This is a genomic window from Pseudomonas sp. B26(2017), from assembly GCF_002113045.1.
Classification (GTDB): domain Bacteria; phylum Pseudomonadota; class Gammaproteobacteria; order Pseudomonadales; family Pseudomonadaceae; genus Aquipseudomonas.
Map to the genome: position 1 here is coordinate 1 of NZ_NEJJ01000016.1, position 54,729 is coordinate 54,729.

General features: G+C 58.6%; 58 protein-coding genes, 1 pseudogene and 1 riboswitch (1 of these 60 only partly in view). Of the genes and pseudogenes, 35 read left to right on the top strand and 24 right to left on the bottom strand.

All coding sequences use genetic code 11. The features are described from left to right. Positions 1 to 171: 171 nt before the first annotated feature. Positions 172 to 3,303, top strand: coding sequence for an SIR2 family protein (locus CAF79_RS21925; protein WP_085700264.1), 3,132 nt, complete (start codon positions 172 to 174; stop codon positions 3,301 to 3,303). Between the two features lie 419 nt (positions 3,304 to 3,722). Here the strand turns inward: CAF79_RS21925 and CAF79_RS21930 are convergent, their stop codons facing one another. After that, positions 3,723 to 4,043 carry a hypothetical protein gene (locus CAF79_RS21930; RefSeq protein ID WP_085700265.1) on the bottom strand — a complete coding sequence of 107 codons (321 nt, stop codon included), beginning with the start codon at positions 4,041 to 4,043 and terminating at the stop codon, positions 3,723 to 3,725. Between the two features lie 340 nt (positions 4,044 to 4,383). Here CAF79_RS21930 and CAF79_RS21935 point away from each other — a divergent pair, with 340 nt between their 5' ends. The 3 genes from CAF79_RS21935 to CAF79_RS21945 all read left to right on the top strand — a co-directional run bounded on the left by CAF79_RS21935 (position 4,384) and on the right by CAF79_RS21945 (position 5,898). Further along, positions 4,384 to 4,602: a hypothetical protein gene (locus CAF79_RS21935; RefSeq protein WP_011333849.1), complete on the top strand. Its 219-nt coding sequence runs from the start codon at positions 4,384 to 4,386 to the stop codon at positions 4,600 to 4,602. Between the two features lie 222 nt (positions 4,603 to 4,824). Beyond that, positions 4,825 to 5,181, top strand: a complete 357-nt coding sequence (locus CAF79_RS21940; protein ID WP_085700266.1) for a hypothetical protein — start codon at positions 4,825 to 4,827, stop codon at positions 5,179 to 5,181. Positions 5,182 to 5,538: 357 nt separating this feature from the next. Continuing rightward, positions 5,539 to 5,898 carry a DUF6124 family protein gene (locus CAF79_RS21945; protein WP_085700267.1) on the top strand — a complete coding sequence of 120 codons (360 nt, stop codon included), beginning with the start codon at positions 5,539 to 5,541 and terminating at the stop codon, positions 5,896 to 5,898. A gap of 196 nt (positions 5,899 to 6,094) precedes the next feature. On the opposite strand, the gene CAF79_RS21950 is transcribed toward CAF79_RS21945, so the two are convergent. Further along, a complete protein-coding gene (locus CAF79_RS21950; RefSeq protein WP_085700268.1) occupies positions 6,095 to 6,895 on the bottom strand; it encodes an SDR family oxidoreductase in 801 nt (266 codons plus the stop codon). 106 nt (positions 6,896 to 7,001) lie between these two features. Here CAF79_RS21950 and CAF79_RS21955 point away from each other — a divergent pair, with 106 nt between their 5' ends. From CAF79_RS21955 to CAF79_RS21965, 3 genes and pseudogenes are all read left to right on the top strand, one after another. Further along, positions 7,002 to 7,964 (top strand): GlxA family transcriptional regulator, encoded by a 963-nt coding sequence (locus CAF79_RS21955; protein ID WP_085700269.1) that lies wholly within the window; start codon positions 7,002 to 7,004, stop codon positions 7,962 to 7,964. Between the two features lie 84 nt (positions 7,965 to 8,048). Further along, positions 8,049 to 8,681 carry a glutathione transferase gene (yfcF, locus tag CAF79_RS21960; RefSeq protein ID WP_085700270.1) on the top strand — a complete coding sequence of 211 codons (633 nt, stop codon included), beginning with the start codon at positions 8,049 to 8,051 and terminating at the stop codon, positions 8,679 to 8,681. A 65-nt stretch (positions 8,682 to 8,746) separates the two neighbouring features. Next, positions 8,747 to 9,070, top strand: a pseudogene (locus CAF79_RS21965) (TetR/AcrR family transcriptional regulator); the annotation flags it as partial. Here the strand turns inward: CAF79_RS21965 and mug are convergent. Together mug and CAF79_RS21975 are read right to left on the bottom strand one after the other, a co-directional pair. Beyond that, complete coding sequence (gene mug, locus CAF79_RS21970; RefSeq protein ID WP_085700271.1) at positions 9,034 to 9,546, bottom strand: G/U mismatch-specific DNA glycosylase; 513 nt, start codon at positions 9,544 to 9,546, stop codon at positions 9,034 to 9,036. The pseudogene CAF79_RS21965 and the gene mug sit on opposite strands and share 37 nt — an antisense overlap. Continuing rightward, positions 9,543 to 10,166, bottom strand: a complete 624-nt coding sequence (locus CAF79_RS21975; RefSeq protein ID WP_085700272.1) for a TetR/AcrR family transcriptional regulator — start codon at positions 10,164 to 10,166, stop codon at positions 9,543 to 9,545. The genes mug and CAF79_RS21975 overlap by 4 nt, the downstream gene beginning before the upstream one ends. A gap of 223 nt (positions 10,167 to 10,389) precedes the next feature. Here CAF79_RS21975 and CAF79_RS21980 point away from each other — a divergent pair, with 223 nt between their 5' ends. The 5 genes from CAF79_RS21980 (at position 10,390) to CAF79_RS22000 (ending at position 16,397) form a co-directional block, all read left to right on the top strand. Next, the gene (locus CAF79_RS21980) at positions 10,390 to 11,514 is read left to right on the top strand and encodes an HlyD family secretion protein (RefSeq protein WP_085700273.1); all 1,125 of its coding nucleotides are present in this window, start codon (positions 10,390 to 10,392) and stop codon (positions 11,512 to 11,514) included. Continuing rightward, positions 11,514 to 12,980: a DHA2 family efflux MFS transporter permease subunit gene (locus tag CAF79_RS21985; protein WP_085700274.1), complete on the top strand. Its 1,467-nt coding sequence runs from the start codon at positions 11,514 to 11,516 to the stop codon at positions 12,978 to 12,980. The genes CAF79_RS21980 and CAF79_RS21985 overlap by 1 nt, the downstream gene beginning before the upstream one ends. Positions 12,981 to 12,998: 18 nt before the next feature. Next, positions 12,999 to 14,417, top strand: a complete 1,419-nt coding sequence (locus CAF79_RS21990) for an efflux transporter outer membrane subunit (protein WP_085700275.1) — start codon at positions 12,999 to 13,001, stop codon at positions 14,415 to 14,417. 22 nt (positions 14,418 to 14,439) lie between these two features. Next, on the top strand, positions 14,440 to 15,390 hold the full coding sequence (locus tag CAF79_RS21995; protein WP_085700276.1) for an aldo/keto reductase: 951 nt from the start codon (positions 14,440 to 14,442) through the stop codon (positions 15,388 to 15,390). Positions 15,391 to 15,461: 71 nt separating this feature from the next. Next, positions 15,462 to 16,397, top strand: a complete 936-nt coding sequence (locus tag CAF79_RS22000; RefSeq protein WP_085700277.1) for a LysR family transcriptional regulator — start codon at positions 15,462 to 15,464, stop codon at positions 16,395 to 16,397. Positions 16,398 to 16,442: 45 nt separating this feature from the next. Here CAF79_RS22000 and CAF79_RS22005 read toward each other — a convergent pair whose 3' ends face one another. Beyond that, positions 16,443 to 16,700 (bottom strand): DUF2790 domain-containing protein, encoded by a 258-nt coding sequence (locus CAF79_RS22005; RefSeq protein ID WP_085700278.1) that lies wholly within the window; start codon positions 16,698 to 16,700, stop codon positions 16,443 to 16,445. A 195-nt stretch (positions 16,701 to 16,895) separates the two neighbouring features. Then, a riboswitch (cobalamin riboswitch) is annotated at positions 16,896 to 17,102 on the top strand. 90 nt (positions 17,103 to 17,192) lie between these two features. On the opposite strand from CAF79_RS22005, the gene CAF79_RS22010 reads away from it, so the two are divergent. From CAF79_RS22010 to CAF79_RS22025, 4 genes are all read left to right on the top strand, one after another. Further along, the gene (locus CAF79_RS22010; protein WP_085700414.1) at positions 17,193 to 19,130 is read left to right on the top strand and encodes a TonB-dependent siderophore receptor; all 1,938 of its coding nucleotides are present in this window, start codon (positions 17,193 to 17,195) and stop codon (positions 19,128 to 19,130) included. Then, positions 19,130 to 19,489, top strand: coding sequence for a ferredoxin (locus tag CAF79_RS22015; protein WP_085700279.1), 360 nt, complete (start codon positions 19,130 to 19,132; stop codon positions 19,487 to 19,489). The genes CAF79_RS22010 and CAF79_RS22015 overlap by 1 nt, the downstream gene beginning before the upstream one ends. After that, positions 19,486 to 20,412: an ABC transporter substrate-binding protein gene (locus tag CAF79_RS22020; protein ID WP_085700280.1), complete on the top strand. Its 927-nt coding sequence runs from the start codon at positions 19,486 to 19,488 to the stop codon at positions 20,410 to 20,412. Before CAF79_RS22015 ends, CAF79_RS22020 begins: the two co-directional genes overlap by 4 nt. Positions 20,413 to 20,511: 99 nt before the next feature. Further along, positions 20,512 to 20,733 carry a hypothetical protein gene (locus tag CAF79_RS22025; protein WP_085700281.1) on the top strand — a complete coding sequence of 74 codons (222 nt, stop codon included), beginning with the start codon at positions 20,512 to 20,514 and terminating at the stop codon, positions 20,731 to 20,733. Between the two features lie 56 nt (positions 20,734 to 20,789). On the opposite strand, the gene CAF79_RS22030 is transcribed toward CAF79_RS22025, so the two are convergent. Further along, on the bottom strand, positions 20,790 to 21,200 hold the full coding sequence (locus CAF79_RS22030) for a hypothetical protein (RefSeq protein ID WP_085700282.1): 411 nt from the start codon (positions 21,198 to 21,200) through the stop codon (positions 20,790 to 20,792). 36 nt (positions 21,201 to 21,236) lie between these two features. Beyond that, on the bottom strand, positions 21,237 to 21,539 hold the full coding sequence (locus CAF79_RS22035; protein ID WP_085700283.1) for a hypothetical protein: 303 nt from the start codon (positions 21,537 to 21,539) through the stop codon (positions 21,237 to 21,239). Positions 21,540 to 21,694: 155 nt separating this feature from the next. Between CAF79_RS22035 and CAF79_RS22040 the strand changes: the two genes are divergently transcribed. After that, positions 21,695 to 22,024, top strand: coding sequence for a hypothetical protein (locus CAF79_RS22040; protein WP_085700284.1), 330 nt, complete (start codon positions 21,695 to 21,697; stop codon positions 22,022 to 22,024). Between the two features lie 33 nt (positions 22,025 to 22,057). Here CAF79_RS22040 and CAF79_RS22045 read toward each other — a convergent pair whose 3' ends face one another. Beyond that, positions 22,058 to 22,504, bottom strand: coding sequence for an anti-virulence regulator CigR family protein (locus tag CAF79_RS22045; protein ID WP_085700285.1), 447 nt, complete (start codon positions 22,502 to 22,504; stop codon positions 22,058 to 22,060). A 243-nt stretch (positions 22,505 to 22,747) separates the two neighbouring features. Between CAF79_RS22045 and CAF79_RS22050 the strand changes: the two genes are divergently transcribed. Together CAF79_RS22050 and CAF79_RS22055 are read left to right on the top strand one after the other, a co-directional pair. After that, entirely contained in the window at positions 22,748 to 23,440 is a 693-nt protein-coding gene (locus CAF79_RS22050) for a phytanoyl-CoA dioxygenase family protein (RefSeq protein ID WP_085700286.1), read from the top strand. Between the two features lie 56 nt (positions 23,441 to 23,496). Beyond that, the gene (locus CAF79_RS22055; protein ID WP_085700287.1) at positions 23,497 to 24,414 is read left to right on the top strand and encodes a helix-turn-helix domain-containing GNAT family N-acetyltransferase; all 918 of its coding nucleotides are present in this window, start codon (positions 23,497 to 23,499) and stop codon (positions 24,412 to 24,414) included. Positions 24,415 to 24,585: 171 nt separating this feature from the next. On the opposite strand, the gene CAF79_RS22060 is transcribed toward CAF79_RS22055, so the two are convergent. Together CAF79_RS22060 and CAF79_RS22065 are read right to left on the bottom strand one after the other, a co-directional pair. Continuing rightward, positions 24,586 to 24,825, bottom strand: a complete 240-nt coding sequence (locus CAF79_RS22060; RefSeq protein WP_085700288.1) for a hypothetical protein — start codon at positions 24,823 to 24,825, stop codon at positions 24,586 to 24,588. Between the two features lie 105 nt (positions 24,826 to 24,930). After that, positions 24,931 to 25,161 carry a hypothetical protein gene (locus tag CAF79_RS22065; RefSeq protein WP_085700289.1) on the bottom strand — a complete coding sequence of 77 codons (231 nt, stop codon included), beginning with the start codon at positions 25,159 to 25,161 and terminating at the stop codon, positions 24,931 to 24,933. 207 nt (positions 25,162 to 25,368) lie between these two features. Here CAF79_RS22065 and CAF79_RS22070 point away from each other — a divergent pair, with 207 nt between their 5' ends. From CAF79_RS22070 to CAF79_RS22095, 6 genes are all read left to right on the top strand, one after another. Then, complete coding sequence (locus tag CAF79_RS22070) at positions 25,369 to 26,193, top strand: DUF1206 domain-containing protein (RefSeq protein WP_085700290.1); 825 nt, start codon at positions 25,369 to 25,371, stop codon at positions 26,191 to 26,193. A 129-nt stretch (positions 26,194 to 26,322) separates the two neighbouring features. Continuing rightward, a complete protein-coding gene (locus CAF79_RS22075; RefSeq protein WP_085700291.1) occupies positions 26,323 to 26,943 on the top strand; it encodes a LysE family translocator in 621 nt (206 codons plus the stop codon). A 117-nt stretch (positions 26,944 to 27,060) separates the two neighbouring features. Further along, positions 27,061 to 27,408, top strand: coding sequence for a metalloregulator ArsR/SmtB family transcription factor (locus tag CAF79_RS22080; protein WP_085700292.1), 348 nt, complete (start codon positions 27,061 to 27,063; stop codon positions 27,406 to 27,408). Between the two features lie 9 nt (positions 27,409 to 27,417). Beyond that, positions 27,418 to 27,888, top strand: a complete 471-nt coding sequence (locus CAF79_RS22085) for an arsenate reductase ArsC (RefSeq protein WP_085700293.1) — start codon at positions 27,418 to 27,420, stop codon at positions 27,886 to 27,888. A gap of 11 nt (positions 27,889 to 27,899) precedes the next feature. Further along, on the top strand, positions 27,900 to 28,589 hold the full coding sequence (gene arsH / locus CAF79_RS22090; protein ID WP_085700294.1) for an arsenical resistance protein ArsH: 690 nt from the start codon (positions 27,900 to 27,902) through the stop codon (positions 28,587 to 28,589). 114 nt (positions 28,590 to 28,703) lie between these two features. Further along, on the top strand, positions 28,704 to 31,088 hold the full coding sequence (locus CAF79_RS22095) for a DUF3772 domain-containing protein (protein WP_085700295.1): 2,385 nt from the start codon (positions 28,704 to 28,706) through the stop codon (positions 31,086 to 31,088). 28 nt (positions 31,089 to 31,116) lie between these two features. Here the strand turns inward: CAF79_RS22095 and CAF79_RS22100 are convergent, their stop codons facing one another. From CAF79_RS22100 to CAF79_RS22120, 5 genes are all read right to left on the bottom strand, one after another. Then, a complete protein-coding gene (locus CAF79_RS22100; RefSeq protein WP_085700296.1) occupies positions 31,117 to 31,281 on the bottom strand; it encodes a DUF2986 domain-containing protein in 165 nt (54 codons plus the stop codon). A 114-nt stretch (positions 31,282 to 31,395) separates the two neighbouring features. Continuing rightward, the gene (locus CAF79_RS22105) at positions 31,396 to 31,860 is read right to left on the bottom strand and encodes a nuclear transport factor 2 family protein (RefSeq protein ID WP_085700297.1); all 465 of its coding nucleotides are present in this window, start codon (positions 31,858 to 31,860) and stop codon (positions 31,396 to 31,398) included. A gap of 67 nt (positions 31,861 to 31,927) precedes the next feature. Continuing rightward, on the bottom strand, positions 31,928 to 32,905 hold the full coding sequence (locus CAF79_RS22110) for a trans-acting enoyl reductase family protein (protein ID WP_085700298.1): 978 nt from the start codon (positions 32,903 to 32,905) through the stop codon (positions 31,928 to 31,930). Next, positions 32,902 to 33,303: a VOC family protein gene (locus CAF79_RS22115; RefSeq protein ID WP_085700299.1), complete on the bottom strand. Its 402-nt coding sequence runs from the start codon at positions 33,301 to 33,303 to the stop codon at positions 32,902 to 32,904. The genes CAF79_RS22110 and CAF79_RS22115 overlap by 4 nt, the downstream gene beginning before the upstream one ends. Positions 33,304 to 33,318: 15 nt before the next feature. Then, on the bottom strand, positions 33,319 to 34,062 hold the full coding sequence (locus tag CAF79_RS22120) for an SDR family NAD(P)-dependent oxidoreductase (protein ID WP_085700300.1): 744 nt from the start codon (positions 34,060 to 34,062) through the stop codon (positions 33,319 to 33,321). A 138-nt stretch (positions 34,063 to 34,200) separates the two neighbouring features. Here CAF79_RS22120 and CAF79_RS22125 point away from each other — a divergent pair, with 138 nt between their 5' ends. Further along, positions 34,201 to 35,097, top strand: a complete 897-nt coding sequence (locus CAF79_RS22125; protein WP_170929769.1) for an AraC family transcriptional regulator — start codon at positions 34,201 to 34,203, stop codon at positions 35,095 to 35,097. Between the two features lie 8 nt (positions 35,098 to 35,105). Here CAF79_RS22125 and CAF79_RS22130 read toward each other — a convergent pair whose 3' ends face one another. The 3 genes from CAF79_RS22130 to CAF79_RS22140 form a co-directional block, all read right to left on the bottom strand. Next, the gene (locus CAF79_RS22130; protein ID WP_085700301.1) at positions 35,106 to 35,801 is read right to left on the bottom strand and encodes a tRNA (adenine(22)-N(1))-methyltransferase TrmK; all 696 of its coding nucleotides are present in this window, start codon (positions 35,799 to 35,801) and stop codon (positions 35,106 to 35,108) included. A gap of 105 nt (positions 35,802 to 35,906) precedes the next feature. Next, entirely contained in the window at positions 35,907 to 36,503 is a 597-nt protein-coding gene (locus tag CAF79_RS22135; protein WP_085700302.1) for a LysE family translocator, read from the bottom strand. Between the two features lie 51 nt (positions 36,504 to 36,554). Continuing rightward, positions 36,555 to 37,391, bottom strand: coding sequence for an AraC family transcriptional regulator (locus tag CAF79_RS22140; RefSeq protein ID WP_085700303.1), 837 nt, complete (start codon positions 37,389 to 37,391; stop codon positions 36,555 to 36,557). A gap of 167 nt (positions 37,392 to 37,558) precedes the next feature. Between CAF79_RS22140 and CAF79_RS22145 the strand changes: the two genes are divergently transcribed. Both CAF79_RS22145 and CAF79_RS22150 read left to right on the top strand, forming a co-directional pair. Next, positions 37,559 to 37,753 (top strand): PLDc N-terminal domain-containing protein, encoded by a 195-nt coding sequence (locus CAF79_RS22145; RefSeq protein ID WP_007955366.1) that lies wholly within the window; start codon positions 37,559 to 37,561, stop codon positions 37,751 to 37,753. Between the two features lie 210 nt (positions 37,754 to 37,963). Beyond that, a complete protein-coding gene (locus CAF79_RS22150) occupies positions 37,964 to 39,028 on the top strand; it encodes an alpha/beta fold hydrolase (RefSeq protein WP_085700304.1) in 1,065 nt (354 codons plus the stop codon). Positions 39,029 to 39,049: 21 nt separating this feature from the next. On the opposite strand, the gene CAF79_RS22155 is transcribed toward CAF79_RS22150, so the two are convergent. Next, positions 39,050 to 40,075 carry a GlxA family transcriptional regulator gene (locus tag CAF79_RS22155; protein ID WP_085700416.1) on the bottom strand — a complete coding sequence of 342 codons (1,026 nt, stop codon included), beginning with the start codon at positions 40,073 to 40,075 and terminating at the stop codon, positions 39,050 to 39,052. Between the two features lie 464 nt (positions 40,076 to 40,539). Here CAF79_RS22155 and CAF79_RS22160 point away from each other — a divergent pair, with 464 nt between their 5' ends. Then, positions 40,540 to 41,850 (top strand): MFS transporter, encoded by a 1,311-nt coding sequence (locus tag CAF79_RS22160; protein WP_085700305.1) that lies wholly within the window; start codon positions 40,540 to 40,542, stop codon positions 41,848 to 41,850. A 60-nt stretch (positions 41,851 to 41,910) separates the two neighbouring features. Here the strand turns inward: CAF79_RS22160 and CAF79_RS22165 are convergent, their stop codons facing one another. Both CAF79_RS22165 and CAF79_RS22170 read right to left on the bottom strand, forming a co-directional pair. Next, complete coding sequence (locus CAF79_RS22165) at positions 41,911 to 43,899, bottom strand: U32 family peptidase (RefSeq protein WP_085700417.1); 1,989 nt, start codon at positions 43,897 to 43,899, stop codon at positions 41,911 to 41,913. Positions 43,900 to 44,256: 357 nt separating this feature from the next. Then, the gene (locus CAF79_RS22170; RefSeq protein ID WP_085700306.1) at positions 44,257 to 44,637 is read right to left on the bottom strand and encodes a RidA family protein; all 381 of its coding nucleotides are present in this window, start codon (positions 44,635 to 44,637) and stop codon (positions 44,257 to 44,259) included. Positions 44,638 to 45,141: 504 nt separating this feature from the next. Between CAF79_RS22170 and CAF79_RS22175 the strand changes: the two genes are divergently transcribed. Then, a complete protein-coding gene (locus CAF79_RS22175; protein ID WP_085700307.1) occupies positions 45,142 to 45,525 on the top strand; it encodes a DUF6124 family protein in 384 nt (127 codons plus the stop codon). A gap of 119 nt (positions 45,526 to 45,644) precedes the next feature. Here the strand turns inward: CAF79_RS22175 and CAF79_RS22180 are convergent, their stop codons facing one another. Next, positions 45,645 to 47,003, bottom strand: coding sequence for a hypothetical protein (locus CAF79_RS22180; RefSeq protein WP_085700308.1), 1,359 nt, complete (start codon positions 47,001 to 47,003; stop codon positions 45,645 to 45,647). A 293-nt stretch (positions 47,004 to 47,296) separates the two neighbouring features. Between CAF79_RS22180 and CAF79_RS22185 the strand changes: the two genes are divergently transcribed. Continuing rightward, on the top strand, positions 47,297 to 47,992 hold the full coding sequence (locus tag CAF79_RS22185; protein ID WP_085700309.1) for a transposase: 696 nt from the start codon (positions 47,297 to 47,299) through the stop codon (positions 47,990 to 47,992). 121 nt (positions 47,993 to 48,113) lie between these two features. Here CAF79_RS22185 and CAF79_RS29605 read toward each other — a convergent pair whose 3' ends face one another. Further along, positions 48,114 to 48,359 carry a hypothetical protein gene (locus CAF79_RS29605; RefSeq protein ID WP_218191884.1) on the bottom strand — a complete coding sequence of 82 codons (246 nt, stop codon included), beginning with the start codon at positions 48,357 to 48,359 and terminating at the stop codon, positions 48,114 to 48,116. A 555-nt stretch (positions 48,360 to 48,914) separates the two neighbouring features. Between CAF79_RS29605 and CAF79_RS22195 the strand changes: the two genes are divergently transcribed. Continuing rightward, complete coding sequence (locus CAF79_RS22195; RefSeq protein ID WP_085700310.1) at positions 48,915 to 50,591, top strand: MFS transporter; 1,677 nt, start codon at positions 48,915 to 48,917, stop codon at positions 50,589 to 50,591. Positions 50,592 to 50,762: 171 nt separating this feature from the next. Beyond that, the gene (locus tag CAF79_RS22200; RefSeq protein ID WP_085700311.1) at positions 50,763 to 51,689 is read left to right on the top strand and encodes an AraC family transcriptional regulator; all 927 of its coding nucleotides are present in this window, start codon (positions 50,763 to 50,765) and stop codon (positions 51,687 to 51,689) included. Positions 51,690 to 51,717: 28 nt separating this feature from the next. Here CAF79_RS22200 and CAF79_RS22205 read toward each other — a convergent pair whose 3' ends face one another. Beyond that, positions 51,718 to 53,628, bottom strand: a complete 1,911-nt coding sequence (locus CAF79_RS22205) for a tyrosine-protein phosphatase (protein WP_085700312.1) — start codon at positions 53,626 to 53,628, stop codon at positions 51,718 to 51,720. Between the two features lie 214 nt (positions 53,629 to 53,842). Between CAF79_RS22205 and CAF79_RS22210 the strand changes: the two genes are divergently transcribed. Beyond that, complete coding sequence (locus CAF79_RS22210; RefSeq protein WP_085700313.1) at positions 53,843 to 54,127, top strand: DUF4880 domain-containing protein; 285 nt, start codon at positions 53,843 to 53,845, stop codon at positions 54,125 to 54,127. A 115-nt stretch (positions 54,128 to 54,242) separates the two neighbouring features. Further along, positions 54,243 to 54,729, top strand: the 5' portion of a protein-coding gene (locus CAF79_RS22215) for a PaaI family thioesterase (RefSeq protein WP_085700314.1). Its footprint extends 8 nt past the window's final position; the window shows 487 of its 495 coding nt (coding positions 1-487); it begins with the start codon at positions 54,243 to 54,245; the stop codon falls past the right edge of the window.

Genomic DNA, 54,729 nt, shown 5'->3' on the forward strand with positions numbered 1-54,729 from the left:
GGATTGGTTGAGTGGTTGGGGGCGGGGGCGGTGGGTCAGGCTTTAGGTTATTTTGATCTTAGTCCCACCGTACGACAGAGCGAAAATTAGCGCAGCTAGACATTATCGGAGTATCAAGGCCGCTTGCATCTAGGCGCCTCATCAGCACCACAAGAAGGAGACTTTCGGATTATGGAAGAATATCTTGGGGCTTGGATGCTGGAAAAAATCGCTAAAGGTAAGGCGATACTTTTTCTAGGCGCAGGAGCTGCTTTCGGCGCACGTGGTCCAGAAAATGAAAGTCCCCTATCGGGTGAAGGGCTTAGAGATAAAATTTCAGATCAATTTCTTGGCGGTGATGAAAAGAAGAAAACGCTGGTACAGGTGTCGGACTATGCAAAAAATGAGGCTGGGCTATTAGAAGTTCAGCAATACATAAAAAAACTATTCATTCCTCTCCAGCCTGCCGAATTTCATAAAATAATACCCACTTTTCGCTGGCATTCAATATTCACAACAAACTACGATTTGATAATTGAACGCGCTTATGAGTCTTCACCTGCACGCTTACAAAATATTGCCCCAATAATTAGAGACGGCGACAACTTCAGCGAAGTAATTAGCAGCCTAAACGACCTACCCTATTTCAAGCTTCACGGATGTATAAACACAATCAACGACCCACTTCTTCCGCTTATTCTTGCTAGCGAAGAATATGCAAAATACAAAAATGGCCGAAAACGGCTTTTTGGGCACTTATCTGAGTACGGACTCGAACACCCAATAATATTTTGCGGGTATCAGCTTAGCGATCCAAATATACAACAGATTTTGTTTGACCTAAACGACATGGGGATAAACAGACCATCTTATGCTTTAGTTGACCCAGGCCTGGGAAAGTACGACATGAAAATGTGGTCAGGCAGGCGTATAACACCAATAAAATTAACCTTAGAAGACTTCCTTTCATATATCGACCACAAAATTGAACGTAGCACTAGAATTCTATCAAGCCTTAAGCTTGCAGAAAGAAGCCCGATATTCAGGCATCTAAAAAACGATGCTCAAATCTCCGCCGAGCTTAATACTTATCTAAGCATGGAGCTTGAACACATTTACCCCGGACTAACAACAAAAGGCATTTCACCCATCGACTTTTACAAAGGACTTGACACTGACTGGGGTGGAATACAGCAGAAGCTCGACATAAAGCGGAGGGTAGGAGACACAATAATAATGGATGCAGTGATAGACAGCGATCTAAAAGGAGTCAACACGTTCCTCCTCAAAGGATACGCTGGGAGTGGAAAAACGATACTTCTTAAAAGAATAGCCTGGTATGCCGCAAATGAATTAGAGAGCACGGTTGTAAGACTACGCGACGGCGCCATGCTTAGGCCGTCACTAATCAAAGAACTAGCTTTAAAGTGCGAAAACAGGCTAATACTAATAATTGACGATGCAATAGCAAACGTTACTGAATTGCTTAAGCTATATCGAACCTTTGAATATGAACCAGCCAACATATCAATTATCACTAGCGCTAGAAATAACGAATGGAATAGATTTGCTGGGGACATAGAGCAATACGTTAAATCAGAGTACGAAATCTCAACACTTTCTGAAAAAGAAATCTCAGAATTAATTGAGAATCTGTCAAAACATAATTGTCTTGGGAACTTCAGAGCAGAGCACGCTGATCGTATTAGAGAGCATTTCTCCCTTACGGCTGATCGACAACTCTTAGTAGCTCTCCACGAGGCCACTGCGGGAAAACCTTTCGAGGAAATCGTACTTGACGAATACAGGCACATTACGCCTTCAGAAGCGCAAATTTTGTACATGGATGTATGCACATTAAACCGGCTAAACGTGCCAGTACGAGTTGGTCTGATATCTCGTATATCAGGCATTGGGATTGAAGAGTTTCGGAAGCGCTTTCTTGCACCATTAGAACATGTTGTAAAGGTTTATCTAGATCACGCATCTCGAGATTATGCATATGTTGCGAGGCACCCCTTAATAGCCAGATTCGTATTCGAGCACGCACTTCAAACCTCCGAGGAGAAAGCGACTCAAATTGTGCGCGTACTTGAACACTTAAATCTAGAATATAGCGCAGACAACGAAGCATTCACTCACTTAATAAAAGGAAAATTGCTTGCAGAACTGTTCGGTGACAAAGCTTTGGTAGGCAGAATTTACGAAGCAGCAGAGCAAACCGGAGCATCCGCTCACTACGTCCTCCATCAAAAAGCTGTCTTTGAACTTAATCATCCAGGGTGCGATACAAAAGCAGCTCTTAGCATCATTCTTCAAGCAGAAAAAATGCTTCCCGAGAATCGTACCGATAAAGCAATCCTCCATACAAAAGCAATGATCTACAAGCGCCTTGCAAGAGAATCGCGCACCGACTTAGAAACTGACAAATATCGTGCTGAATCACGAGCAATATTTGAACGCCTCATCCTAAGCCAGAAAGACTCCAGGGCATCAAATGGCCTAGCCGAATTACAACTCGACGAACTCGATGATCGAGTTAGAGATATAAACTCAAATCCGAATGACGAACTTACAAAAAGATCCTTTCTAGAGTTTGTAAAGCGAATCGAAACAACAATCCATAATGGACTTCAGAAATTCCCAGGCGATGAGTATCTTCAGACCCGACAAGAACAACTTGCAATAAAACTTAATGACGACATCAAAGCAAAAGCAATTCTGGAAGAAGCGTACAAATCACACAGCTCAAGTGAATTCATATCAATCCGACTTGCACGACAACGCTCACAGAATAGCAACATAATCGATGCGGAAAAAATATTACGCGACGGAATATCCCAGAACCCGAACAGCAAGCCCCTACACCTAGAACTCGCAAAACTATTAATTGGACAAAAGGACTCAAACAAGAACGATGAGATTGACCACCACCTAAAACGTAGCTTTTCACCTTCAGACTCTAATTATGATGCTCAATTCTGGTATGCGCGACATCAATATCTTCACGGCAGCAGAAGCAAGTCAAAAGAAATATTTTCCTTCCTTAAAACAGCCAGAATTTCTCCTAGTCAAAAAAATCTTATTCAAGGTGACGTGATCGGCAACAACGGGATGCCAAAGATATACACCGGACACATCACACAAGAGCATGTAAGCTTTTGCTTTATTAAGTCGACGGAACTTAATGATAGTATATTTGCAAGTGCATTCCGCTTCTCCAATCTTCCTTCAGAAGGTATCAAAGCGAATGTCGACGTCGAGTTTACACTCGCCTTCACAATGAAGGGACCTACAGCGAGACGGGTTTCTATAAAGTTTTGATCGCAAACCCATGTACGGAAAATAGGGGACCGAAAATAGTTGACGGATTTATTTTTAGATGAAGAAATCAAAGGGCAGATTTATTTTTTATAATAAATCAGTCCCCTTTTCCTAACCACCTACCCCTTGCCAGAATAAATACTTTATTTAGAACATTATCAATGATCAGGGGTTTTATTGGCTTTAGAAAACAGCATCAAAAAAGGGGACCCAAAAAAGGGGACGGCTTTTCTGGTTCTTTTCTGGTTGATCTTTTAATGAACCAGGCGCAAGGCAGAATATTTTTTAGAACCGAATCTTGGCGGACATATAATCCATATCAATGGGCAAATACCGCCAATAAGAAAGCACAAACTAATAAACCAAGGATACTTATTTACCGACCGCGTACAAAGGTGACAGACTCTGTCACCTTTCACTTAAGCACGAATATCATTCAAGAAACACTTTATCTTTTCATACTCATCAAACGTCACTTCGTACGTAACCAAAATTTTTTGCCCTGGCCAATCCTTCACAACTAAAAATTTTTGCAGAAATTTCCACGCCGACGCTAACAAAGTCAACACACCAAGATAACTAATCAAATAAAAACTAAATACAAAAATCAGTTGCCAGCCCTCACTAAAATCCAGCAGCGACGCCAAGTAAACCAAACAATTGGTAGCCACTACAAACAACAGTAGAAAAATCCACACACAAAAACCATGCAACCCGACTTTAAGTTTCGCGCCTTTCATTTTTAACCTTTCAGATAAATATTGTAATCACGCCCAACGCGTTCGCATTATTATCTACAGCTCGACGACTTGAACAGCCAACACTTTGCTCACGAGCTTAAATAACAACAATTTCTCGAAAAAAGAATTCGAACCATATAAATACAGAAACGTCCTACAACCCACCCGTGACTCTATGCAGTAGTCTCGCGAGGCTTTAGGACTTGAGAAAGGTGGATAGATATATCCTCAGATCATTAGTCCGCTTCGCTTTTGTTGATCGTTGAAGGCATTGTGATAGCATTCGTCCGTTCCCCCCGGAGAGGGGGATTTTTTCTACATCCCGCAAGGAATATGCCCCGTGAAAGACTTCGTCATCAGCGTCAATAACACCGTCCTCTATCTCTCCTTGGCATTCATCTGGCTGGTCGCTATCGTCGCGATTTTCACCAGCGGGTTCTTGCCTGCGCTGGGTATCTTCGTGGCCGGCACCCTGTGCTGGTGCATCATTTCCGGCTTCTGGTTCGTCCAGTCGGCGACCTACGAAGAACTGCGCAAGCTGAACGCCAGCAAAAACTGAAACATCAGGGCGGAGCCGTAATTGCCCCGCCCTACCCTGAGCGCTTGGTTCCGTGCCAAGCGCTCTCGCCCACTGCGAATGGCTTGCAAAAATCCCGCATTTTCCGAAATCCTGAAAATCCCGCCGTTCCCTTTCTGCCAATAAAGCCCAGTACTATCTTTCAAGAAATATCCCCGTCCCTTGTCCTCATTTACTGAGTGGCGAACTAAAGGAGTTCTGGTTTTGGGACATCTTCTGACCGAGCCTCAGCTGACTAACGTCAGAGCTGCACTCTCATGGCCTTTCAACGATTTGCCGGTCGAATACGATTATGTAGCGGCGGTGGTCAGAGGCATCGATCCAGTTGTGCTCTACGAAATCCTTTATTCAGAGGTCGCGCCGGTGTGCTTCACCAACCTTGTGGCCGCTGTGCCTCCGGTGTGGACTGGCTTTGATCCAGACTCGCTCAGGGCAATGATCGAGGAAAGGCTGGCTGCCAGGGAGAACAGCTGGTTTCGCAGGCAGTTTGATAAGGCGTTGGTTCGCTGGCTGCAATACAACTACGGCTACATCTGGAAAGAGATTTCCTCAAGGCTTTGAGCGCTTAAACAGGTTCGTTTAAAGCAACCCGCCGTAACTTCCTCGAGGCTACAACGCCTTGCGTCATTGCCTACGACTACGCCAGAATCCGCCGGCTTGTGTGTCTACACTGCGGGTTTTATCGTTTCCGGGTCACTGAAAAGCAGTGATCGGGTTTGGTAGCCCGAGACAAACACAAGATGCAGAGCACACCATCGCGGCGGTCAATCGCCTCGGTTTTATGGTGGCCATGCACAGGGCGTCTTCGGGCGCGCCGGTCTTCCTTGTGTCCCGGTCTACCAACCTGCGTATGGCCACCACCCAACGTTTGGTAGCGTGTGGGTGATGGCTCCTGATGACGACACAAGGAGTTTCACCATGATCAAACCAACACCCAACCCACCCGAAACCGACACCACCTCTCCCTACGAATCCCCCAACTCCAAAAAACTCCACGACGCCGCAGAGCGCGCGCTGGATCACTACCTCTGCCCCGCCGCCGGGATCATGTCGTCCTGCAACGAACCCGAGCGGATGTACTTGGCCAATCCGAAGTACAACACCGAATGCTTGCTGGCCAACGCCAGCGAAAACCTTGGGGCGGCCAGTGAGATGCTGAGCAATTTCGCGGCAACGCTCGATCCGTCCCATCGCAAGATGGCGATCGGTATTGCGCAGGTGGTGATGATTGCCGAGCTGGCGGTGAATCAGGCGCTGGATCACGTCGAGGCCGCGTAATCTCACGATGGCTGCAGGAGCAGTCCTTGGCTACTTCTACAGCGAATCATCGCGGTCCGTATTGTGACTGGAACAAGTGCGACTGAGGCCGGCACGGGATATCGTGCCGGCCTCAAAATCGGCAATGAAATGAGGCAGATCTGTTATCCGGTGACGGGATAAAAGGTCTGCCTCATTTTTTGCGTTAATGCCTGCCTCAGTCTTCAGTGCGATAACGTGCAGCCGCCTTACTCAACGACAAATTGGGCATGAGCTTCTGACGCGCAGCCTCATAGGCATCCAGATCGGCAATGTCCGGAAGCGCCGGAATGGTGACGAACTCGCCCTGATCGAGGCCGGACAATGCCGCGTCCACCATGTCTTCCGCGCGCATCACGATGGCTTCCGGCAGATGCTCCAGCGGTGTGCCGGCCGCGCCCCAGAACTCGGTGGCCGTCGCGCCGGGCAGGACTGCCTGAACGCGCACATTCTTGTCCGCCAGTTCATGACGCAAGGATTGGCTGAACGCCAGAACGAAGGCCTTGGAGCCGCCGTAAACGCCGTTCAACAACTCCGGAGCAATGCCCACGATCGAGGCGATGTTGATCAGTGTGCCGCCGCCACGGGTGACAAACCCCGGAACAGCCGCGTAGGTCAGTCGCATCAGCACGTTCACGTTGAGCGTGAGCAGGTCTTCGAGTGTGTCGACGTTCGATTCCAGCAGCGACTGAGTCGCGCCAATCCCGGCGTTGTTTACCAGCAGAGAAATGCTGGCATCGGTCTTCAGCCGCTCCTCGACCCGTGCCAGATCGGCACGGTCGGACAGGTCAGCGGCCAAAACTTCTATGTTGCGACCGGTTTCGTCACTCAGTCGTTTGGCGAGGGCATTGAGGCGTTCGCGATTTCGCGCGACCAGGATCAGGTCGTGGCCACGTCGGGCCAGGCGTTCGGCATAAACGGCACCGATGCCGGACGAGGCGCCGGTGATGAGGGCAGTACCGAGGCGGGATTGAGTCATGTCGAGTCTCCAGGGTGATGGGAAGCACTGGACGACAGCATGCGACGGCTAGGCGATATCTCAAATGACGTATAAGGTAGTGATTCAGGACATTCGAGATAAAACCATGCATCGCATTGGCTATTTGCTCACTGACGGCTTTCAGGTGCTCTCGCTGGCAACCCAGGCTGTTTTCGAGTTCGCCAATCAGGTCGCCGAGGAGCCCTTCTACAGCGTCGAGAATTTCTCGCCGGACGGCGGCATGGTGCGATCCTCGCTGGGGCTGGCCCTGGAAACGCGTCCGCTTCAGGCGCCCGGGCTGGCCGATACGTGGATCGTGGTCGGGGTCAACGACCCCGTAAAAAATGAGACGCCCACGGCGGTGCTCGATTTCGTACGCAAGGCCGGCAGCCAGGCCAGGCGCACTGTCGGTATCTGCACAGGCGGATTTATCCTCGCCGAAACAGGCCTGTTGAACGGCAGGCGTGCGACAACCCACTGGGCCTACGCCCAGACCTTGCAGAAGCGCCATCCCGAAATCAGCGTCGAGGTCGACCGCATCTATATCGTCGACGGCCCTTTCTGGACGTCAGCGGGCATGACCGCAGGCCTGGACCTTGCGGTCGGCATGGTGGAAAAGGATCTGGGGGCCGAGGTCGCCCGCTCGGTGGCACACAAACTGGTGATGCACCAGCACCGGTCCGGCGGGCAGTCGCAGCACTCGGAAATGCTCGACCTCGCGCCCAAGTCCGACCGTATCCAGAGCGCTCTGAACTATGCGCGAAAACATTTGAATCGCGCGCTCAGTGTCGAAGAACTGGCCGGCGTAGCACACCTGAGCCCGCGCCAATTCACCCGCATTTTCAGCGCGGAAACCGGTCAGTCGCCCGCCAAGGCCATCGAAGGCCTGCGATTGGAGGCCGCTCGTTTGATGATTGAACAGAGCCGGCATTCCCTCGATGTCATCGCCAGCGAATCGGGTTTTCGTGATCGCCGGCATATGCGTGAAGCCTTCATCCGAGGCTTCGGCGTGCCTCCGCAAGCGGTGCGGCGCGATGCTCGTCGGGTTGTGACGGAACCGCATTCCTGACAGGAATGCCCCCATAAAAAACATGAATTTTATTTAGGGCGCCCAATCTTTTAGCGTGGCCACTCCGCATATGGAGATGACGCTATGAATGATTCAAGCCTGCGCCTTTACGTCGATGCTCAATTCACCAGTCCCTACGCAATGTCGTGCTTTGTGGCCCTTCGAGAAAAGGGAATCGACTTCGAAATGAGTACCCTGGATCTGGACAAACTGGAGAACCAGGCCAGCGATTACGCCCGCCTTTCGCTGACTCAACGGGTGCCCTCCCTCGTGCGGGGCGACTTTGCGTTGTCGGAGTCATCGGCGATCACGGAATACCTGGAAGACGTGTTCCCCCAGACACCTGTTTACCCTGAGGCCCCACAGAAACGCGCAGCGGCGAGACAAGTTCAAGCGTGGCTTCGGAGTGATCTTCTACCGATCCGACAGGAGCGCTCTACGCTTGTCGTGTTCTACGGCGTCAAATACGGCCCGTTGTCAGCGTCGGCTGAGGCTGCCAGGCAAAAGTTGGTTGATGTCGCTCAATGGCTGCTGACCGACAATCCGGATTACCTTTTTGGTGAGTGGTCGATCGCCGATGTTGATCTGGCATTGATGCTGAACCGGTTGATACTCAACGGGGACACGGTGCCGGCTCAACTGGAGGATTACGCGCAGCGCCAATGGCAACGCCCGACGGTGCAAGAGTGGGTCAAGCTGCAACGACCTCGAATCTAGGAAAAAACGGGGACTCAGTGAAAATGGGGACAGATTTATTTTTTCAGAAAATAAATCTGTCCCCTTTTCTCCGTTCGGAATGCGAGGAGGCGCAGATGCGTGGCGCGTTGAGTGATGCGGCGCCGCTTTATCGCGATGCGCCGCAGGCCCATGAAGTGCGGGCGGCGGGCAAGCGGATCTTTGCGACATTCATGGTCGAGTTGCTGCCCGGGGCCAGCGAAGCCATTCGCTCGCAAGCCTGCGATCTGATCCTGGCCACGCTCAGTTCGGTGGGAAAGGATTTTTCACTCAGCCCGCGCACCGACGAAGAAATCACCGCCCGCGCCGCGGGTATGGCGGACATGTTCAGTGCTTATGTGCTGACACTCGAAGCCCGTCGAAGCTGCTGATACGCCGCCACCAGTTGCGCTTGATTGAACGCCAGGTTGCGGCCGCTGGGATTGGGCAGAATCCAGACTCTAGCGCCGCCGAACATGTCCTCTTGCAGCCCCCATTCAATCGACTTCCTGCCGGATAAACCGGCGTACGCCGCCTTGCCGAGAAACGCCACGAAGCGTGGCGCGTAGCGGGCGATCTTGCGTTCGAAGCTGGCAGCGGCTGCGGTGAATTCCTCGGCAGACAGTTGATCCGCACTCGCTGTCGGCCGCTCGACCACGGCGGTCAGGCCGCAGTCAAATTGCAGAATAGAGCGGTCGTCTTCCGAACGCACTTCATGGGGTGTGAAACCGGCCAGGTGCAACGTGCGCCAGAAGCGGTTGCTGCGGCCGGCGAAGTGATGGCCCTGCTCTGCGGCCACTAACCCCGGATTGATTCCGCAGAACACCACGGACAAACCTTGAGTGAGGATGTCCTCAAGCCCGTTCAACCGCAGATCACCTTCACCGCATCGCGCGCCTGCCCCGCCAGTTCTTCGCGGGATTTACCGGCGCGGGCGCGGATCGAGATGCTGTGCAGCAGCGATGACGCGAGCATGGCTCGTGCGGCGGCATCCACATCGCCGGTCAGTTCGCCGGATTCAATCGCCCGTTGCAGGCGGGCTTCAAGATCGGCATCGAGCTGGCTCAAGCGCTGGGACAGCACGTTGCGGATTTCCGGATCCTCGACCGCTTCGGTGGTCGCGGTGCCGATGGCGAAACAGCCGCGTGGCTGGCCGTCGCCGGAAAAATAGATCGCCAGTTGCCCTTCGTAAAAACCGGTCAGGGCCTGTTCCAGGGTCAGGCTGCTGTCGTTCAGCGCGGCCTGCATGGCGGCGTGGGCGGTGTCCCAATACTGGTCGAGGGCCTTGATGTAAAGCGCGTGTTTGTCACCGAACGCGGCGTACAGGCTGGGGCGGTTCATGCCGGCAGCGCTGGCGATGCTGTCCAGTGACGCGCCGGAATAGCCTGTGTTCCAGAACACGCCAAGTGCCTGTTGCAGAGCGGTTTGCGGGTCATAGGCCCGTGGACGGCCACGGCCTTTTCCTTCTGTCGGTTTATTTTGTGCCATGTCGTATAAATTCCTTGCGGGGAAATGAAGTCGCTCATATTCTTACACCATCGCACAAAATTAAGGAATCAGAAATTCCTTGATCGGCAGGTTTGTTGTAACAGCGCTCGAACCGAGGCTGGCGACGACGAAACAGCGGCAACAGAGCACCCCTCCTGCACCGCGCACTGACTTGATGACGCACCGCATTCAACGCCGCCCAGCACTTTGGAGAGAGCCGTTCATGAATCAGCCATTAGATCTCACCGCAGAACAAGCCCGCGCTCACCCCGTCGACGCGCCGCCGAAGAAGCCACTCAAGCAGCATCTGCGCCCCGTATTGATGTTCGCCGCTCCGGCGCTTTTCGCCGCGATTGGCTACGGCCAGTACGTTGCCAACGAGCCCTTCGTTTCCACCGACAACGCCTATGCCCGCGTGGCCAAGGCCTCGATAAATGCGCGGATTTCCGGGCAAGTAGTCGAGATCGCGGTCGACGACAACCAGCCCGTGCGCAAAGGCCAGGTGCTGTTTCGCATCGATCCCAAGCCGTTGCAGATCGCCGTCGACCGGGCCGAAGCGCAACTGGCCAATGCTCGCTTGCGCATCGACGGCCTCAAGGCCAGCTACCGTCAGCAACAGGCCGAGCTGCAATCGGCGAGAGCTTCGGCGGATTACGACCAGAAGGAGTTCGCCCGCAAGAAAGCCTTGATCGCCACCGAGTTCGTGTCGAAGGCTCTTTACGAGCGCGCCGAAACCGACCTGAAAGTCTCGCGCCAGCGCATCGCGTCCATCGAGCAACAGATCGCCAGCACCGTCGTCGCGTTGAACGGCAACCCGGACATTGCCCTCGACGATCACCCCACCGTGCGCGAGGCCAGGGCGCAACTCGACGAAGCGCAGTTGTATCTGTCCTACGCCACGGTCACCGCGCCGGACGACGGCATCGTCGCCAAGGTCGATGATTTGCAGGTGGGCAATTACGTCAACAACGGCGCACCGGCGTTCGCGCTGATTTCCGACCGGGAAATCTGGATCGAGGCGAACTTCCGCGAGACCCAGGTGACGCACATGCGCCCCGGCCAGACCGCGACCATCACCCTCGATACCTACCCGGATCGCCCGTTCAAGGCACACGTGATCAGCATGAGCCCCGGTGCCGGTGCCGACTTCGCGCTATTGCCGCCGGAGAACGCCACCGGCAACTGGGTCAAGGTCGTGCAGCGGGTACCGGTTCGTCTGGAACTGGACGAGGCCGATCCTGCCTTGCCGCTGTTCTCCGGCACCAGCGCCACGGTCAAGGTTGATACCGGGCACCGCACGCCATGGTGGCATCCGCTCAAGTCGTTGTTGTCTGCGGGTAATTCGTGATGAACAGCTCAACAGCCGATGCGCGGGCACTGCGGTTTGTCGCCCTGCTCGCCACCTATATGCAGTCAGCCAACCTGCCGTTGCCGAACGCCGCGCTGCGGTTGATTCAGGGCAGTCTGTCGATGACCGACGATCAGGCCGGATGGATTTTCACCGCTTATCTGGCCGCGAGCGCGATCACGATGCCGGTCGCGCAATGGCTCGCCGGACGCTTTGGGTTGAAGCGGGTTTATCAGACAGCGCTGGTGCTGTTCGCCCTCGGTCTGTGGCTCGGCACGCTGGCCGGCGCGCCACTGGAGTTCATCGCCGCACGCATTCTGCAAGGCCTGGCCAGCGGCGTGATTGCGCCGTTGTCGATGGCTATCGCTATGGAGTCATTGCCTGCTGAACACCGCCCGGCGTTCGGCCCGAAATGGACCGCGCTGGTGCTGTTCGGCATCGTCAGCGGCCCGAGCATCGGCGGCGTGATCTGCGAGTATTTCGACTGGCGCCCGATGTTCTACCTCAGCCTGCCGCTGACCGCGTACATCCTGATAGTGGTGTCGTTGCTGCTCGCCGAGAAGAAAGCAGACTCGCGCCCAGCATTTGATTTCTTCGGTTTCGCCAGCTTCACGGTCGGCATGATCGGCCTGCAGATGCTGCTCGATCGCGGCGAACGGCTGGACTGGTTCGACTCGCCGGAAATCTGGATCGAAGCGCTCGCCAGCGCCCTCGGCCTGTACCTGTTCGTCGTCCATGCGCTGACCCGCAAGACCCACTTTCTCAGCAAGGGTTTGTTCGGCGACCGCAACTTCATGTTGTCGACCGTGATGTTCTTCGCCCTGGGTTTCGTGTTGCTGTCGACCATGGCGCTGACCTCGCCGATGCTCGATGAAATCCTCGGCTATCCGCCGGACACCACCGGGTTGCTGACCGTTCCCCGTGGCATCGGGCTGGTGGGTGCGTTTCTGTTGATGATGCGAGCGCCGGCATGGATTGACGCGCGACTGTTTGTCGCCGCCGGCATCGCGCTTGTGGTGTACGCCAACTGGCTGATGCTCGGTTATTCGCCGCTGATGGACTGGACGCCGGTGGCCGTCACCGGGTTCATCCAGGGCGTGGGGCTGGGCATTCTGATGCCGGCGCTTAGCAAGACCGCGTTCAGCACCATTGACCCCAAGCTGCGCCCGGAAGCCACCGGTTTCTTCAACCTGATGCGGGTCTACGGCAGCACCCTCGGCGTGGCCGTGGTGCAGATCTTTTTCTTCAACAACACCCAGGCGATGCACTCGGCGCTGGTCAGTCAGCTCACGCCTTATCGGGTGGCCATGCCGACGTCGTTGCCGGCGCTCGAAGGCCTCAACCATCTGGTCACCCATCAGGCGGCGTTCGTCGCGGTGATGGGCCAATTCAAGATTCTGATGCTGGCGATGCTCGTGGTGAGTCCGCTGGTGATGTTCCTGCGCAAGCCCGTTGCGGCCAACTGATGACGTGGAGTCTGAACCATGAAAGCTTCAATGCGCCTCACACCGCTGGCGATGCTGGTGATGTTGTCCGCTTGCACCGTCGGCCCAGATTTTCAACGGCCTGCCGAGAGCCCGTCGCTGCATTACGATCAAGCTGCCGAACAGCATTTCGCGATGGGCCAGCGACTCGACGGCGATTGGTGGTCGGCGTTTCGTTCACCAAAACTCGATCAGGTTGTGCGTCGCGCCATCGACGGCAATCTCGAACTGGCCGCCGCTGACGCGACTATTCGCCAGGCCGCTGCTTCGGTCGCGGCGGCGGAAGGTGTGCTTTATCCGCAGGTCGATTTCGGCGCCTCTGCCGGTCGCCAGCGTACGCACAACGGGCCGCAACCGGTGGTTTCCAATTTCTACGGGATCGGGCCACGGGTCGTGTTCGATCTGGACGTTTTTGGCGGCAACAAACGCACGATCGAACAGCAGCAAGCTCTGACCGATCTGCAAAAGCATCGCTACGAAGCAGCCTGGCTGACGTTGACCGGTGATGTCGCCAGCCAGGCTTTGCTGCTGGCCTCGGCCAACGCGCAGATCAACGCCGTGGAAACCCTGCTGGCCAACGACGCGAAAAACCTCGATCTGGTGCGCCGAGCCCAGGCAAGCGGCAGCACCACGCAAATCGACGTGTCGCTGGCCGAAACCCGCCTTGCTCAGGATCGCACGTTGCTGCCGCCCCTCGCCCAGCAGCGCGATGCAGCGCGTCATGCGTTGTCGATTCTGGCCGGCAAAGGTCCGGCGGACTGGATTGCGCCGGACTTCAGTCTCGACGAGTTCGCCCTGCCGTCGAACATTCCGGTCAGCCTGCCGTCGACCATGGCCCACACCCGGCCGGACATCCTGCAAGCCGAATCCGAACTGCACTTCGCCAGCGCGGCGGTGGGTGTCGCGACGGCCAATCTGTACCCGCATGTCGAGCTGTCGGCCTCGCTGATGCAAGCCGCCTCAGGCAATGGCGGCGCCGCGCTCTGGGGATTTGCCGCCAGGCTCACGGCGCCGGTCTTCAACGGCGGCACGCTCAAGGCTGAGCGCGAAGGCGCCGTCGAAGGCTACAACGCGTCGCTCGCCCGCTATCAACAAACGGTGATTCAGTCCTTCGGCCAGGTTGCGGACACCTTGCAGGCGCTCAACCACGGCGCCGAGCAAAACCTGGCGCAGGACGATGCCCTGCGCGCCGCCGACGCGAGCCTGCGCCTCAATCGCCAGGCCTACGCCCAGGGCGAAAACAGCCTGCTGCAGGTGCTGGAAGCCGAACGCGCCTATCAGCAAGCCTTGCTCGGACAGATTCAAGTGAAGACCGCGCGTTATCTCGACTCGGTGCGCCTGTTCGTGGCGCTGGGTGGCAACTCGGTGGGTGTGCTTGATCAGAAGCTCGCCGCACGCAAGACCTCATCCCTTCTATAACGGCAGATACCGGAGACACGACATGACTTACGAAGCCTTTCACGATGAACTTCGCGACACCCGCATAGCGTTGAACAACGGTGCTGGTTCGATGCCGGCCGTGGGGTTTGGCACGCTGTTTCGCGACTTGAGCACCACTACCGAAGCAGTCAAATGCGCGCTGGAAGTGGGCTTTCGCCACTTCGACTGCGCCGAGCGCTATCGCAACGAGACGCAGATTGGCGAAGCCTTTGCGCAGGTGTTTGCGGCGGGCCAGATCCGTCGCGAAGACGTGTTTGTCACCACCAAACTGTGGAACACCAACCACCGCCCCGAGCGGGTCAAACCGGCGTTCGAAGCCAGTTGCCAGCGGCTGCAGGTCAACTATCTCGACTGCTACCTGATCCACACGCCGTTCGCCTTCCAGCCCGGCGACGATCAGGACCCACGGGATGTGTTCGGGCACGTGATCTACGATGGCGAGACCCGTTTGATCGACACCTGGCGTGCCCTCGAAGCGCTGGTGGATGACGGTCGCTGCAAGTCCATCGGGCTTTCCGACATCACCCTCGACGCGCTGAAGGACATCGTCGCCGCCGCACGAATCAAACCGGCGGTGGTGCAGATCGAATCCCATCCGTACCTGCCCGAGTGGGAGATGCTGGAGTTCTGCAAGGAACACGGCATCATCCTGCTCGCCTTCGCCCCGCTGGGCCATGGCATGGAGCCGAATGTGCTTGAGGATTCGGTGCTCACCGGGATCGCCCGGCACGTACAAAAAACCCCGGCGCAAGTGGCCCTGGCCTGGGCGGTGCAGCGGGGAACGGCGTTCCTGACGACCTCGGCGAACCCGAGCCGGATTCAGGAAAACTTCGATATCACGACGTTGCCGCACCGGGCGATGCGCGAGATCAGGGAAGAGATCACGACGCGAATCCGCTTCAACTCGGTGGTCGAGACGGGCGTACCCGGTTTCATTCCCCGCAAAAAGTGACCATGGCGAAGGGGCGGTCTACTGTGAGGTCGCCCCTATATTCTTTCCACCTGCCTGTTGAGACGACACCGATGGACGTTTTCCAGAGCATGCGTTTCTTCATCGCCGTCGCCCAAAGCGGCAGCTTCACTGCCGCGGCCGAGTTGCTGGACACCAACACCACCAACGTCTCCAAAGCCATCTCCGCCCTCGAAGCGCGTCTGCACACCCGGCTTATCAACCGCACCACCCGGCGTCTGGCCCTGACCGAGGCCGGCATGCGTTATCTGGAGCGCTGCGAAAAAATCCTCGATGACGTGCGCGAAGCCGACGAAGAAGCCGGCACCGCCCAGACCTTGCCCGTTGGCCGCTTGAAAATTCACACCATGTCGGCCATCGGCAACCACTACGTGATCGACGCCATCGCCCGCTATCGGGAAATTCACCCCACGGTGATGTTCGACCTGACCCTGACCAACCGCGTCCCTGACCTGCTCGAAGAAGGCTTCGACATGTCCATCGTGCTGGCCCGCGACCTGCCGGATTCCGGCTTCGTCGCGCAACGTCTGGGCATCACCTACAGCATCCTCTGCGCCTCGCCCGCCTACGTGGCAAAACGCGGATTGCCGCAAACACCGGGTGAGCTTTGCGAGCACGAGTGTCTGCGCATCGTCAACACGGTAATGCCGGTGGAGAACTGGACTTTCGAAGGGCCCGAAGGCATGGAAACCATCACCATTCCCGTGTCGCCCTTTCACATCAACACCGCCGACGGCATGACCATCGCGATCAGAAAAGGCATGGGCATCGGCATTCAGCCGATCGCATCGGCCGTGGATGGCCTGAGGGCGGGAACACTGGTGCGGGTGCTGCCGGAATACCGGCTGGAGGAGTTGAACCTGTTTGCGATCTATCCGTCGCGCAAATTCGTCGATGCGAAGATCAAGACCTGGGTTGAGTTTCTGAAGCAGTCGATCCCGCAATTGCTGGCATCGGATGAAGACCTGGTTGGAGCGAAAGCGGTTTGAGCGTGGCAAGTATGGAGTGTCGACCCTCCATCCTCTGCACCTGACTCAACTGGAACAGCCAGTGCCCATCACCTGATATTGCAGAACGTGACGCTCGCCATGGGAATCTTCGTAGGTCATCTGCACCGGCACCGGGGCGCATTCGTTGGCCGGTTCGGTAATGGAGATGACGTGCTCGATATCCAGATTTGTCGAAGAACTGTAGGTCTCGACCGGGATATTCGCCGCGTCCGTGTTATCGGCGTAAGCGTGTGCACCGAAACTGCCAAGCATTAAAACCAGAGCGATTTTCTTGAAGCTCATGATGTTCACCGTCTCGTTGAGGACCGTGTTTGTTCACGGGTTGGAGACGATGCTAAGGGTTGGGGTGGCGAGGAAATATCGGCGGGTTGGACAAACACTGTTGCTGGATTTCGTATGAATCGGATCAAGCCTGCAAAACCGCCTTCAACGTCATCCATCGACCGTCCAGGTTGACGCACGCCCACCCGAATGTTCAGATGCCGCCCTGTTTCAGGTGTCCCATGCCGCCGTGCATGGGGTGAAACGGGAAACCGGTACGTTCTTTTCGAACAAGTCCGGTGCTGCCCCCGCAACGGTAGGCGCGTGATGCTTTCGACACACCACTGTGGCCAGACGGCCATGGGAAGGTGAAAGCGTCCAGACGCGCGAGCCCGGAGACCGGCCTGAAATGCTTTTGGCAAACTCCTGCGGTGGGCGGGCATGGGCCGGTGTCGGCGTGTGCGCGATGCCTTCTCCTGCATGCTCTTCTGCGAAGATCCTTTCGAGAAGACGATGATCAAACCTTTCAACACTCCGGCTCCATCCCTGTTGTTCGGCTGTCTGTTCAGCCCCCTGTTGCTGGCGGATGACACGCCGCTCGAACTCCATCAGCAAATCGTTTCCGCGCCGTCCGTGGAGTCCACCACGGTGGCCGACATGGCGCAGTTCGGCAGCAAGGTCGAGATTGTCACCCGTGAGCAGATTGAGCGCGCGGGCCCTAGCGCCGATGTCAGCCGCGTGATGCAGATGTTCATTCCCGGTCTGTACGTCGCGCCGAAAAACGGCCCGTTCGACTACGGCACTTATTCCCTGCTGGGCGGGCGCAACGACGACACGCTGATCCTGCTCGACGGCGTGCGTCTGAACAATCGCCTGTACGGCGGTTTGTACCTCGACACTTTGCCGGCCAATGCCATCGAACGCATCGAAGTGCTGAAGGGTGGGCAAAGCCTGTTGTTCGGTACGCAAGCGGTGTCGGGCGTGATCAACATCGTCACCCGCAGCCCGCACAGTCGCAAAGCCTCCGGTGAAGTGAACATGGGCCTGGACACCTTCGGCGGCACCACCGGTGATGCGCGGGCCGAGAACATTTTCAGCAACGGTTTTGGCGATTTGGGCTTGCTGGCCTATGTCAGCCATAACGTCTCGGACGGCTATCAGCCGTTTCGTAATCGCGACCTGAAAAACGTCTCCGAAAAGAAACGCGCCTATGAAGTCACAACGTTCGGCGGCAAGGCGATTCAGTCCTTCGGCGATGACAAACGACTGGAGCTGTTCTACCAATACGCCGACGCCAACCTCGATTTCGCCCGCCCGGTGGACAACCACAAGACCACCAACGACCGCGTCCAGCAGATCGCCACGGCGACCTTCGAACAGACTCTCAACGAGCGCCTGAGCTACTTCATCAAAGGTCATATCAACGACTGGGACACCCGCTACACGCGCATCAACAACACCGCCAATGGCGGCACCCGAACCATCAATCACAACGACTACTGGGGCTTCACTGACTGGGGCGTGCAGGCCGAAGGCAAGGCGCAATTGCCCGGCGGGCACGTACTGGTGTTCGGCACGGACAACCAGTGGTTCAAAGGTCAGGACGATGTGCTGATCATCGACAACGACAAGGCCGAAGCCCATGCGCTGTATACCCAATTGCGCCCGCAGATTGACGCCCTGCCCGACTGGCACCCGAGCATCGGCATTCGTCACGAAGCCATGGGCGGTGGCGACAGCGCCACGGTCGGCATGCTCACTTCGCTGTATGACCTGAACGAAAACTGGGCCCTGCGCGGCCAGTACGGCACGGCCTACAAACTGCCGAACGCCGAGCAATTGTTCGTCAACGAGCCCGGTGATGAGTTGGGCAACCGTAATCTGAAACCGGAGAAAAGCCGCAACGCCGAACTCGGTCTGGATTACAAAGGCCTGCTGCTCGACCGCGAGTTCAGCGCCAGCGTCACCCTGTTCAAACGCAAGATCGATGACCTGATCACCCTCGACGACATCCAGTGGGTCAACGGCCAGGGCCGGGTGCAGATGCGCGGTTTCGAGGCGGACACCAGACTGGCGCTCAACGAGCAATGGAGCCTGCAGGCCGACATGACCCGCAACCTCACCGAGTCGCGCTCGGGAGTAACGCTGAACGATGTGCCAAGCTTTTTCGCCCGCTCACGCATTGGCTACGAGTCGGTCGACCGGATGTGGGGCGCCGGCGGTGCGATCCGCTATATCCGCGACGTGATCAGCTCGAAACAGATCGAATACGGCCATTATTCGGTGGTGGACGCCGATGCTTATCGCTATCTCGACGGCGCCCATCAGCATCGCCTGAGTCTGTTGGTGGAGAACCTGTTCGACCGTGACTACGTCACCAGTCGCTCGAACAACGTCGACAACCTCGGGCGGCCGTTCACCTCCGAAGTCCGCTACACGTACCGCTTCTGATGACTGACATCATCACTACCGACGGCGTTGATTCGCATCCGGACTGGTCGCAGGTGCCCGAGCATGCGCGCCATGTGTTCCTTTGCACCGGCCCGCGCTGCACCCAGCGCGGCGCCTTGCAGTTATGGAAAACCCTGCGCCGGCACCTGCTGGCGCATGACCGCATAGAAACGCCGGGCGGCGTTCTGCTGACCCGCACCCATTGTCAGTTCCCGTGCAATCTGGGGCCGATTGTGACGGTGTATCCGGAGATGTGCTGGTACGGCGTGCGCAGTCACGCGGATGCCCAACGACTGGTCGAGGGGCATCTGGTGGGCGGTGAAGTGGTCGAGGATTTGTTGATCAGGGCGCGCTCATGAGAAGACTCTTTTTTTTTAGCGCCCTGCTCTGCGCGTGCCCGGTCTGGGGCGACAGTTACCGCAACTGCGGCGAGACCTGGAACGCGCCGGCCGCGCCACCGTCGCGGATCGTCGCCCTCAATCAGCACGCCGCCGATCTGGTGCTGGCATTGGGTGCAGGCCCGGCGCTGGCGGGCGTCGCCTATCTGGACGACACCGGCGCACCGCAGTCCGAATATTTCGGCGTGCCGGTCATTGCGCCCCGCTACCCCTCGAGCGAAGTGTTGTACGCGCAGAAGCCGGATCTGGTGATCGGCGGGTTCGCCTCGGCCTTCGGCAACGGCGTGACGTCACGCAGCGGGCTGGGGCGCAACGGTGTGGCGTCCTATCTGCTGGAGTCAGCGTGCAACGGGCATTCGCTGGACTACTTCGAACACATCCGCAACGACCTCTCGACCCTTGGCGCGCTGCTGCACAAGCAGCCGCGTGCGCGCGAGCTGAGCGATAAGCTGGACGCCGATCTGAACCGTGCGAAAGCACTGGCCGGCTCGGACGAACCGCTCTCGGTGTTCTATCTGGACAGTGAGGTCAACGGCCTCGACAGCGAGGGTCGACGGGGTTTCGTCACCCCGCTGCTGGCTGCTGCCGGCGCGCGAAATCTGTTCGCCGATATCAACCAGTACCGGGTAACCGTGAGCCGCGAAACCCTGCTCGCCAGCGATCCGGACGTGATCCTGCTGGCCGACGCGCAATGGTCGCCGGCCAGTCGCAAGCGTCACTTGCTCGGGCAGGATCCGGTGTTGTCGACCCTGCGGGCGGTACGCGAGAAAAGGATGATCGACATTCCCTTCACTCATCTGCTGCCCACGGTGGACAGCGGTCGTGTGGCCCTGGATTTGGCGCAGCAGTTCAAAGCAATTCGGGCGACCGAGACCGATCATTGACGGCATCAATAACAACCATTAATTCAATGAAGTTCTCATATCGAGTCCAAAGCGTAGGATCTGCTCCACACCAACCCACTGCACACGGAGTACAGAACCATGAAACGCCAGACCCTCCTTGGTATCGCCTTCTCGCTCTTCGCCCTGAATGCTTTTGCAGCGACTGAAACCGACCCGCTGTTCAGCGATGCGGTTGCCTCAGCGACTCAGACCGATCCGCTGTTTAGTGACGCCGTCGCCGCGACCGAAACAGATCCGCTGTTCAGTGATGCGGTTGCCGAAGGGGGTTCTGACCGTCTGATCGAACGTCGTAACGTCTGAATGCAAGGTTCTACCGCAGTACTCGACAAAAGCCCGGCCTTATCCGCCGGGCTTTTTCATGCCTGATGGATAGCTGTCGCCGCCGTCGAGGAGCCAACTTCACGCAAGATCCGTTCGATGTCCGGTCTCGTCCACTTCTCCCACGGGCACTCGTCTTTTGTATCGCCGCGATGCCAGTATTCTCCGGCATCAAATGCAAGGTAGATGGAAAAGGCTGGCTCAGGCATGTCGGCATGCATAGACAAATCAACGATATCGCTGAATAGAATATTCATGACGTGATCGCAGTCATGAAAGTCCCACGCGCCTTCACTGAAAAACCTGGCCATCGCCAGGGCGAGCTGATTCAGAAGATCGCGCAAATCGAGCTGCAAGCGAACGCATATACCGTTCAAGTCCATCTCGGGATCTTTGACCAAATCGCCCAATACGCCATGCAGCTCCGCGCTGCTTAAAAATCTGCTCATTGCGGAGTTCGACCGGGTTCAGGGTTCACACTTACTTCATTCATAAAACTTTCCAGCGAACAGAATCGCTGCACAGCGCTGCCATACATTCGATTGAGCACTATCGGCCAAAGGAGATCGGTTGCTGGCATGCGCCCATGCAGCTGCCGCATCGAGAAACGCATCAACTGTTCCGTTTTCCCATTCTTGGCTATCAGATCGATCTATCGATGAGGGAGCGTTATGTTCCAACAAGCGCTCACTGGCAAAATCAGCCCCCAGCGCCTCGACAAATCGAATGAACGACTCCTCATCTCTGACAAGCGCTAACAATTCATCAAGATCGACAGGCGTGGGCATAGGTTTTCCGGATAGGGCTTTTCAAGTGAATGCATGCTGCGACAGGGAAACGCGAACGGTCAACTCTACGTCGGACGTTACGGCACAGTTCCTCCGGCATAAAGGTCTGCACTTTTGCTACGCTGGCGCGCCGCTTGCCCAAGGACCTATGGCACATGGAAATTGACCCGCACTTCATTCTTCATGAAACCGAGCACTGGATCGTCAACCACCATCTGGCCAGTGCACTTCCCGGCTATTTGATGCTGGGGACCAAAGTCCAAACCAACTCACTGGCCGAGCTGTCGACCGAGGCATTGGCGGAGCTTGGAGGGCTGATCGCAAGAACCCAGCAGATCTATGCCGAAAATCCCCTGTCATCGACCGATGGCACAGAACTGACGCTGTTCGTTTGGCGAGAATTTGGTGAGAATCCCACACCGCCGGCGATTCAGGGGTGCTCTGTTGAGGAGGTGATTGAAGAACTGCGCAGTGCTTTCAAGTGATCAGTTCATCGAGTCGCCCGCTGCGCTGATGACTCAATCGAAGGCGCCATTGAGCACCTCATAAATCAGCCCGGTGGCCAGTGCGACCAGGATCAGATCGGTGCCGACCTGCTGCCATTCGTAGCCGTCGTAGTGCGGCAGCCTGCCGACCAGTCGACCATCAAGCTTCTTCGCAATACCGGGCGGCAGCGGTTTGCCGCGGGCCAGGTTTTTCTGGATGCCGGGCGGCAACGCCGGGCCCGGCGTCCAGTAGCCGCGATAGCCGTCCACGACGCCGATCACCCCGGCGTGGTCGATACTCGGTCCATGCCCCTGATAGCCGCCCCCGCCTTTTTTCCCCTGATTGCCATGATCCTGGCTGTTATGCGGATTGCCTTTGCCCTGTCCCTTTCCGTTGCCAGGATCGGCCAGCGCTGTCAGCGAACTGCTCAGCACTGCAATACAGGTCGTGGTCGCAATCAATGTGCGTAAACCGGACATCGGTCGTTCCTTGAATGGACGGGTGTCTGTGGATTCTAGTCAGTTTTTTTACAGGCATGCTGAGACGGCCCTGTCATCGGGGTTCTGGGACGACTTTCAGCCGAAGGGGGGCAGATTTCAGCTTCATATCCTTGGGCAAATCCGACGCCGTGGCACTGCCGGGAGAAATTCGCCATCGAATAGCCTTCATTGATTGAGGCTTTTGTCTACGCTCTGCGTTAGCCAACCAAACCGAGGACATCTGTGGCTGACCGCGAGCAACTCCATCGAAACGGTTACGTGCTGCTGCGCCAGGCAATTGCGCCAACATGGCTGGACACTCTGCGTGCAGTCTTCGATGCAGGCGTGAAACCTTCCGGTGAATGGCCCGTGCCCCGTGGCATCGACTGGCGCCATTCGCAGCTGGACACTGACGCCACCGTTCAGGCCGTATGCCGATTGCCACCCTTGCTGGCGGTGGTCGGCGAGTTGATCGGCGAGCGCTTCTTCCTCTCTCAGGTCGAGGGCCGCGAACCGCTTATCCATGGTGGCCACCAGCAGTTGCACCGCGACTTGTCGGCGCAACGCCCCGGCGACACCGTCAATGCGCTGGTGTACCTCGACGCTTACGGCCCGGAAAACGGTGCAACCCGCATCGTTCCCGGTAGCCACCGCTCTGCCATGAGCGACCTTCCGTTCAACTTCACGGACGAATCCCGATCCGTACAGCTGACGGGTAGCGCGGGCGATATCCTGATCTTCGATGCCGACCTGATCCACGCCGGCAGCCTGAACGCCAGTGGCGCACGCCGTCGCACCCTGTTGATCACCTTTTTTTCCGAATCGCTCTACGCCACACACCTGGAAACGGTGAACCTCAGAAACATACGAATGGACACGTCTGAGCGGCTCGATCCGACGGACTTTGCGTTCGCGATTGCGGGATCATTCATTTGACTTGATTGCCTGAGGCAACTATATAGTTGCCTCAGGCAAACAAATGAGCGTCCACCATGTCCACGATCACCGACCGCGCCGACATCGTCCGGCAGTTCAACCGCTTCTACACCCATCAGATCGGCGTGTTGCAGGAACACTTGCTGCAGAGCGAGTACTCGCTCACCGAGTTGCGCATCCTCTACGAACTCGCGTCCCAGGGCGATCTGACCAGCACCGACCTGCGCCAGATGCTCGGCCTCGACGCGGGCTACATGAGCCGGCTCATCAGCGGTTTCGACAAAAAAGGCCTGATCCAGAAGGTCCCCTCCGCCACCGACGCCCGCGCCAGTCAGTTACACATCACCGACCTCGGCCGCGAGATCCTCGCGCCGCTGGAGCAAGCCTCGCGGCAAGAAGTCATCACTCTGCTCGAACGCCTGTCCGAACCTCAGCAACTGCAATTGATCGCATCGATGAAGCAGATCCAGACGCTACTTGAGGGCGGCCAGTCAATGACCTACCTGCTGCGCGATCCGCAACCCGGTGACATGGGGCTGGTGGTGCATCAGCAAACCGCGATCTACAGCCGAGAATACGGCTGGAATTCGGAGTTCGAAGCGCTGGTGTCAGAAGTCGTCGCCAAGTACCTGCGCGAATTCAACCCCACGGTCGAGCGCTGCTGGATCGCGGAGAAGGACGGCAAGGTGGTGGGTTCGGTATTCGTCATCCGCCACGACCAAACCACCGCGAAACTGCGCATGCTCTACGTGGATGCCAGTGCGCGGGGTTTGGGGATCGGTAATCGCCTGGTCGAGGAATGCCTGCGGTTCGCCCGGGATGTCGGCTACAAAAAGATGATTCTGTGGACCACCAGCAATCTGGTGGATGCCCGCCGGTTGTATCAGCGGGCGGGGTTTGAGCTGGTCGAGGAAGAGCCGATTCACAGCTTCGGCAAGGATTTGGTGAGCCAGACGTGGGCGATTGAGTTGTGAAGCTTGGGCCCGCAGTGAGTTGACGTAGTCAACGCTGACCGAAGCTGCTGTGGCAGCGATCGGCCAGAGTACACGTCGCCGATGGTGGCCAGATCCAATTTCCAGACGCTCGATGGCAGGACGCTGTGTTCGGCGTCGGTATGAACATCGGCTCAGCCGGCGCAGATCGCCCTACTCGCCTTGGGCACCCACCACGTCGATTCGAGTGATTCCGACCAGACCCGCCTGCTCGATTATCTCGTCGGGTGTGGAGTCTGCATCAGGCATGATCAGGCTGTTCTCGCCATCCCCGAAATGTAACTGCAACAAGTGCATGGCCGCGTCCTGAATGGGTAATTCAGGCTGCTTCAGTTCAAGCTGATGGGTACGGGGCTGGTCGTTGAACAGGTACGTGATCGTGTAATTGCGCATGGATGACTCCCTCAGAATAGTAATCGGCACCTATCCTGACTGAGTGGTCAGCTTATAGTTCAAGTAAATGCGGTTCATGAATTTCGATCCAGTCACCTGTTCTGATCAGCCTCGCGACAAGGACTTCAGACGCTCCACCAGAGCGGCCTCGAAAATGATGTACAACCTCTCGGCATCGCCGACACGCAAAGCTCCGCCGGTTTCCAGTCCCAGCACGAATCCATCCGCCCGCGCCCCAGCCTTGACAGCAATGATCATCGAATCTGCCCGGACAATCTGCGCCAGCAGTCGATCCGCTTCACGCTGAATCTTCTCGCCCAACACTACGCCTTCCACATCCCCACCCAAATTCCTTTAATTCGACATCCAATAAACGACGCCGATAACCGATGAAACCCAAATGATGGGTCAGGATCGCTCAACCCGCAACAACAGCACACATTGCCCTTGGGACCACAGGTTGCCCGGTGATCTACGACGTGTAATAGAACCCCCTCCAGAAAGGACGGTCTGCTCTTTCATGACCTCTCGCAAGGAACTCCAATGTCCGCGCAGCGCAATCTGGTAATACTCGCCCGGGGTGGATACGCCTCTCGCGGAGTGCTCTATTTGATCATCGGTATATTCGCGTTAATGGCAGCCCATGACTCAACAAAACCGAAAGACAGTCACAAGAGCCTTGAGGCTTTGCTGAGCCAACCGTTCGGCTATTTTCTGGTGGGCGTTGTGGTGGCGGGTCTGCTTGCATTTTCGGCCTGGCGTGTCCTGCAAGCCGTACGCGATGTCGATCATCACGGCACGCAATTCAAGGGTCTGGTGATTCGTGCAGGCCTGTTTGCAGGAGGTTTGGTCAACGGTGCTCTAGCGTTTTTTGCGTTGGGCCTGCTCGTGAGCGGCACCCGAAATTCGAGCCATTCAGGCGAGCAGACCAAAGATTGGCTGGCGCACCTTCTGTCGTGGGAACACTCGAATTTATTGTTGTATCTGATCGCTCTCATACCACTGGGCGTTGGCGTTGCTCACATCATCAAGGGATGGAAGGCCTCGTTCGAGAAGTATTTTGAGGCCGACGAAGAGGTCATGCGCTATGTCCGTCCGGTGTCACAATTCGGCCTGATCGCCCGCGGAGTCGTGTTTATGGAAATTGCTTTGCTGCTGGCAGTGAGCGGTTCCGCTTATCAAGCCATGGACCCACCTGGCATGAAGGAAGCGCTGGACGCACTCCAGAATCTACCCGCCGGATGGCTCGTCTTGATGGTGATGGCCCTGGGGCTGATTGCCTTCTCGGTTTACAGTTTCTCTGAAGCGTGTTGGCGCAAGATAAATATGGATGTGCCAGGCGTTTCCAAAGCAAAAGCCCGGCATTGAGGTAAGCCATGCGCACCGTTCATATTGCTAAGATGCAACCGGCCGCATCCATCCGCGCCTGACTTTTCGGCTGGATCCCCCGCCTGAAACCGCTACCGTTCCCCATCCGGAACAAGGAACCCAAGCGCAATGTCCATCGCCGACAACCTCCTCGCCTTCACCCTCGCCGCCACGCTGCTGACGCTGACACCCGGCCTCGACACCGCGCTGGTGCTGCGCACCGCCACCGTCGAAGGCAAGCAACAGGCCTTGCGCGCAGCGTTGGGTATCAACGCCGGTTGCCTGTTGTGGGGCGCGGCGGTGGCGTTTGGGTTGGGGGCGTTGATTGCGGTGTCGGAGCTGGCCTACAACCTGTTGAAGTATTGCGGCGCAGCGTATCTGGCGTGGCTGGGGTTGAACATGCTGCTGCGCCCTCGCCGTTCGCTGGCACCGGCCGAGGCCGACGGCAAGCCGGGGGCGAACTGGTTTTTCAAGGGCATGCTGGGGAATGTGCTGAATCCGAAGATCGGGATTTTCTACGTGTCGTTTCTGCCACAGTTCATTGCGCAAGGTCAGCCGCTGGTACCGTGGACGTTCGGGCTGGTGAGCATTCATGTGGTGCTCGGGCTGATCTGGTCGCTGGTGTTGATTGGCGCGACGCAGCCGCTGTCCGGGTTTCTGCGCCGTGAGAAAGTGATTCGCTGGATGGATCGCACCACCGGGGTGATTTTCGTGTTGTTTGCCGCGCGGTTGGCGTTCAGCAAGCGTTGAAGTGCCCACGCTAAACAAACCTTCGGTCGAGACCTGCCACTACACCAAAATCAAGGCTTGCCCATCACATATGGATATCCGTATATTCGGCCAACCATATGTATTCAAGGCGTCGCCATGCTCAACCCCGCCTCCGTTTTCAAATGCCTCGCCGACGAAACCCGCGCCCGGGCCACGCTGCTGATCACCCGAGAAGGTGAGTTGTGTGTCTGCGAACTGGTCTGCGCGCTGGACGACAGTCAGCCGAAAATCTCCCGCCATCTCGCACAACTGCGCACCTGCGGTTTGTTGCTGGATCGCCGTCAGGGCCAGTGGGTTTACTACCGGCTCAACCCCGACCTGCCGACATGGATTCGCACGCTGCTTGAAACCACACTCGCCGCCAATAGCGCCTGGCTGGAAGAAAACAGTGCGCGGCTGGCTGCCATGGGCGACCGTCCGCTCAATACATCCGCCTGCTGCTGAGGATCAATCATGCGCGTTCTATTCATGTGCACCGCCAACAGCTGCCGCAGCATTCTGTCGGAGGCAATGTTCAACCACCTGGCGCCGGCCGGTTTCGAAGCCGTCAGCGCCGGCAGTTTCCCCAAGGGCCAGGTGCTGCCGCGCAGTCTGACTACGTTGCAGGCAGCCGGCATTTCCATCGCCGGGCTGAGCAGCAAGGGCAACGAGGCCTTCGAAGACAATCCGCCGGACATCGTCATCACCGTGTGCGACAAGGCCGCCGGTGAAGCCTGTCCGGTGTACTTCGGCCCGGCCCTGAAAGCCCATTGGGGGCTGGAAGATCCGTCGGACGTGCGCGGTGATGAGCGCACCATCGACGCTGCTTTCCGCGCCACCCTCGCCCGAATCGAAACCCGCTGCCGGGCCTTCCTCGCCCTGCCCTTCGCCCAACTTGACCGTGATGCCCTCAAGCGCGAGCTCGACCGCATCAGCACGCTGTAACCGGAGCCGACATGACCGACCTGCCCAACCTCGATCCCTCACTGGTCCAGAAAACCACTCGTGACGAAGGCGCCCACAAGCCGCGCATCCTGTTGCTGTACGGCTCGACTCGCCCGCGCTCCTTCAGCCGTTTGCTGGTCGAAGAAGCCGCCCGCCTGCTGGAGCACTTCGGTGCCGAGACGCGAATATTCAACCCTTCGGGCCTGCCGCTGCCGGACTATGCGCCGGGCGATCACCCGAAAGTCCAGGAACTGCTCGAACTGATGCAATGGTCGGAAGGCCAGGTCTGGTGCTCGCCGGAACGTCACGGCGCGATGTCGGCGGTGTTCAAGGCGCAGATCGACTGGGTGCCGCTGGCACTTGGCGCGGTGCGTCCGACCCAAGGGAAGACCCTCGCGGTGATGCAGGTCTGCGGCGGTTCGCAATCCTTCAACGTGGTCAATCAACTGCGCGTGCTGGGCCGCTGGATGCGCATGTTCACCATCCCCAATCAGTCGTCGGTGCCCAAGGCTTATCTGGAATTCGATGAAAGCAACCGCATGAAGCCTTCGGCGCTGTACGACCGGGTGGTGGACGTGATGGAAGAGTTGGTGAAATTCACGCTGTTGCTGCGAGATCGCCCGGATCTGGTGGATCGCTACTCGGAGCGCAAGGAATCGGCGGAGGAATTGATGCAGCGGGTCAATCAGCGCTCGATCTGAACAACCGCAACACCGCGAACGGTGGCCCATCGCCCGGGTCACCGAAACTTTTGCGCGCCCTCCGATCCGATCACCTAACCTCAATGTTTGTGTGATCAACCGGAACCGGTTCCCATGCGCAATGCATTGAAGTCATTGATGTTAATCGCCTTGATCCTGTTCGGCTTGGGGGCGGTGGCGGCCGCCGAATTGCCTGGCACACCGGATGTCAGCACTGGCGCCCCGCTCCCCGGCGTCACGCAAAGCGATCTGCAAGCCCTTCAACTGCGCCTCGACGGCCTCAAGCAGCAGATCTCGTCCGCCAACAATTACAACCAGCTCGAAGGCCCGCAGGATCGGGTGCAGACGTTCATTCTGGACATCGATCGGCTGTCGGCCTCGCTGTTGCCGCAGCAGGCGCAACTGACCGTGCAATTGGGCGTGCTGGGTGCAGCCCCGACCGAAGCGGTGGCCGCTGAACAAGCTGATATCGCCGCGCAACGGGCGACATTGATCGAGCAGAAAACCAAAGTCGATACGGCGTTGAAGAACCTCGCCACCCTCAAGCAAAGCGCCACGGATCTGATCACGCAGATCGCCGGCATCCGCCGCACGCTGCTCGAAAGCGAACTGATGCTGAGCACCCACAGCATTCTGAATCCCGGTTTCTGGACGCCCCTTTTCAATCCTTCGCCAGATGACCGCCAGCGCCTGCGGGTTTTCGTCGAACAGGTACAACAGACCGGCGCCGAGGCGTGGCGACCCGGCCAGCGCTTTTACACCGCATTGCTGGTGATATTGGCGTTTATCGTCTGGACGTTTGGACGGCGGCTCGCTGACCGCTGGATGGCTTGGGTGTGCATTCACCGCATGCCGGAGGGTCGGCTGCGTCGCAGTTCGCTGGCGTTTGCCTCGGCGCTGGCAACACTTGCGACCACCGCCATCGCCCTGGAATTGTTGTACTACGCGTGCACCCGTCACGTGCCGTTGCCGCCGATGCTGGCGACGTTTTCCGATGAGTTCGAGAAAGTCGTTTACGCCTGCGTGTTGATCACAGGGCTCAGCCGTGCCTTGCTGTCCACCGAGCACCCGTCATGGCGGTTGCCGGCGGTGGCCGACGAGGTCGCAGACACGCTGCAGCCATTCGTGCCGATCCTCGCCGCGACGCTGCTGGTGCTGGTGACGTCGGTGCAGGTCAGTAACGCCTCTGGCATGAGCAGCCAGATCGTGCTCGCAGGCCGAGGCATCATTGCGCTGGTGGTGCTGGTCATCGTCACGACGTTGCTGATGCGCGTCGGCAGGGTGCGCAAAGTGTTGGCGGCGGCTGGCGATACGCAGGTAACGGGCAACACGTTTGCCGGGGTGATTTACACCGTGGCCACCCTGGCAATGGTGCTGTCGTTCGGCACCCTGCTGACCGGGTATGTGTCGCTCGCGCGGTTCATCACCTACGAACTGGTGTGGGCGTTTATCGTGTTTTCCGGGTTTTACCTGCTGATGCAGTTGCTCAAGGACAGCTGCGAGTACTTCTTTTCTCCCCGCCATTCCAGCGGCAAGGCGCTGAAAGAGCTGCTGGGTGTCGGTGATCGGCGTCTCGAACAGGCCTCGACCCTGCTGGCCGGTTTTGGTCGGGCTGCACTGTTGCTGTTGGCGGTGATCACGCTGTTTGTCGGCGGGATCGGCACCACCCTGGGCCAACTGGCCAACAACATCGGCACGATCCTCGGCGGCGCCGGCCTGCGCAAGCTGAACATCGTCCCCGGCCACTTGCTCAACGCCGTGCTGGCGCTGCTGATCGGCATCTATCTGATCCGCGCCCTGCGCCGCTGGCTCGACAACGAGTTTCTGCCCAAGACCGACATGGACCCGGGCATGTGCGCCTCGCTCAGCACGCTGTTTTCCAACATCGGTTATGCGGTGGTGATCCTGCTGACCCTGTCATCGCTGGGCGTGCAATGGACCAATCTGGCGTGGATCGTCAGCGCCCTGTCGGTGGGGATCGGTTTCGGCTTGCAGGAGATCGTGAAGAACTTCGTCTCCGGGCTGATCCTGCTCACCGAACGCCCGGTCAAGGTCGGCGACCTGATCAGCATCAGCGGCGTCGAGGGCGACATCCGCCGGATCAACGTGCGCGCCACCGAAATCCAGCTCAGCGACCGTTCGATCGTGATCGTGCCCAACTCGCAGCTTATCTCGCAGAACCTGCGCAACGTCACACTGGGTGGCAGCGCCCAGGGCGTGGCGACACTGGAGCTGATGTTTCCGCTGGATATCGACCCCGAACAGGTCAAAAGCCTGCTGCTCGACACCTACACCGAACACGAAACCATCCTCGATAAACCGGCACCGTTCGTGCGCTTCAGCAAGCTATCGCCCGATGGCATCACGTTGACCGTGACCGGCTACGTCGACAGTCCGAGGATTGTCGGCAAGACCAAGAGTGATCTGTTGTTCGAGACTCTCAAGCGGCTGGGGGCGGCGGGGATTGAGTTGGCCAAACCTGCACAGCCGGCTGGCTGAGGGGGAGCGCTGCGCTGTGACTGCCTGATCAGGACTCAGGTGTGTCGACTGCTTCGGGAGTGGCCTCGGCCGCCATTTTCAACCGATCAGCCTTGCTGATGTACTTCGGCTTGTTGCTCTTGGGTGCCAGTTTGGCGTTGGCCTTTCTGGATTTTTCCTTGAAAAGTTGCTGCAGTTTTTTCTGGCGATTCATGGTCATCTACCCGGCTGTAAAGGCTTGAATGATAACAGCTGAATCAGCCGGCGCAGAGGCAGGCGAAACCTCACGCTCAATCAAGCCTTCACGCTAACCGGCTCGCAAATCCGGTTAAACGCCGGAGAGCACCCCGGGGTCGCCCGTGCGCCACACATTGTCAACCGTGACGCTTTGAATCAGCCAGGCGTCGCCTGCCCGCACCAGTTTTACGTCGTAACGGTTTTTCATGAGGTAGTGCCGTGAGTGATCACTTTGCGGCACGTGCTGGGCTTCCACGAGTGCATCAACCTGCGCCCGATCGCCAACGACGCTGACTCGCGGATTGCTGACAGAGTGCGTTGTATCGATACCGGCAAGTGAACCTGAAAGCGACGCCAAGATGGTCTGACGCCCCTCCAGAACAGGGTATTCGAACCCGGCCTTTGCAGCGGCGGGCCGGAAGTCGGAAATCGCATCCTCGGTAAACGCCGACGCCAGTAATGCTTCGTCGCGCAGATCGATTCCAGCGGCAAACCGGTACAGCGTTTCAACCACCGCAAGTTTGTCTGCGGTGTCCTGCAACTGTGTGGATGACATACTTGAAGCCTTAGGTGAAGTGAGCTTGAGGATTTCGCCAGGCGCTAGGCCGAAGCGGACTCGCGTTTCAGAAATCAGTAACGGTTGTGCCTGCGATACTTTCGGCAAACCCGATGCCGAACACCCGGGCCGGCGTTTCAAAACCCGGCCGTCGCTCCCCGCTCAACACACGACGCGCGGCTTCGACAGCTGCGAGCGGCGTGTAGGTGTAGCCGTTGACGGTCTCGATCACCGAGCATGCAACGCTGCCGTTGGCGCCGCTGACTTCAGCCACCGCTCGGGCGCGATGTGCCTCGCGCTGTTCGACGCTTGGGCCGTCTGGCAGTTGCGCCAGATCGCCTTCCGGAAACGCGTCACCGCTGATGTGCACGAACATGGCGATATCGGGAATACCGGTGGAATGCCAGCCGGTCACAAGATCACCGAATGACAGGGGCGCACAGAGCACCGGCCCGTCACCAAAATCGAAGTGACGGGGCTGCGCGTCAGGCGCTGCGACCAGTTGTCCATCGACCCGAGCCAACAGGCCTGCACCAATGATTTCGCCGACACTCAGGGCCGAGCCGCGCGACATCGAGCCCGCGACCTGCAAGGCGATTTTCAATGAACGCGGTTGTGGCACCCGTTGAGCAACACGCATCGCCAGACAATCGGTCGGCACCACATCCCAGCCGACGCCGGGCAACAACATCACGTTCGCACTGGCTGCTTGAGCACCCAACTGCTCGGCACGCCGATAGACATTGATTTCCGCCGTGATGTCCAGATAGTCGACACCGGCCTGGATGCACGCCTGCATCAAGGCGTCTGCCGTCTGGGCGAACGGACCCGCGAAATTCAGCAGTACCGCGATACCCTCCAATGATTGAGCTGTCAGTTCATTGGGCTTGAACACCCGAAAAGGAACATCCAGTTGCGCAGCGAGCAACTCGAGCGTTTCGGCCGTGCGCCCAGCGATGACCAGGTCCAGCCCCAGTGCCTTGGCATGTTCGGCTGCCATGCGCCCGGTGTACCCGGTCGCGCCGTAGATCATCAGTGTGCTCATTGGCCGTGCTGCCATTTTTTGAAGACAAATTCGAGGCTGTAACCGTCCGGATCGAGGACATTGGCAGCGTAGTAATCGGGGTCGTAATGCAGACGTGCGCCTGGAGCGCCGTTATCGACAGCACCACTGTTGATCGCCGCCGCGTAAGCTGCGTCAACTTCGGCCTTGCTGTTGGCGACAAACCCGACGTGCACCGCCCGCCCTTCCACCACGCCTTCGCGCAACCAGAAAAACATCCGGCCATGGGCACCGAAACCTTTCAGATCCGGATGGCCGGGTGGGCCGTCCTTGCCGTCGTAATCAAGCCTGGCGGTAATGCCCAGCGGGGTCAGCGCGGCGGTGTAGAAATCAATGGAGCGCTCAATGTCGCTGACTGACAGAAAGATGTGATCAAGCATGGAGTTACCTCGCCTTCAAATGAAATAGCCGCCCGCGACTTCAATGGATTGGGCGTTGATCCAGCCGCCCTCCTCGGACAGCAACATGGCGATGACGCGCGCAACATCCTGCGGTTCGCCAACCCGGCCCAGAGCCGTTTGCGAGGCGAGCAATGCCTCGAATTCGTCGTTCAAACCACCGCCCAGCTCGGTTCGGATCGCTCCCGGCGAAACAGCGTTGGCCCGTATGCGCCGGTCCGCGAACTCCTTGGCCATGTAGCGGGTCAACACCTCCAGCCCGCCCTTGAACGCTGCATACGGCGCAACCCCGGCGGTAGCGACCCGGGTGGTGGCGCTGGTCAGGTTGACGATGCTGGCGCCCTCGCCCATCAGCGGCAACAAGGTTTGCGTGAGGAAAAACGGGCCTTTGAGATGAACGTTCAACAAACCGTCGAACTGCGCCTCGGTGACGGCTGCCAGCGGATTGAACAAGCCATGGCCCGCGTTGTTGACCAGTCCAGCCAGCGTAGCCACGCCCCAGAGGCTGTCGAGGTTATGTCGCACGGCCTCACGGAAACGGTCGAATTGACTGACATCCGCAACGTCCAGCTCAAGCGCCACGGCTGTGCCGCCCGACGTCTGAATCCGTTGCACAACAGCAGCGGCCGCATCGGCATTGCTCTTGTAGGTCAGGATGACGCCCATCCCGATGCGGGCACAGTGTTCGGCGGTACTTGCGCCAATGCCACGACTGCCACCGGTAATCACGATAACGCTCATGCGTTGCTCCAATGTCTCTGTGGTGAGTGACCACAGTAGCCATCGGCTTCGAGGTGAGCGCAGCCGTTCCTCTTCGAAACCTGCCTGTTTCTGCTTTTTGCTTGCGCGGGAGTGATCGCGTAGGTTCAGATGCCGGGCATGAATAATCAACTGACAGAACTTCGCGCCCTGGCGCAACACGCCGAAAACCGCCGCACGGAGACGGGTATCCCGCGCGTCGCCATGGTTCAGGGTGAAATCCCCGAGCACATGCTGGCCGCCGTTTACGAACCGATGATCAACCTGATTCTGCAGGGCAGCAAATCCATGACCATCGCCGACCGCACGCTTCACTACGACCCGGCGACCTACTTCGTGATGTCCATCGATCTACCGGCAGTGGGACAGGTTCACCCCTCAGCGAGCGGCGAGCCTTACCTGGCGGTCAGCCTGACGCTGGATCCGGTGGTGCTGACGACCCTGCTGGCCGACTTGCCCAAACCGCTCGGGCAACATGAACAGGACAGCGGGTTTTCGGTCGCTGCTGTCACGCCTGAGTTGATGGATGCGTGGGTGCGCATGTTGCGCCTTATGGGGAGGCCGGAGGAGATCGCGGCCCTCGCGCCGGTCTACGAACGGGAAATTCTGTATCGCGTCCTGCAAGGCCCCCACGGCTGGATGCTGCGCGACATTGCGGCCCCCGACAGCGCCATGGCCCGCGTCAACCTGGCCATTCAGCACATTCGTCAGGACTTTGCCGAACCGATTCGCGTGGACGCATTGGCGCAGCTTGCGTCGATGAGCGTGTCAGCCTTTCATCGACATTTCAAAGCCGTTACGGCGCTGAGCCCGTTGCAGTATCAGAAGCGTGTTCGCCTGCTTCAGGCCCGGACGCTGATGGTGGCCAATGCCAGCAGCGTCACCCGCGCAGCGTTCGAAGTCGGTTATGAAAGCGCTACGCAATTCAGCCGCGATTACGCACGGGTGTTCGGCTTGCCGCCCTCGCGGGATGCGACGCGGATTCTCGCAGAGACCCGAAGCAGCGCGCAGCACTGATCACCCCTTCACGCCAGCACGCCAGTAATCCAGCGCACTTGCTGCTTCAGATCCTGCACCTTGCGCTCGCACACCCCATGCCGTGCCCGCCCGAAATGAGCCAGCGTCTGCTGCTTGTGCCGCAGCCGGTGCTGCCATTTGCTGACAAACGCCGGACTGCGCGCCTGCAATTGCAATGGCCCGAAGAACAACTCCTCGGCGGTGTAGCTCACCGGCCCGCCCCGCTCGGCCACGATGATTTCGTAGTCGAAGCGGTTCTCCCGCAGGATTTCCTCGAAGAGGATTCGGTAGCCGTTGTCCATCAGCCATTGTCGCAGCGGTTGTTCGCCGCCGTTGGGTTGCAGGATCAGGCGCTCGCGGCCGCTCAGGCGCGCCTTGCCGGCTTCGAGAATGTCGCGGATGGTCTCGCCACCCATGCCGCACACGGTGATCGCCGTGATCCCGTCGACCGGCTCGACAGCCATCAAGCCATTGGCCAGGCGAACGGTGATCTGCTGCTCAAGGTCGTTTTCGCGCACGGTGCGTTGCGCCGAACGGAACGGCGTCTCGGCCATCTCGCCCGCCACCGCCGCCGCGATCGCACCACGGCGCATCAGGGCCACCGGCAAGTAACCGTGATCCGAGCCGATATCGGCCAGCCGCGCACCAGCGGGCACGTGTGCCGCCACCTGCTCCAGGCGCATGGACAATGTCTGTTCGTTCAACCGCAACCCCTTTCACACTGAACGTCCGGCGCTGGTGGCCGGATCGGGGCGCGATTCTGGGGGGCAATGTCTGGTATTTCAAATTTATATGACCAACCGTGAAGCCTACACCAACACCGTCAACCAAGCCGACAGCAACAACAAAAACGCCAGCCCGGCGTTCATGCGCCTGAATGCCCGTGGCGAGCCAAAGAACCGTGCGCTGCCCACGCCCAGCAGCGCCCACGCCGTCATGCACGGCAGACTGACCAGCAGAAACGCCATTGACAACAGCACCATCCGGGCGCTGTCCTCGCTGCCACCGGCAAACACGCTCACCACCGCCACCGCCATCATCCACACCTTGGGGTTGATCAGTTGCAGGCCGGCGGCGCCGAACACGCTGAAGCCGTCATCACCCGTTGGCGCCGAGTCCAGCGACGGCGGCGTGCTGCGAAAGATCTGCCACGCCAGCCAGCTCAACCACAACACGCCGGCCCAGGCCATCGCCTGCTGCACACGGGGATAGCGCAGCAAGGTTTCCCCCACGCCGAGGCCGACCACCAACACCACCAGCGCCGCCGACACACATGCGCCGAAGATGATCGGCACGGTGGCCGTCAGACCGCGCCGCGAGCTGTGGCTCATCACCAGAATATTGGTCGGCCCCGGGGTGATCGAGGCGACGAAGGAAAACAGCAGAAAAGGCAGCAACGATTCCATGACAGGACTCCCGAATCAAAACAGGAAGTCATGGTCGCGGTTGTGCGGGGTTCAGTCTGGAAGGTTTGAGCAGCGCTTGCGGTAATCCGCCGGCGTCAGGTGGTAGGCACGGCGGAACCAGCGCCCAAGATGGCTTTGATCGGCAAAACCGAGGGCGCTGGCGACGGTCGCGGGTGTTTCGCCACGCGCCAGCAATTGGCGGGCGCGGGCCAGCCGCAGTTGGATCAGATACGCATGCGGCGCCAGTCCGAAAGCGGCCTTGAATGCACGGGTCAGTCGAAAGCGATCAACCCCGCAGGCCTGGGCCACGTCGTCCAGCCCGATGTCCTCAAAGGCGTGCGCATGCAGATAGTCCCGCGCCACTTGGGCCACTCGTGGCAGGCGCGGATCGAAAGGCTGGTGCTTTCGCCAGTCGAGGTGGGACGTCAGCGAACCGAGCAAGGTGTCGATGGCGGTCTGGCGCACGATGCGCAAATCGCCCTGATGCAGGGCGTTGAAGGCCTGATTGATGGCCGTGGACAGGCGCGAATCCTGACTCAGAGTGTCGGTGAACCCGAGCTGGCTGTTGTCGGGCGCATGCTCGAACAGCACGCGCAATTCGCGCTCCAGCCAATATGGATCGAGGTAAAGCATGGAATAGGTGAAACCCTCCTCCGTCGGCGCGTGCCCGTCGTGGATCTCCCCCGGTTCCAGCATGAAAATCTTGCCCGGCGTACTCAGATGCCGCACGCGCCGGCAATGAAACTGCTGCACGCCCTGCTCGGTGACGCCCACCAGAAAGCTGTCATGCCAGTGCGGATCGTAGGCATGGCCCTGGAAATGGGCACGAATCGACTCGATGCCGGTGTCGGCATCCTGAGACAGCTCGATCCAGTTGCGTTTGTCCACGCCAGGCTCCGAAAGCAGTGGTTGTTCATCAAAGGCGTCTACGTTACCGCGACTTTGCCGGTGGGTTTAGAACATTTGTGCACGTGCGCCAGGCAAACCATCAAGCAAATTTAATGAACCCTGAGTGGTATGCCCCGCCTAAGCCAATGACCATCAGGAGGTAGCCCATGCAACTTGAAACCACGTGGATCGTACTGGCCGTCGTTCTTTTGCTCATCGAATTGTGGGCGATCAACAGGGTGCGCAAGAGTGAGGGGAAAGCCAGCAACAAAGGCGTCTGGATCGTATTGATCGTGTTTGTGCCACTGTTCGGGCTGATCGCCTGGGCGCTGGCCGGACCCAAGCACGTCACTCAGGCCTGAAGCCCAAGGCAAGCAAGAGCCCCGAACATTCGGGGCTTTTTGTTGGCCACGGGTTTGTATCGCAGTGTGTACGAACGCCTCCCGGATACATGCCCGCGCATCAGCCAACAAAAACGGAAACAGCCCGGATACGCGACCAGCCTTTAATGGACTCCAGATTCGAAGGGTTCAGCCAGAACCCGGCCCTCGCCGATCATAAGGAGACTTGCCATGAAGCACGCACCACTCGCCACCGTCACCACCGGGAAAAACCGTCGCCGCCTGCTGGGCCTGTCGATGCTCGCCACCGCGCTGCTGCAGTTCGGCGCGCTCGCCCAGGCACAAACCGCAGCGCCCGAGCCGGTCAAGACTGAAGCCGCCAGCGTCAAGGCCGACCTGCCCTTCGGCCCGCTGAAACATGTAAAGGCCGGCCTGCTGGACGTGGCCTACGCCGAAACCGGCCCGGCCAATGGCCCGGTGGTGATTCTGCTGCACGGCTGGCCGTATGACATCCACAGCTACGATGACGTGGCGCCGCTGCTGGCGGCCAAGGGTTATCGGGTCTTGATGCCGTACGCCCGGGGTTATGGCGACACGCATTTCCTGTCCGACAAGACCGTGCGCAACGGTCAGCCGGCGGCGCTGGCCAGTGACGTGATCGATTTCATGGATGCCCTGAAAATCAAACAAGCCGTGCTCGGCGGCTACGACTGGGGCGCGCGTTCGGCGGACATCGTTTCGGCGCTGTGGCCTGAGCGGGTGAAAGCGCTGGTCTCGGTCAGCGGTTACCTGATCGGCAACCAGGCCGCCGGCAAGAACCCGCTGCCGCCCAAGGCCGAACTGCAATGGTGGTATCAGTTCTACTTCGCCACTGATCGCGGTGAAGCAGGCTACGCCAAGAACACCCATGATTTCGCCAAGCTGATCTGGCAACTGGCGTCACCGAAATGGGCGTTCGACGACGCCACCTTCGACCGCAGCGCCAAGGCCTTGCGGAACCCGGATCACGTCGCGATCACCGTGTTCAACTACCGTTGGCGCCTGGGCCTGGTGCAGGGTGAAAGCCAGTACGATGCGCTGGAACAGAAACTCGCCACCGCACCGTCGATCAGCGTGCCGACCATCGCCCTGGAAGGCGATGCCAACGGCGCGCCACACCCGGCCCCCGAGGACTATGCCAAACGCTTCACCGGCAAATATCAGTTCCGCCTGATCAACGGCGGCATCGGTCACAACCTGCCGCAGGAAGACCCGAAAGCCTTCGCTCAGGCGATCATCGACGCCGATCACCTCTGAAGCGGCACGCCGAACGGCTCGTCATTTGACGAGCCGTTTTTCTTTGGACGGGCGATAACCGAAGTAAGCGCTGTAGCACTTGCTGAAATGACTCGGTGACACGAATCCGCAGGCCACCAGCACGTCCACCTGGGACAGCTCGGTGTGTTGCAGCAGACGGCGGGCCTCGGTGATGCGCAGTTCCATGTAATAACGCTGCGGCGTGGTGCCCAGTTGTTCCTTGAACAGTCGCTCCAGTTGACGCCGGGATCGCCCGGCATACACCGCCAGTTGTTCCAGCTCCAGCGGTTCCTCCAGATTGGCGTCCATCAGCTTCACCACTTCACGCAGCGGCGCGCTGACGCAGAGGTTCTCGGTCGGTTTGATCCGCCGGTAACGCGATTCCTCGAACGCCAGAATGTCTTCGATGCCTTCGACCAGCGCCTTGTCGTGCAGGCCCTTGATCCAGTCCAGGGCCATGTGGAACGCGCCGGACGGACTGGATGCGGTCAACCGGTCGCGGTCGATCACATAGGGTTCGCTGCTGACCTGGGTCGCCTTGGAAATCTCCGCCAATGCCGGCCGATGCTCCGGGTGAATCGCACAGCGATAGCCTTCCAGCACCCCTGCCCGGCCCAGGAACCACGCGCCGTTCCACAACCCAGCCAGCATCACGCCGGCCTCGGCGGCCATTTTCAGCAAGTTGATGAACTCGTCGCTCGCCTTCAATTCCGTGCGGTAACCGCCACAGATCACCAGCAGATCCAGTTCCTGCAACACGCTGATTTCCAGACGCGCGTCAGGGCGGATCACCAGCCCCAGATCACTGATCACTTCGCCGTCGTTCAGGCCGAAGGTGCGCGTGGAAAACAGACCGGGGCGCAGCAGATTGGCGGTGACAAGGGTGTCCAGCGCCTGAGTGAAGGCCGGCAGGGAAAAATGCTCCAGCAACACGAACCCGGTGCGGGTCATGTGTCCCGGCCCGCTGGCGGGCTCGTTCAGGTAGCGAAGGTTCTTGCCCTTCATGCCACCGCTGAATTGGCGTCGTTCGATCAAGGTGTGGCCCATCGGTTTCATTGTTGTAGCGCCATGCTAACTGGCGCCGCAGCAAATTACTCGCAAACGACGCAAGCACCACAAGGTAGATCGTTCCCACGCTCCGCGTGGGAATGCCTCCATGGACGCTCTGCGTCCGCCGTTGGAAGGGACGCGGAGCGTCCCGGGCTGCATTCCCACGCGGAGCGTGGGAACGATCATCACCCAGCCCTGCCGGGCTGCGTCCCAACGTCGCAGGGCCAGCATCTTGGCAAACGCCAGACAACGCTTAAAATCGCGCCTCCTCTTGCAGTCGCCCGACCGGCGCCTGCCCGCAGCCATGACAACCCTCAGGTTTGAACAGCCGGCCACTTTCACGAAGTGCGCCAGGCTCAATCGTCCTGCCCGTTCGGCGGTCGTTTGTCTTCAACACACTTCGGCTTGGCACTCGCATGCGCAGAGGCGCACGTTCCGCTGTTCGATCACTTGAGGTTTTTATGACACCGCGTTTGCTGGCCATGGCGCTGGCGCCCCTGCTCGGGCTATTCATTGTTGCCCTGGGCAACGGCTTTCTGTCTTCCTTGACCACTCTGCGCCTGGGCGCGGCCGGCGAATCGGCGACGATGATCGGCATCGTGTCCTCGGCCTATTTCATCGGCCTGACCCTCGGCGCGATCTTCAACGACCGCCTGATCCTGCGCATCGGCCACATCCGCGCCTACAGCAGCTTCGCCTCGCTGATCGCCGCGACCATCCTGCTGCAAGGGCTGTTTTATGACACCTGGGGCTGGGTCGTCCTGCGTCTGATCAACGGCTGGGCCACGGTCGGCGTGTTTCTGGTGATCGAGAGCTGGCTGCTGCTGGCCGGTGACGCGAAGATTCGCGGCCGTCTGCTGGCGCTGTACATGATCGTCCTCTACGGCGCCGGGGTGCTGGGGCAGGCGTTTTTGGGGAAAATCACCGGTCTGGGCGATACCGCGCCATTCATGGTCGCCGGCATGCTCGCGACGTTGTCGGTGCTGCCGATCGTAATCCTGCCGCGGGTGTCGCCATTGCTGGAACAGGTCGAGCCGCTAAAGCCTCGGGCGCTGCTGGGCGTGTCGCCCACCGGTCTGGTCGGCTGCTTCGGCTCCGGTGTGACCATCGCGGCGATCTACACCCTGCTGCCGCTGTACCTGCAACGCATCGGCCTGAACGTCGGCGAAGTCGGCAGCATGATGGCCTGGACGATCCTCGGCGCGATGCTGCTGCAATACCCGGTCGGACGCTGGTCCGACCGCAAGGATCGCCTGCAAGTGCTGACCGTGCTGTGCGCCGCGTGCACCGTGCTGTCGCTGGTGATCGTGCTGGTACCGCTGTCCTCGGCCCTGCTTGCGGCAATGTTGTTTCTGCTGGGTGGCGGCGTGTTCGCGTTGTACCCGGTTGCGGTCAGTCACGCGGCCGACCGCGCGCCGGTCGAAACGTTGGTGCCGATGATTCAGGGCATGCTGCTGATCAACTCGCTGGGCTCGGCGATGAGCCCGCTGCTGATCTCGCCAGCGATGAACGCCCACGGCGAAACCGGGCTGTTCTGGGCCTTTGCGCTGGTCAACCTGGCCATGGTGACGTTCTTCTTCTGGCGTCGCGGCAAGCGTCCGGTGCCGGCCAACCCGGCGCCGTTTGCGGCGGCAGCAACGTTCTCGCCAACTGGCGCCGAGCTGCGGGTGACCGAAGACTTGCGTCAAGCGGCGCAGGACCATCCGCCGATGGTCGATGCGTTGAGTGGCGAAGCGGCGCCGCCAACGGCATCGCGCTACGAAGCCAGTTGAGTTTCTGGCACGCATAAAAAAACCGGTGACTCTCGTCACCGGTTTTTTATTGTCTGCTAATCAATGTGGAGCCCGAGGAATGGTCTTCATCAGGTCTTCAGGGCTGATATGTCCCACCACACTGCCCGGCTGCGGCATGTTCAGGATGTGGCCCTTCATCTTGCCGATCACGTGCATCTCGCACGGCTTGCAGTCGAACTTGAGGGTCAGCACTTCATCGCCGTGAATCAGCTGCATTGGCGCGACTTTGGTTTTCACGCCGGTCACGCCTTTGGCCTGTTTCGGGCACAGGTTGAAGGAGAACCGCAGGCAGTGCTTGGTGATCATCACCGGCACTTCGCCCGCCTCTTCGTGGGCCTCGTATGCCGCGTCGATCAGCTTCACGCCGTGGCGGTGGTAGAAGTCGCGAGCCTTCTGATTGTAGACGTTGGCCAGGAACGACAGATGCGCCTCCGGGTACACCGGCGGTGGCGTGGTCTCGGCCTTGCGCGAACCGCGCGGATGGGCGGCAACGCGGGCGGCGGTCAGCGCTTCGATCACTTCGCGGCGCAACGACTTGAGCTGCGAGTTCGGAATGAAGAACGCTTGCGGCGCATCCAGTTTGATCGAGGTCGCGTGGTACTCGGTGGTGCCGAGCTGGCCGAGCAGATCGTGCAAGGTCTCCAGCGCCTGTTCCGGTTTGTTGGCGACGCCGAACGGGCCGTCCAGCGCGACGCTGGCGCTGATGCCCTCTTCGCTGGTCACGGTCAGTTCCAGACGCTCTTCACGCAGCTTCGCCAGCCAGCTCACGCCGATACGACGCTCGGCCGAGGTCTTGAGCAAGGCCTGCTGCCAGTTGTGATCGAGGTTGCGGTTCAGCGGGTGGTTCGGGCGCAGCTTGTACAGGCCTTCCGGCATTTCGTTCGGCTCGACGCGGTAGCGGTAGCGCTTCTCGCCTTCTTCCTCGAACTCGCCCTTGGCTTCGGCGATGTTGGCGCGGAAACCCACCACTTCGCGCTTGACCAGCACATTGAGACCGTCGCCGTTGGACAGCGGCTCGTGGGTGATGACCTGCATGTCACGCTTGCCGACTTTCTCGACCGTGCCCACCGCCAGACCGGTGAAGGTCGGCGAATCGAACGCGCCGATGTCGATCTTGCGCTCGCTGACAAAGTAGTCGGTGCTGCCACGGTGGAAGGTCTTTTCCGGATCCGGCAGGAAGAAATGCGCGGTGCGGCCGCTGGAAGCACGGGCCAGGTCCGGACGGTCGTTGAGCACGTCGTCGAGGCGCTGGCGGTAATAGGCGGTGATGTTCTTCACATAGCCCATGTCCTTGTAGCGACCTTCGATCTTGAACGAACGCACACCGGCCTCGACCAGCGCGCGGATGTTGGCGCTCTGGTTGTTGTCCTTCATCGACAGCAGATGTTTTTCGTAGGCGATCACGCCACCCTTTTCGTCTTTCAGGGTGTACGGCAGACGGCAGGCCTGGGAGCAGTCGCCCCGGTTGGCACTGCGCCCGGTCTGCGCGTGGGAAATGTTGCACTGACCGGAGAACGCCACGCACAACGCGCCGTGAATGAAGAACTCGATGGCGGCATCGGTTTCGTCGGCGATCGCGCGGATTTCCTTGAGGTTCAGTTCACGGGCCAGTACCAGTTGCGAGAAACCGGCCTGATCGAGGAACTTCGCCCGCTCAAGGGTGCGGATGTCGGTCTGGGTGCTGGCGTGCAGCTCGATGGGTGGAATGTCCAGTTCCATCACGCCCAGATCCTGGACGATCAGCGCATCGACGCCGGCGTCGTACAACTGATGGATCAGCTTGCGCGCCGGCTCCAGTTCGTTGTCGTGCAGGATGGTGTTGAGGGTGGTGAAGATGCGCGCGTGATAGCGACGGGCAAATTCCACCAGTTCGGCGATTTCGCTCACCTCGTTGCACGCGTTGTGGCGCGCCCCGAAGCTCGGGCCGCCGATGTACACCGCATCGGCGCCATGCAGAATGGCCTCGCGGGCGATGGCCACGTCACGGGCGGGGCTGAGCAGTTCCAGGTGATGTTTGGGCAAGGACATATAGTTTTTAGTCAGGCTGTCACGGTCGAGGCGCGCATTGTAGCCGCGAAACGCGTGGCCGGCACGCCTGTGCTGCCGGGTGGCTGTTTTCAACCCGTCACGATCAGATCGCTCCCACGCGGACTGTCACCGATCGTTCCCACGCTCCGCGTGGGAATGCAGCCCGGGACGCTCCGCGTCCCTTCCAGAGCCGAACGCGGAGCGTCCGTTGAGGCATTCCCACGCCCGGCGTCACAGATCGTTCCCACGCTCTGCGTGGGAATGCAGCCCGGGACGCTCCGCGTCCCTTCCAGAGCTGGAACGCGGAGCGTCCCTTGAGGCATTCCCACGCGGAGCGTGGGAACGATCATTACGGGGTCAAGCCTTCGCAGCCGTCGCAGTCACTTCCACCTTCATCCCTTCAACCGCCAGCGCCGCCACGCCAACCGCCGCTCGCACCGGCCAAGGCTTGGCGAAGTAGCGCTTGTACACCTCGTTGAACGCAGCGCGATCGGCCATGTCGGTCAGGTAAATGGTCAGGTGCAGCACGCGGTCCATCGAACTCCCGGCCTTTTCCAGTGCGACTTTCAGCGCCTGCAACGTGCATTCGCTTTGCGCAGTGACGTCGCCCAGTTCCAGGCTGCCGTCGGCGCGGGTCGGAATCTGGGTCGACATCAGGATGCCGTTAAATTCGGTCACGTCCGAAGAGATCGAGTCTGCATCCGGGTCCGGGGTGTAGGTGATGTCTTGGTTGGCCATGGGAAAGTCCTTCGCTGGCAGTGAGGGCGGCGCCATCGCGCGCCGTTTCGGGCGGCCAGTTTACAGACACGGCGGCGGGTTTGAAGCAATGGCGGTTTTCGGGGTGGATTCTGACGGATGTTTCGGTGTGTTTTGTGGGCCAATAAACATGTTTCGATGCGTGTGTTTAGAGACATCTGGAGTTACGCGCAATTGCCCACAAATCCTTGCGCCAGAGCCTACGGCTACGCCAGAATCCGCCGGCTTGTGCGCCTTGGGGTCGGCCGGTAACTTGGATCGGGTCACTGATTTCCAGTGATCGGGTTTAGCAGCCCGGTGTGTTTTCCCAATGTTGCAAGTACATCAATCAGTCAGGTATTGCCCTGCATTTGATGGTGGCTGTGCGCATGGCGCCCTCGGGCGCGCCGGGTTTGGGAACCTCACCGGTCTGCTAACTTGCGCACAGCTGCCACCCCCTTCGTTTAGCAGCGAGATGGTTGCAGCCTCAATTAGAGGTTACCCAACATGTTCAAAGTAACGCCAAATCCTCCGGTCACCGCACCGGCCAGCATCACCGACCCAACCTCCCCTTACGAATGCCCTGATTCCAAGAAATTCAACGAAGCCGCCACCCGCGCCCTCGACTACCACCTCGGCCCGATCTCAGCCCAAATGATGGCCGCGCCCTACTACCCCAACCGCCTCTACCAGGCCAACCCGGCCAGCAACAACGAATCCCTGCTCGCCGACGCCGTCGAAACGCTGGGTTCGGCCAACGTCATGCTCAACAACTTCGTCGACCTCCTCGAAGGCCCCCACCGCAAGACCGCACAGGGCATCGCGCAGATCGTGATGCTTGCGGAACTGGCGGTGAATCAGGTGTTGGATAACGTTGTGCCAACGGAGTAAGTCGCAGCGGCGAAGATGCTCTTTGCTATCACACAACATCAAAAGGGGACGATTAAATAAATCTGTCCCCTTTTGATTCAGCCTTCAGGCAAAACGACGGCGGGATTCACTTCAAGGCGTCAGGCGCGGTAACACAACAGCACACCACCACTGATGTATGGCCAAGATTCGGCGTCCGTCCACAATGCACCGCACACAAAAATACGATCTGTTCCTTTCATCGACATGCCGCTGATAGATTCTATGAACAAATCGTCATCAAACACGGCAAAACCTGTACCGTTGAACGTAGTATCCGGAGAACCGTCAGAAAGATAACGCGCGGTTAGGATACTTAACTCTTTTGTGACAAAACCGTTGCCGGTAAAGCCGGAGACGACGATTGATCCATTGGCCTGTGTCACGCAATGCTCCCAACTGAGCCCCGCCGATACAAAATCGGCAAATAGCGGCTTTCCGTTATTAAATGGGAGGTTGTAGGACCCCGTAGAGTTCAGAGCGACTATCAGGCCTTTCCAAGGCTCACCTCTCGCCATTTTTGCTGAGCCTACCGCAATAACTCTGCCATCACTTTCCCGGACCGTCATAGCCCTCAACCTAATCAAAGACGGACTGAAAACGGTGACAGCAAGCCCCCCATTAAAGTCGGGATCGACCCTGCCAGTGGCAGTGAGACGGGTCACATAGGCAGTTTGACCGTCATTGGAATAGAAACTCCCACAAACCAGTATCCGCCCGTCCGCCTGTAATTCGATGCCATCGCTAGAACTATACTCGAATGCAAAGCCTTCAAGTTCAATGAGCGCAGCGCCTGTGCCGTTGAACGTCTCATCGGGAGAGCCGTCCGGGTGACGCCGCAGAACGATGCCTTTCGGTATTCCGAATTCATCTATGGCATTGCCGAGCAGCAGGATCTTGCCATCAGCCTGTACGCTCGCTGAAGTTGAACTGGCAAAAGAAGACTGCTCGGCATCATCTGCCTCTTTATTATCGCGAGGAGTCCCCTTCGCCATTACTCCTTTGTACCCGGAGCTGCCGAAATCCTCGTAGGGAATGTAGAGAATGCCGGTTTCATTCAAGGACGTGTCCAATCGACCATCCGGGAGATGGCGCATGATCAACAGGCCGCCTGAGGTGTCTGTGATAGCTTGACCAACAATCAGGCATCCGCCATTGACCGCCGGGCTGATACCGAAAACGCTCAGATCCTGAACGGTATCGAGCGGCACAAGCACAAAACCGTGTTTATTTGCACCAAACTCCTTATCCAGCGATCCGTCCGCGTTCAGACGCGCCACCGCGTAGCCAGCATTGATTCCACTCAACGGGATGACAGTGAGCAGTTTCCCTTGAGGCAGAGCCAATACAGCGCTCGGTTCGATACCAGAAATTTCAGGAATAGGAAATTCAAGAATGCCGGTTTTATTGAAAGCTGGATCCAGAGTGCCTGGACTGGTGATTCCTTGTTGTTGTCCCATTATCTTGCTCCATCAAGTCATCCATTAATGCATTAAAGGGGACAGATTTATTTTCTGCGCACCCACAATCAAAGTATCAACACGAAAACCCACAAACACACCTGATAGAAATAACAGTTTTTAATACTGATTCAGAACAACCAAAACCCTGAGCGATTATAAGAGGCCGCGAATTCTGGCTTATTTAATTCATTCGCTTAGCTTCGGCAGATACATTCTCTGACACATCCAACCTGCCTCAGCCTCGCCACCTTCTAAACTTCATCCGTCAAAACAAGGACGTAGGAAGACTCATGCCCAGAACGGGACGCATCGTGCTACCCCACTACCCACACCACATCGTGCAGCGCGGCCACAACAGGCAGGTTGTGTTCGCCGAACCGGCCGATTACGAACGCTATCTTTCTGACCTGCGTGAGCTCAAGGAAGCCTTGGGTATAAAAGTTTATGCCTACTGCCTGATGACCAATCATGTGCACTTGCTGCTCGCCCCAGGGGAATCAACGTCCAGCCTTGGACAGCTGATGAAAGCTCTCGCCGGGCGGATGACGCGGTATCGCAACAAGGTTGAGGGGAGAACCGGGACGCTGTGGGAAAGTCGCTACAAATCCAGCGTCGTTCAATCCGACACTTATCTATTGGCTTGCGGCCGCTACATCGAACTAAACCCAGTGCGAGCCCGCATGGTGGCGCGAGCAGAAGATTATCGTTGGTCGAGTTTTGCGCTGCGCCTGTGCGATTTTTCTGAATCCACATGGCTGGACAAAGATCCCTGCTTTCTGGAGCTAGGGCCTACGGATGCCAAACGGCGTGAACGCTATAAATCTTTTGTTGAGATGACGACGCCCACCAATGAATTGCAACTTATAAGGGGCGCACTCCAACGAGGCCAACTGACTGGCAATATGAAATTCGTCGACGAAATCGAGAAAATCACCGGAAGACGCATTCAGCACAGAGAGCGCGGAAGGCCAGAAAAAACTGCTTAACACCAAAAGGGGACAATTAAATAAATCTGTCCCCTTTGATTTTCAAAAGGGGACGATTATATAAACTCGTCCCATTTGATTTTATTTGCTATTTCGGGACTAGACACTGAGGAAAAGTTTCCTATCTAGGGCGGCCAACAATACTTGGAAATACCGCGCGAGGTGCGTCGTCACCTGCGAAACCGGCTTTACACATGCCGGAGCCGTTGTCCACGACCAAGGCTGCTACGTCATCGTCCGAACTGCGGGGTTGGGGAAGTAGTTGACCAGCCTCATTGTATTTCACTGGTTTTATAGACGGCGCTCCTGTAATGCGGCTCAGTGGTATCGAGACTTCCACACCCTGTTCGGAATTTTCGAAATTCACTAAATAAACAACTTTCTCTATCGGATCATATTTTCGAAACCCGTAAGCCCATAACGTTGTGGTTTCCGGTCGATCAAGAATAACGGGGATCCAGTACCTCGGATTTGCGTCCGCACGCTGGTTAAGTGCTAGGAGTTGTTTCGATGGTCATCATTTCGCACAGTCCATTGGAGTGAAGAAGTAAAAAATGGGACAAATTTATTATTCGCCCCCATACAGCCAAAGTATCAACTCAAACTGCCACAACTACACCTGATAGAAATACCAGTTTTTTATATTCATTTGATATTTGGCTCATCACAGTTTCTTCTTTCACCTGAATACTTTGACCGCCCCCGAATCAACCCAGTCGATGACCGTCTCCACCCACACTCACCGCCCCCACTGGATATCCCCCCAATCCCAATTATGCTCAAAGAAACCCCGCCCTCCTGCGAGGTCGAGAGTCTGTGCACGCTCCACGAAACACCTGCTCCAGCACCAACCAAAGGCCTCGGGTACGCGACGTTGATGAAGTGCTCCGGCCTACAAAAACAAGCACGACGGAGAACCCCCATGGCCGTACTCGACAGCATGTCCACCGGCAGTGCCCCGCACCACAGCGTCAGCCGAGAGGAACGCAAGGTCATCTTCGCTTCATCCTTAGGCACGGTATTCGAGTGGTACGACTTCTATCTCTACGGCTCGCTCGCCGCGATCATCGCCAAGCACTTCTTCGCCGGGGTCAACGAGACCACGGCGTTCATCTTCGCCCTGCTCGCCTTCGCCGCCGGTTTTGCAGTGCGGCCGTTTGGTGCGGTGGTGTTCGGGCGGTTGGGGGACATGATCGGGCGCAAGCACACGTTTCTGATCACGATTGTGATCATGGGCGTGTCGACGGCGATTGTGGGTTTCCTGCCGGGTTACGCGACCATCGGGGTCGCGGCGCCGATCATTCTGATTACCCTGCGGCTGCTGCAAGGTCTGGCGCTGGGCGGTGAATACGGCGGTGCGGCGACTTATGTGGCCGAGCATGCACCGAAGGGCAAACGCGGGTATTTCACGTCGTGGATTCAGACCACCGCGACGCTGGGGCTGTTTCTCTCGCTGCTGGTGATTCTGGCCTGCCGCACCGCGCTGGGCACCGAGGCATTCGAGGCCTGGGGCTGGCGGATTCCGTTCCTGCTGTCGATCCTGCTGCTGGCAGTGTCGGTGTACATCCGTTTGCAGCTGAACGAATCACCGGTGTTCAAGAAAATGAAGGAAGAAGGTAAACACTCCAAGGCGCCGCTGACCGAATCTTTCGCCCGTTGGGACAACCTGAAAATCGTGATCATGGCCCTGCTCGGCGGTACCGCCGGCCAAGCGGTCGTCTGGTACACCGGGCAGTTCTACGCGCTGTTTTTCCTGCTGCAAACCCTGAAGATCGACCCGCAGACCGCCAACCTGCTGATTGCCGGCTCGCTGTTGATCGGCACGCCGTTCTTCGTGATTTTCGGCAGCCTGTCCGACCGCATCGGGCGCAAGGGCATCATCATGGCCGGGTGCATTCTGGCGGCGGTGACCTACTTCCCGATCTTCCACGCGCTGACCCAGTACGGTAACCCCGACGTGTTCGTCGCCCAGGAGAAGAACCCGGTCAAAGTGATCGCCAACCCTGACCAGTGCTCGTTCCAGTTCGATCCGGTGGGCAAGGCCAAATTCACCAGTTCCTGCGATCTGGCCAAGACCATCCTGGCCAAACGGGCGATCCCTTACGAAAACGTAGTGGCGGAACCGGGCACCGTGGCTCAGGTGCGCATCGGCGATAAAGTCATCGAAAGTTTCGAAGGCACAGCCCTGCCGGCCGCCGACTTCAAGACCCGCAACGATGCCTTCACCGCCAGCCTCGGCACCGCGCTGAAAGACGCCGGGTATCCGGAAAAGGCTGATCCGGCCAAGACCAATTACCCGATGGTCTTGCTCCTGCTGACCATCCTCGTGATCTACGTGACCATGGTCTACGGCCCGATTGCGGCCTGGCTGGTCGAGCTGTTCCCGGCGCGCATCCGCTACACCTCGATGTCGCTGCCCTACCACATCGGCAACGGCTGGTTTGGCGGGTTCCTGCCGACCGTGGCGTTCGCGATGGTCGCGGCCACCGGGGATATCTACTACGGCTTGTGGTACCCGATTGTCATCGCGGTGATGACGGCGATTCTCGGCATCTTCTTCTTGCCGGAGACCAAGGATCGGGAGATTCATCACACCTGACCCGACTCCGCTCGATGCTGTGCATAGCGCCACGCACAGCATCGAGCGTTGTCACATCGGCGTCATTGTTGGTTGCTAACGTCCTCGCGCCTCTTTGCTCCGACTGCCAAGGTGACCTTCCCGGTGTCCTCAAGCCCGACGCGCCAGACCATCATCCTCAGATCCGCCGATATGTCCTGCGACGACTTCGGCACGTTGTTCTCCCGTATGTTCGGCAATCGTTACGGCGACACACCGCCACCGCCCAAGGACATCATCATCGGTGGCGTGTACGGGCGGCACGACGGGGTCAGTTTCCGACGCATGCATTACCGGGGCGATTTCACGGTGGCGCTCCCCGAGCCCTACGACGAAATCACCTTCGTGATTCCCACCGCCGGCCGGATCATCTTCAACGACTCCGCCGAATCCCTGGGCCTGCCGCACATCGGGCTGGCCATCGACAAGGCGGATCTGCGCTCGATGCGCTTCGTCGACAATCATGCCCAGCACGGCATGTCGATCAGCCGCGCCGCGCTCACCGGACGCCTGTCGTCGCTGCTAGGACGGCCGATCGTGCACAAGCTGCATTTCGAGCCGAGGGTGGATCTGAACAGCCCGGCGTTTCAGGGCATTCGCGCATTGATCGACCTGGCCACCGGCACCGAATTCGACCTGTTGTTGAACGCCGGTTCGCTGATGCCATCGCGCCTGCGGGAGATGCTGGTGGACGCCGTGCTGGAAGCCTGGCCGCACAATTTCAGCGAAGCCTTGCGCCGCCCCGAGGCGCAGATTGCCCCTCGGCATGTTAAACAGGCCATCGAGTACATTCAGTCGCATCCCGAACAACTGGTCAGCGGGACGGATCTGGCGGGGCTGGTCAACGTCAGCCTGCGGGCCTTGCAGGAAGGTTTCCGGCGCTTTGTCGGCACCTCGATTGTCGCTTACCAACGCCAGGTCAGGCTGGAGCGTGCCTGCGAAATGTTGAAGCAAGACCAATCGTCATCCGTAACCGACGTGGCCCTGCAATACGGATTCAGCAACGTCGGCCGGTTCTGCCAGTACTTTCAGGATGCCTACGGTGTGAGCCCCGCAGAAATGCGAAAAGGACTGCGCTGAGGCAGTCCTTTTCTTCACCTGTGGTTGATCAGAACTGATAGCTGGCCTTGAGAGCGCTGCTGAAACCGTGGCTGTCGCCTCCACCGCTGGCGCCGACTTCGGCACCCAGGCTCAGGGCTCCGAGGTTGGCCATCAGGTTGACGCCGCCACTGAACTGATCGCGGTTGTCGAACGCCGCGCGCTGTTCGATATCCAGCCCCAACAAATGGCCTTCGCTGTCGACCTGATGATCGCCCAGCACACGCTCGTAACCGACCCGCATGCCCGGCACCAGTTGCCACGCGCCCATGGGCATCGGGGCGAACGAGACGTCGAGATTGGCCACGGCGCTGCGGCGGGTTTGCTGGAGGCTGTCGACGTCGAGGGCCAGTTCGCTGCCCTTTTCCTGGAAGCCCGACAGGTCCAGACGGCTGACCCGCACGCCGAGGCTCGGCTCCAGAACCACACCGTTCATCGGCAGGCGATAACCCAGTGCCAGCGTCGCGCCGCTGAGATTACCGTGAGTGTCGCCCTTCGCCGAGCCGAGACCGCCGCCGAGGTCGCGTTTGCTGTCGTAATCGACGTAACCGGCGCTGAGGTTGGCATCGGCAAACAGGCCACGTTCAAGGCTGGTGAAGCCATAACGCGCACCGATGTCGAGGAAAGTGAAATCGGTATCGGCCTCGCCACCTGCGCCACCCACCGAACCTTTGCTGTAACCGATCCCGCCGCGCGCGCTGAGCTGTTCGGAGAAGCGCTGAGTAACGCCAACCATCAGGCCCTGACTGTGTTCGTTGCTGCTTTGCGCATGGGCCGAACCGTCGGTGCCCAGATAACCGGCGAGCGCGGTGCTCCACAAACGGTATTGGCCGACCTTGAGGTCGGTGCCGCTGGCGAATGGCGCGACGGCCTGCTTGATCATCGCGTTCTGACGCAACAGGTAACTCGCCGCATCGGCGTGTACCTGACCGCCGACCGTGGACTCGACACCGCCGAGGGTGCCGGCGTCGATGGCCGATTGCAGGTAGTAGTTGTAGGCGCTGTAGGTGCCCGACAGTTTGCTGTTCTGCAACTCCTGCAACAGTTGCGCGCCGGCAGCGGCGTTGCCGATCAGCCCTGCCTGACCGGGCAGGCTGTTGTACTCGACCATTTTGCCGCGCAGCACGTAAATGGTTTCCTGGGACAGACCCAGGCCCTGCTTGAGGTAGTTGTCCATGCTGCCGTATTGCGCGGCCACCTGATCCAGGCCCGCTTGCAGATAACTGGCTTCCACGCCCAGCAGCGGCGCGTAGATCGCGGCCATGCTCGGCGGCATCATTGCCAGGGTCTTGGCCACGCGGGCGGCGGTGTAGTCGTTGGTCGCCAGGTAGTTGCTCATGATCGTCGTGTTGTCCACCCCGGCGATGCTTTGCAACACGGCGGCCGTCCAGCCGGTGCGGTCCTTGCCGGCGGTGCAATGGAACAGCGCGGCACCGTCGACGCCGGCCAGTTCGTTGAACAGCACGCCCAACTGACCGCGCATGCCGGCGTCGCTGACAAAGGCGCGGTTGGTCTCCTGCATCATCGCGATCGCATCGGCTGCGCTCTTGAACGAGACGGTGGTGATGTTCGCGCCCGAGGTGGTGGCGCCGATGATGTCGATGTTCTGGTAAGTCGCGCCGCTGATCATGGTGTCCGGCGTGGCCGCGATTTCGCTGGGTGTGCGCAAGTCAAAAACGGCCTTGATCCCCAGACCGTTGAGGGCTGTCAGATCCGAGGCCGTCGGCGTCAGCGCGTTGGAGCGGTAGAACACACCGGCGCGCATCGTGCCGTCATGGGTCGTGGAGTAGGCCGTGGTGATACCGGCGACATCGCGGAAGTTGTCGATGCCCTGCAGGCGCGGGGTATCAAGGGTGGCCGCGTGGGCGGCGGCAATGGACAGACTCAACACGGACAGCGAACACAGAAGACGTGGAAACACGATGCAGCCTCATTGGAAACCGGTTGGGCTGCCCACTATCTACAACGAGATGTGACTGAATATGGCAAAACCTCGAAAAGCGTAAATGCCGGCGCGATCTGTCCGGCGGACGCGCATTTTGTCCGTCAGGCAGGCTAAATCCCTGTCGAACTTTGACGTTTTTTTTGCAAGAGGCAGGGTAAAGTGCCCTCTCCGGCCATCCTGGAAGCAGTCAATGAACCTCCAAAGCCCTCAAGACGCCGACGATGAAATCCTCAATCAGGCAGCGCACTGGTGCCTGCGTCTGCAAGACGAAACCTGCACACCTGACGAACGCCAGGCGTTCCAGCACTGGATTCAGAGCAGTCCGCGCCACGCCTTCGAGTACGCGAAAATGCTTGAGGTCTGGGAGTTGAGCGATCAATTGCCAGACGAGCACGACAAGTCGAAAAAACGCAAAGCCACGAGCCTGCCTTGCAGCTTCGAAGAATTTCAACGCAACCTGGCGCAGCGCAATTAGCATCGTGCGAGGATCGACGCCAACAGCAGAAGGCGTCATTTGAGACAACGCCTTGTTCTTGATTCAGGTTTAGAATCCCCCGGGTTCGGCTAACCAGTTTAAGGATGATCCCGGCATGTCCTCCATCGACACCTCCCTGCAAGACACCGCCGCCCCCGACGGCGTCTGTTTCGGCTGCGGCAGCAGCAATCCGCACGGCTTGCACATCAAGAGTTTCTGGCACGAGGATGGCGTGCACGTCATGGCCGAGCATGTGCCCGAGGCCAAATACTGCGGCTGGCCGGAGCTGGTCTACGGCGGTTTGATCGCGATGCTGGTGGACTGCCATTCCAACTGGACCGCGATGGCTTACCACTACCGCGCCGAAGGCCGTGAAGCCGAAAGCCTGCCACGCATCAACTGCGTCACCGGCAACCTTGGCATCAAATTCATCAAGCCGACGCCAATGGGCGTACCGCTGACGCTGAAAGCCCGAGTCGACGGTGAAGTCGGACGTAAAACCCGGGTGATCTGCGAGGTCTACGCCGGGGATGTGCTGACGGCGGTGGGTGATTCGGTGTTTGTTCGGGTCGATACCGAGCAGTTGGCAGCGGCCGCCCATG

What these genes read in the sequence shown, in the direction of transcription:
- CAF79_RS22075 (WP_085700291.1), top strand. Translation starts at nt 26,323, where the DNA reads ATGTCCATCGCCGACAACCTCCTCGCCTTCACCCTCGCCGCCACGCTG.
- CAF79_RS22185 (WP_085700309.1), top strand. Translation starts at nt 47,297, where the DNA reads ATGCCCAGAACGGGACGCATCGTGCTACCCCACTACCCACACCACATC.
- CAF79_RS21995 (WP_085700276.1), top strand. Translation starts at nt 14,440, where the DNA reads ATGACTTACGAAGCCTTTCACGATGAACTTCGCGACACCCGCATAGCG.
- CAF79_RS22180 (WP_085700308.1), bottom strand. Translation starts at nt 47,003, where the DNA reads ATGGGACAACAACAAGGAATCACCAGTCCAGGCACTCTGGATCCAGCT.
- CAF79_RS22070 (WP_085700290.1), top strand. Translation starts at nt 25,369, where the DNA reads ATGTCCGCGCAGCGCAATCTGGTAATACTCGCCCGGGGTGGATACGCC.
- CAF79_RS22155 (WP_085700416.1), bottom strand. Translation starts at nt 40,075, where the DNA reads ATGGGCCACACCTTGATCGAACGACGCCAATTCAGCGGTGGCATGAAG.
- CAF79_RS22005 (WP_085700278.1), bottom strand. Translation starts at nt 16,700, where the DNA reads ATGAGCTTCAAGAAAATCGCTCTGGTTTTAATGCTTGGCAGTTTCGGT.
- CAF79_RS22095 (WP_085700295.1), top strand. Translation starts at nt 28,704, where the DNA reads ATGCGCAATGCATTGAAGTCATTGATGTTAATCGCCTTGATCCTGTTC.
- CAF79_RS21950 (WP_085700268.1), bottom strand. Translation starts at nt 6,895, where the DNA reads ATGACTCAATCCCGCCTCGGTACTGCCCTCATCACCGGCGCCTCGTCC.
- CAF79_RS22000 (WP_085700277.1), top strand. Translation starts at nt 15,462, where the DNA reads ATGGACGTTTTCCAGAGCATGCGTTTCTTCATCGCCGTCGCCCAAAGC.
- CAF79_RS22040 (WP_085700284.1), top strand. Translation starts at nt 21,695, where the DNA reads ATGGAAATTGACCCGCACTTCATTCTTCATGAAACCGAGCACTGGATC.
- CAF79_RS22060 (WP_085700288.1), bottom strand. Translation starts at nt 24,825, where the DNA reads ATGCGCAATTACACGATCACGTACCTGTTCAACGACCAGCCCCGTACC.
- CAF79_RS22030 (WP_085700282.1), bottom strand. Translation starts at nt 21,200, where the DNA reads ATGAGCAGATTTTTAAGCAGCGCGGAGCTGCATGGCGTATTGGGCGAT.
- CAF79_RS22145 (WP_007955366.1), top strand. Translation starts at nt 37,559, where the DNA reads ATGCAACTTGAAACCACGTGGATCGTACTGGCCGTCGTTCTTTTGCTC.
- CAF79_RS21985 (WP_085700274.1), top strand. Translation starts at nt 11,514, where the DNA reads ATGAACAGCTCAACAGCCGATGCGCGGGCACTGCGGTTTGTCGCCCTG.
- CAF79_RS21955 (WP_085700269.1), top strand. Translation starts at nt 7,002, where the DNA reads ATGCATCGCATTGGCTATTTGCTCACTGACGGCTTTCAGGTGCTCTCG.
- CAF79_RS22125 (WP_170929769.1), top strand. Translation starts at nt 34,201, where the DNA reads ATGAATAATCAACTGACAGAACTTCGCGCCCTGGCGCAACACGCCGAA.
- CAF79_RS21930 (WP_085700265.1), bottom strand. Translation starts at nt 4,043, where the DNA reads ATGAAAGGCGCGAAACTTAAAGTCGGGTTGCATGGTTTTTGTGTGTGG.
- arsH (WP_085700294.1), top strand. Translation starts at nt 27,900, where the DNA reads ATGACCGACCTGCCCAACCTCGATCCCTCACTGGTCCAGAAAACCACT.
- CAF79_RS21990 (WP_085700275.1), top strand. Translation starts at nt 12,999, where the DNA reads ATGAAAGCTTCAATGCGCCTCACACCGCTGGCGATGCTGGTGATGTTG.
- CAF79_RS22210 (WP_085700313.1), top strand. Translation starts at nt 53,843, where the DNA reads ATGAACCTCCAAAGCCCTCAAGACGCCGACGATGAAATCCTCAATCAG.
- CAF79_RS22200 (WP_085700311.1), top strand. Translation starts at nt 50,763, where the DNA reads ATGTCCTGCGACGACTTCGGCACGTTGTTCTCCCGTATGTTCGGCAAT.
- CAF79_RS22015 (WP_085700279.1), top strand. Translation starts at nt 19,130, where the DNA reads ATGACTGACATCATCACTACCGACGGCGTTGATTCGCATCCGGACTGG.
- CAF79_RS22160 (WP_085700305.1), top strand. Translation starts at nt 40,540, where the DNA reads ATGACACCGCGTTTGCTGGCCATGGCGCTGGCGCCCCTGCTCGGGCTA.
- CAF79_RS22010 (WP_085700414.1), top strand. Translation starts at nt 17,193, where the DNA reads ATGATCAAACCTTTCAACACTCCGGCTCCATCCCTGTTGTTCGGCTGT.
- CAF79_RS22120 (WP_085700300.1), bottom strand. Translation starts at nt 34,062, where the DNA reads ATGAGCGTTATCGTGATTACCGGTGGCAGTCGTGGCATTGGCGCAAGT.
- CAF79_RS22150 (WP_085700304.1), top strand. Translation starts at nt 37,964, where the DNA reads ATGAAGCACGCACCACTCGCCACCGTCACCACCGGGAAAAACCGTCGC.
- yfcF (WP_085700270.1), top strand. Translation starts at nt 8,049, where the DNA reads ATGAATGATTCAAGCCTGCGCCTTTACGTCGATGCTCAATTCACCAGT.
- CAF79_RS21980 (WP_085700273.1), top strand. Translation starts at nt 10,390, where the DNA reads ATGAATCAGCCATTAGATCTCACCGCAGAACAAGCCCGCGCTCACCCC.
- CAF79_RS21945 (WP_085700267.1), top strand. Translation starts at nt 5,539, where the DNA reads ATGATCAAACCAACACCCAACCCACCCGAAACCGACACCACCTCTCCC.
- CAF79_RS21925 (WP_085700264.1), top strand. Translation starts at nt 172, where the DNA reads ATGGAAGAATATCTTGGGGCTTGGATGCTGGAAAAAATCGCTAAAGGT.
- CAF79_RS22165 (WP_085700417.1), bottom strand. Translation starts at nt 43,899, where the DNA reads ATGTCCTTGCCCAAACATCACCTGGAACTGCTCAGCCCCGCCCGTGAC.
- CAF79_RS22115 (WP_085700299.1), bottom strand. Translation starts at nt 33,303, where the DNA reads ATGCTTGATCACATCTTTCTGTCAGTCAGCGACATTGAGCGCTCCATT.
- CAF79_RS22025 (WP_085700281.1), top strand. Translation starts at nt 20,512, where the DNA reads ATGAAACGCCAGACCCTCCTTGGTATCGCCTTCTCGCTCTTCGCCCTG.
- CAF79_RS22195 (WP_085700310.1), top strand. Translation starts at nt 48,915, where the DNA reads ATGGCCGTACTCGACAGCATGTCCACCGGCAGTGCCCCGCACCACAGC.
- CAF79_RS22085 (WP_085700293.1), top strand. Translation starts at nt 27,418, where the DNA reads ATGCGCGTTCTATTCATGTGCACCGCCAACAGCTGCCGCAGCATTCTG.
- CAF79_RS22170 (WP_085700306.1), bottom strand. Translation starts at nt 44,637, where the DNA reads ATGGCCAACCAAGACATCACCTACACCCCGGACCCGGATGCAGACTCG.
- CAF79_RS22135 (WP_085700302.1), bottom strand. Translation starts at nt 36,503, where the DNA reads ATGGAATCGTTGCTGCCTTTTCTGCTGTTTTCCTTCGTCGCCTCGATC.
- CAF79_RS22055 (WP_085700287.1), top strand. Translation starts at nt 23,497, where the DNA reads ATGTCCACGATCACCGACCGCGCCGACATCGTCCGGCAGTTCAACCGC.
- CAF79_RS22100 (WP_085700296.1), bottom strand. Translation starts at nt 31,281, where the DNA reads ATGAATCGCCAGAAAAAACTGCAGCAACTTTTCAAGGAAAAATCCAGA.
- CAF79_RS22105 (WP_085700297.1), bottom strand. Translation starts at nt 31,860, where the DNA reads ATGTCATCCACACAGTTGCAGGACACCGCAGACAAACTTGCGGTGGTT.
- CAF79_RS22045 (WP_085700285.1), bottom strand. Translation starts at nt 22,504, where the DNA reads ATGTCCGGTTTACGCACATTGATTGCGACCACGACCTGTATTGCAGTG.
- CAF79_RS21975 (WP_085700272.1), bottom strand. Translation starts at nt 10,166, where the DNA reads ATGGCACAAAATAAACCGACAGAAGGAAAAGGCCGTGGCCGTCCACGG.
- CAF79_RS22175 (WP_085700307.1), top strand. Translation starts at nt 45,142, where the DNA reads ATGTTCAAAGTAACGCCAAATCCTCCGGTCACCGCACCGGCCAGCATC.
- CAF79_RS22020 (WP_085700280.1), top strand. Translation starts at nt 19,486, where the DNA reads ATGAGAAGACTCTTTTTTTTTAGCGCCCTGCTCTGCGCGTGCCCGGTC.
- CAF79_RS22080 (WP_085700292.1), top strand. Translation starts at nt 27,061, where the DNA reads ATGCTCAACCCCGCCTCCGTTTTCAAATGCCTCGCCGACGAAACCCGC.
- CAF79_RS22035 (WP_085700283.1), bottom strand. Translation starts at nt 21,539, where the DNA reads ATGCCCACGCCTGTCGATCTTGATGAATTGTTAGCGCTTGTCAGAGAT.
- CAF79_RS22110 (WP_085700298.1), bottom strand. Translation starts at nt 32,905, where the DNA reads ATGAGCACACTGATGATCTACGGCGCGACCGGGTACACCGGGCGCATG.